Source organism: Acinetobacter sp. ANC 4648, assembly GCF_002135345.1.
Classification (GTDB): domain Bacteria; phylum Pseudomonadota; class Gammaproteobacteria; order Pseudomonadales; family Moraxellaceae; genus Acinetobacter.
In genome coordinates, this window is record NZ_NEGI01000004.1 from 57,028 (window position 1) to 114,698 (window position 57,671).

Here is a 57,671-nt window from a genome sequence, read left to right on the forward strand (position 1 = left end):
GGTGTTCAATTTATCATTATTAATCCAGCAGCATTGACCCACACCTCTGTTGCAGTTCGAGATGCACTTCTAGGCGTAGCAATTCCTTTCATTGAAGTACATTTATCTAATGTACATGCGCGTGAAGCATTCCGACATCATTCATATTTATCAGATAAGGCCGTTGGCGTAATTTGTGGTTTAGGTGCGCAAGGTTATTCTTATGCACTGAACTTCGCCATCAGTAAACTTCAAACTATTCAGCAATCATAATATTAGGAATACGCATCCATGGATATTCGCAAAATCAAAAAGCTCATCGATTTGATGATTGAGTCAGACCTTCAAGCGATTGAAGTCAAAGAAGGTGATCAATCAATTGCATTAACCCGTCGTAATCCTGTTATTGCTGGTGTTACACAAATTGCTGCACCAATTGCAGATGCTCCAGTAGTAAAAGCAGCATCACGTGGTGCTGTAGAAACGTCACCAATGGTAGGTGTATTCTATTCTGCACCTAGCCCAGGTGAAGCACCATTTGTAAATGTTGGCCAAACTGTATCCGCAGGTGAAACACTCGGTATTATTGAAGCAATGAAAATTATGAACCCGATTGAGGCAACTCAAAGTGGTGTGGTTGAAGAAATTTTAGTGAAAAATGGTGATGTAATCCAATTCGGTCAACCATTATTCCGCTACCGCGCGTAATACTCGGGGATTGATATGTTGCAAAAAGTACTGATTGCAAACCGAGGCGAAATTGCGTTGCGTATTACGCGCGCTTGTAAAACGCTCGGGATTAAAACCGTTGGAATTTATTCTGATGCAGACAAAGATTTAATGCACTTACGCTTTGTAGATGAAGCAGTATGTATCGGACCAGGTGCAAGTAGCGAAAGCTATTTAAATATCCCAGCCATTATTACTGCTGCCGAAATTACTGGTGCCGATGCCATCCATCCCGGTTATGGCTTTCTTTCTGAAAATGCTGAATTTGCTGAAATCGTAGAAAGCTCAGGATTCATTTTCATTGGCCCACGTCCTGAGCATATTCGCCAAATGGGGAATAAGGTTTCTGCTATTTTAGCGATGCGTAAAGCTGGTGTACCGACCGTACCTGGCTCTGCACATGCAGTGACTACAAGCAACGCCCTAGCAGAAGCAAAAGAAATTGGTTTTCCATTGATTGTGAAAGCTGCTTCAGGTGGTGGTGGTCGTGGTATGCGTATTGTAGAGCGTGTAGACACACTACTTGAGTCAGTACAAGCAGCACAGCGTGATGCAGAAATGTGGTTTGGCGATGATACGGTCTATATGGAACGCTTTCTACAAAAGCCTCGCCATGTCGAAGTTCAAGTGTTAGCAGATGGTAATGGCCATGCTGTACATTTATATGATCGTGATTGTTCACTACAACGCCGTCATCAAAAAGTACTTGAAGAAGCGCCAGCACCAAATCTCCCTGAACAAGCGCGTGCTGATATTTTAGAAGCCTGTGTCAATGCCTGTAAAATGATTCAATATCGTGGTGCTGGTACCTTTGAATTTCTATTTGAAGAAGATGAGTTCTTCTTTATTGAAATGAATACACGTGTGCAAGTTGAACATCCTGTTACTGAAATGGTCACTGGAATAGATATTATTGAACAACAACTGCGTATTGCCGCTGGTCTAGGTTTAAACTTGCAACAAGAAGATATTCATGTGCAAGGACATGCAATTGAATGTCGTATTAATGCAGAAGATCCAACCAACTTTTTACCGTCACCAGGTAAAGTTGAAAGTTTCTATGCACCAGGTGGTGCAGGTATTCGTTTAGATTCACATATCTATCAGGGTTACAGTATTCCGCCTTACTATGACTCTATGATTGCCAAAGTCATTGCGCATGGTAAAGATCGTGAAACCTCTATTGCACGTATGAAACAAGCCTTAGATGAAATGATCTTAACGGGTATTAAAACCAATATTCCTTTGCATAAGGATTTGATTTTGGAAGATAAAAACTTTTGTGAAAAAGCAATGGACATCCATTATTTGGAAAACCATTTGTTGAAACAAATTCAAGATCAAGCAAAGACTGCTTAAATAAATTCCATGTTAAAAAACCTCTTATTCATAAGAGGTTTTTTATTTTTCACATTGTAATATTTACTTAAGGCAAGACCCGATGCAAGGTTGCAAAACATTGATCTTCTTTTTCTGAAGTACAAAAATTAATTGTTCTGTTGTTTTTCCAACGTACAAAATACTGTGATACTTCACCCGATTGATCTTCTTGCTTACCAGAACAATCGACCTGATTGTTTTCATACTTAATTTGCATAATTAAAGCCGGTAATTTTTCCATGGTATTATCTGGTGATGGCTGATAATCAAATAAACCCACTGACCACTCCTTACCACTATTAACCACAACTTCATTTGCCCCTCTAAAATTATAGAGTTCTACACACTTCTTATTATTTGGAATCTCCATTCCCCATAAGCCTAATATTTCAGGGCGAGTGTCGATACGAATCGTGTTGGCAGCAGGTTGATTATTGCTATTTGGAATCAAATTAGGGCTCGTATTCACCGCAGTAGTTTCTTCAGCCGATACCGTACAAGCTATTAAAAGTAATAAAGGCAAAATAAGTGCTGTTTTATTCATACTTCATCAGTATCAAGTTTTATTCGTTATAAATTAGCATAGATTTATAATTTTGCATGAAATATTAACCATATATGAACAATCAAAAATCTTAGCTAAAGATGTTATTTTTTATCTATAAAAATATTTGCTTAAGATATATACTTTATACATATGAGCAAACAAGATACATACGATTAGGCAATATATAAGAAATAGGAAAGTAACCTGTTAATATTTACTCAATCTTTTAATCATACATTAAAGCACTATATCCAATCATTTATTCTTGTTGGATTAGTTATATTTGCTTGTGCTCTAATTGGGATCGTGGCTCGCCCTTCAGTGTTTCTTGCTATTTTATGGCCTGCAAATGCAGTTTTACTTGGTTTATTTTTACGTTTTGAATCATTGCGTAATATTGGTAGTTGGCTCGGTGCATTTATTGGATTTATGCTGGCAGATCTACTGACTGGAAACTACCTACTCCTGACCTTATTTTTGACAATTGCTAACTTATTAAATCCTGCTACTACACTGCTACTCATTAAAATTTTAAAACTGGACTATAAACAATATAATAAAGGATTAACCTTTTTATTCTTATTTATTCTAAGTGCCTTTGGTGGATGTCTTGCTAGTCCCATCTTTGCTATGTTAACCGTTCCTTATGTACCAAATACCTTCATATCTGTAGATCGTATTTGGATAGATTTTGGAATGTGGTGGACCGGAGAGCTTCTAAATATTGTTACTTTTTTACCGATTATTTTAGCTATTCCAGAAAGAAAAATATTAAAAACCTATTTAGAAGAAATAAAATCACGCTCGGTTCAATATCAAGAATTACTTCCACTTTTAGCAGTGTTCACATCTGTCATTTTAACCCACTTTTTTATGGGGCCGGGTGCGATTATGTTCCCCATTGCAGCACTAATTTGGGCATCACTAAGCTATAACTTATTTTTTGTGGCAATCATCAATAGTCTTGTATGTATGCTTCTTTATAATAGTTTAACTTCCTATTATATTGCAGAGTCGCCAGATGCCTATTTAGCTACTACAATCTCAGTCCGTATTGGATTATTAATGTTAGCGTTAGGACCATTAACTCTGGCAATTATTAGTCTAAATCGTCAAAAGCTGTATCACCAAATTTTATATTTAGCCAATCACGATGGTTTAACCACAACCATGAATCGTCGCTTTTTTTATGAGGAAAGTGAACGTACGGTTACTTCAGTACCTGCAATTAAACAAAAGGCTCGAAGCGTCACTATTCTGGTTCTAGATTTAGATTATTTCAAAAAAATTAATGATCAATTTGGACATGCCGTAGGCGACTTAGTTTTACAAAAATTCACGCATCAAGTTAAATTGCATCTTAGATCAAATGATTTATTTGGTCGTTTAGGTGGTGAAGAATTTGCCATTTTATTAAAAGATCTCACTCTAAAACAAAGTATTGATATCGCCCAACGCATTTGTAATACCGTACATCAAACTCCAATATTTCTAGATGATGGCACACATTTCTCAATCAGTGTCAGTATTGGTCTTAGCTATCAAACACTTCCCTACTGCGTTCCATTCCAACAATTGATCAATCGTGCTGATGTAGCGCTATATCAAGCCAAAGAAAATGGTCGAAATCAACTTTGTTTAGAGAACAATTTACAAACACTTTAAAATAACAAGCTAGGATTGCAATGAAATTTTCAGAATATAGCCAATATGATGGTTTAGGTTTAGCAGAACTTATTCAAAATAAAGAGATTCAAGCACATGTATTACTTGATGTTGCTTTACAACGCACTCAACTGGTTAATCCTCAATTAAACGCAATTGTTATTCGCATGTATGAACAAGCTCAGCAACGCAGCCAACAAAACTTAACTGGGCCATTTGCGGGCGTTCCATTCTTACTCAAAGACTTACACCAAGAGTATGCCGGAGTACCAACATCTTTTGGCTCAAAGGCATTTAAACGCTTAAAATACACACCCACTCAAAACTCTGAAATGGTCAATCGTTGGAAAAATGCGGGGGTTGTTACTTTTGGATTAACCAATGCTCCTGAATTTGGCATTAAAGGCATTACCGAACCAGAAGCTTGGGGAAGTTGCCATAATCCTTGGAATTTAAAACATAATAGTGGTGGATCTTCAGGTGGGTCTGCTTCAGCAGTTGCCGCAGGAATCGTCCCACTCGCGGGTGCGAGTGATGGTGGTGGTTCTATTCGTATTCCCGCATCATACTGCGGTTTATTTGGTTTAAAACCAAGTCGAGGCCGAACTCCATGGGGCCCTAATAATAGTGAAGCGATGCATGGCGCAGCAATGCAGCATGTTTTAACTAAATCTGTACGTGATAGTGCAGCAATGCTAGATGCAACCCAAGGCTCAGACCATACCTCTTTGTTTAACATTCAGGCACCCACTCAGCGCTATTTAGATATTATTAAAAAATCACCTACACCGCTTAAAATTGCATTTAGTACAGAATCCCCAATTGGGACACACGTGTCTCAAGATGCTATCCAAGCCATTCAACAGACTGCTAAACTTTTAGAATCTTTAGGTCATCATGTTGTTGAAGCCAAACCTAAAATTGATGGTATGGCACTGGCTACAGACTTTATTACCACATGGTTTAGTCAATGTGCCTATACAGTACAACAGTTCAAAAAATTATATGCTGTGACTGATCGTGACTTTGAATTAGATACTTTAGCCATTGCCGGTTTAGGTGCGAAAGCCACAGCTTTAGACTATATTCATAATTTGAATAACTGGGGTACCTATGTCACCCAAATGAATCTTTTTTTTGATGATTATGACTTATACCTTGTTCCATCTACCGCGTCTGTCGCGCCTAAAAATGGCGAAGTAAAAACACCTACTTGGCAGATTCCTATTTTAAAAGGCTTATTAAAAGTGGATAAAGTCCATTTACTTGCAAAAGGTAAGTTAGTAGAGCAGCTCATTAAAAATAATCTACAGTGGGTTCCCTTTACGCAGCTGGCTAATATTACTGGCCTACCAGCAATGTCCGTTCCCTTATATTGGAATAAAGATAATTTGCCACTAGGCTCACAGTTTATTGCGCCATTTGGAGGCGAAGATCTTTTATTACAGCTTGCGGCTCAATTAGAACAGGCCCAACCTTGGATGCCCAAATATCAAGAAATCCACATTTAATTCAACCTAAATGCGGTATTGATAAAAATACCGCATTTCAAATATTTTAATGTCATTTTATAGGTGTTGATTCTCAACACGGCGAGGTAACCAAAACACAAATAATAAGCCCAGCATACTCGCCAATCCTGCCAGAATAAAAACCATTTCGCCTGAAATTATTTGCCAGTAATGTCCAGCCAGAATACTTCCCGAAGCGACACCTAACCCCCACATCGTACTATAGAGAGCTTGACCACGACCTTGCTGAGCTGCTGAAAAATTTTGAAAAATAATACGCATTGCGATCATATGAAATAAGCCAAAACTAAAGGCGTGAAGACTTTGTGCAAAAAATTGCAACATAAAATATTGCGGAAATAATCCCACTAACACAAAGCGTAATCCTGTCAATATCAAGCAAATAATAATTAATCGTCGCCATGAAAATCGATTTAATAATAATGTGGCATAAGCAAACATTATTATTTCAGCAATCACTCCCACAGACCATAACAAGCCAATTTCAGTCGTGCTATAGCCCGCATTTTTTAAATAATTACTATAAAAACTATAAAAAGGTGCTTGAGCAAATAACATCACAAATTCAATTGCAAAAAATGCTGCCACAATTGGGTTCTTTAAAACAGGAAATAGTGGCTCTAATTTTTTCTGTGCTAAGGGAGCAATTTGTGGCTCTTTAACTGTAAAAGACCAAATGAATGCAGTAAATGCGATACATAACAACATTATTGGCAGCATTGTTATTGGAACAATTTCTAATAATGCACCTATGCTAAACACACCAACAATAAATCCAATTGATCCCCATTTACGCACTTTGCCATATAACTCTACCCTTTTGTCCCCTAACCAGAATAATGTGACTCCTTCAAATTGAGCCAATATAGCATTTTGAAAAAAACTGAATATCAGCATCAGTAACGCAATTGATTGAAAGTTATTAGGGATAATAAAGATTAAAAACCAAATCGTTGTCTCCATCCATGTTGCAATACGCACCAACAACATACGCTTGCCTGATTTATCTGCAACCCACCCCCAAATAAACGGCGCAAAAAAGCGCGTTATAATTGCAATTGAAGATAAAACACCAATTTCTTGAAAACTAAAGCCCTGATCTTGAAGATATAAACTCCAATAAGGCATAAAGGTTCCAACTATGGAATAATAGAAAAAGTAAAATCCACCTAGTTTAAGTTCAATTGGAAGAGCCTGCATTATCCTGCATATCCTTGCATATTCAATAACTTAAAATTATTAATAGTTGCATCAACTTGCATTGCATTGCCCTTGGTTGTAATTCAACAGTCTACAAATCTGTCTACAAAAGCTAAAAAAATATTTTTTACTAAAATTTGTAGACTGATACACAATAGTAATGATTTTTCACAATTTTAATGGAAAATGTGTTCATAAGATAATTTTAAAGAATAATAATTAATTTTCGCCTTGCAAGTATTCGGCGTAAAGAATTAAGTATGAAAAATAATTACGTGATTTTGAGTGATATAAAAAGCTAATACACCATAACAATAAGTCATTACTATACTCAGAGTGAAGTAATGAATTTGACTAAGATATTGATGCTAATTTTATTCATATTGATAGTGTATACACGAAGCTAAACAACTCCATTATGAAAGATTTACTTCATTAATGAATGAAATCTAGAAAAATCTATATTTTTTTACAAAATAAGAAATGACAATGCTTAAAAAGAACCAAAAAATCATTATAAAAATATTAAATTCATTAAAAATAAAGACCTTACTGAAATTAATTACCACAATTATTAGCAATAAAAAAATTAAAAAAACCTTTCTATATTCAACGATTGACCACCCTAAAGAATATATCAAAACCCAAGGATAAATATCCTCATACCCATCGCCCATTTAATTGCTAACGCTAACATTAGTATTATTACTAATATAGGTAAGAAAACTACTAATATTTTTATCAACTTAGACATATTTTACCTACTAGTAATTCAGTAATAATTATAATCAAGATCAATAACATACACTGAATAATTAATTACTATTCTTCGAATAAAAAACTCAATATTTTGTAGCACCATAGTTCTAAATAAATTTTCTATCGATTTAACATACATAATGGGCATTATACGAAATTATTAAAAATGGGAGCTAAAAGCTCCTATTTTTTAATTTTGCATGAGAGATTTTATGTTAAATAATTCATTAAACAGGCATATTAATCAACATATGGAAAGGAACTCTTAATTACTAATTTCACAAAAGAATTCTACGTTAAAACTACATCTAAAAATGTATAAAAAGTTCCATATAGCCGCTATGTGGGGGAATTATCAGCACACATCAGTCTTTATTCTGTCGTCTATCTTGAATGTTTGGTAGTCTGGTACCAGATTCGGCTCAGGCTGAAAAAAACTGCCCCACTCAATTAATGGGACAGCCTCTTGAATTAAAAAATGATCGTATATTTTAGGATGCATCACCTTTATCACTCGTGCACACCTCAATATTTAATCTTAAACTTTAAAATCGCATTTCAAAGCCAGCTTTAATGGTGCGCCCTGGAATTGGCATGCCGATTACGGTACTTGGATCGAAATTATAGCGATTGGTTAAGTTATCGACATTCAAAGATAAGTCTAGGTTCTTATTGACCTTGTAGTTTACAAACAAATCAACCAATGTTTCTGAAGATATCTCGGTGACAGCACGACCACTCACCCCTGTTCCTACTAACCAGTTTTTAGGGTTATTTTTTTCAGAATGATATCTAGCACGCGCACTAATACTGAGTTTATTTTCAAAGAAATACTTACCCACAGTCACATTGAAAATTTTACGTGGCGGAATTCGGGTTGAAATTAAACTCCACGAGTCACCCACTTCATTACAGTCATCTTTGCTTGTAGGACATATTTTAGGTGCTTGATATAAAGTTCCATTTAAATTAACAAAAAAACCAGGGTGTTCATAGCTCAGATCCAGCTCTAACCCCTTAAACAGCACTTGCTTGTAATTGGCAAAGGTATATGAGGTTGTATATGAGGTCCACTTTGTCGGGATATCTTTAGCAATTGCAGCCTGAGTAAGAAAATCATTGGTTTGATTACGGAAATAATTTAAATTAAATTTTAGTTGGTCATTTTCAGTGAACAGGTTTTCCCGCTGGCCTAAAAAACCAAACTCAATAAGGCGTGAGTTTTCTGATGTAATTGGTAAATCAGGATCATAACTAAAGGTTTGTCTTGAAATCGTCGACTCAAATAAACTTGGGCTACGGTAAGCACTAGAGACCTTACCGTAAACATCAATACCATCAATCAATTGATAATTGAGTTGTGCCATCCAATCAATGTTGTCTCCAAATTTACGCAAAGTATAGTCTTTCGGGTTTAAATCGGGTTTAGTTGCACTTAGGATCCCACGGTCTTGTTTACCATAATCCTCAACCTCTGCCTTATGCCACTTGCTTCCTAAACTGAGCGTAAAGTCATTGAAATGATAATCACCGTTCAGAAACATTGAGCCTTCTTTACGTAATCCATCACGTGCAGATTCCCGAGAAAAGAGATCACTGGGCTTCATACGTTGTTCATCGTAGGTTAAACCATAATTGAAGACGATGCCTAGATCGTTAATTGTACTAGTGTTTTCTACATTTATCCCGGTACGATTGTCTTGGAAACTGCCCCAATATTGGTCGCCATGCATCGCCCCAACGATTCCACCTAAACCATTGTGTTGCCTGTATTTTGAGTTGGTATGCCAAACACCTACTTCGAGATCAATCCAAGAATTGTGTTTAGGCTTATAACTATAGTTACTGCTAAATGCATTGACAGCAGCAGAACCCAGCGACCATTGTGGCATTTTATAGGTATTCTTTAGATATTGAGGTAGTACATACTTGCCATTAATATAACCCCAAGGTGGAGTATCGGGATCAATAACTTGACTTCTTACCCAATAGATAGCCATGACTTGACATAATTTTTATTAATATTTTTTATGTTAAGTTAAATATAAATTTGAATAAGTCGTAATTCGGGACAATTTTCTTACTTGAACTCTACAGTTCACAAACTTCAAAGAATGTATTCTTTTAAATTATCATCAACTAATTCCCCATAAAACATAATAGATATTAATAAAAAGTCCTCAACTTGAGGGCTTTTTTAAACAATACTTTTTCACTTGCTCGTCGATTCACTAAACCCTGCTAAGACTTTATCTCTTCTCACTAAATATTAGTTTTCAGAAGCACAGCTAATTTTTAAACTTTTTGAATAATCTCTGGTCACAATTTTTAAATCGAGTTCATATTGTTTTTGACTGTCATTCACACCTAATAATTTGTCATGCTCAACGACAGTAGGTAAATATTTTTCTCTATAAAACTTTTGAAAATCCACACAGAGTATGTTTTTCTTTTCTTCTTTTTTTACTGTTTCAGAATCTAATTTGTGGAACATCTCTTCAATCTGAGATTCTATTACATCAATCTTCTTTTCTAACTCTATTATTTTGGATGACTCCCCATAGAATCATCGCTTTTATTAGAGCATGCAATCATTAACATTAAACTCATTAATAATAATTTTTTCATATGGTATCTTTTTATTATATGAGTACCGATAATAAAGGAAGTTATGCATGTGCTCAAATTATCACTTCCCCTCTAAAAAACGTCTTTCACTTTTAGATTTGCATGAATCAAAAATCAACCTTGATTTTGAGTCACATGTTTATCCTCTAAACCCTGCTCCAATTATCATGAGAGGTGCAGATCAGTTTGAGTTAGACATAGCCAAGTTTGGATTGATACCCCATTGGGCAAAAGAACTTAAGCTTGGTCGACATACTTATAATGCGAGAACTGAAACAGTAGCATCTAAACCCAGCTTTAAACATGCTTGGCAAAATAATAAATTCTGCTTAGTCCCTGTCGATATGTTTTATGAACCTAAATATATTGATGGGAAGCCATATTGGTATGCTATCTCAAAAGCCGATGGTAATTCCTTCACTGCTGCAGCTATCTATGAAGATGCCATAATTAACGGTAAACCGATACGATCTTTTAGCATGTTAACCATCAATGCTGATCACCATCCGTTTATGAAGCAATTTCATGAACCAAAGAATGAGAAGAGATCCATCATCGTTATTCCCGAGGAATACCGTAAAGACTGGTTAAGCACGACTCATGAAAAGGCACATCATTTCTTCTTTGAGATGAGTAACGAGTTTGTCGCTGCACCAAAAAGCCTTTTATCTGAGATAAGAGATTCGTTTTAAACTTGATAGATCATTATCTTAAAGCAGCCTAAATAATCACACTATCAACAAATTTCTCCATTTTGATTTTTTTTATCCTTTAATTACCAAATTAGGTTCCTGCATATAGAAAACCTGCCGCTTCTGTCCAAATCACACATCTCGATTAAACAAATAATATCAAAGATTATAATCATAACGATTAGCTTAACTTAGATATTAAATTTACTTTTTAAAGAAATAAATTAATTAATGCATGTATGCAACTTAATCTATTTTGTAGATTAAGTTGCATACAAATAAAATTTTAAATGTTCTAATGCTCTTATAAACCTTGATTTTAAGAACATGAACTACCTTTAAATCATTTCCACTGCATTTCACCAGTTAGTACTTTTGAACTTAATTCTAAAGAGCTTTCTTCCACTAAATTTGGATACTTTTCTTTTAATGCTGCAATCACAGATGCAGAGTTTTTATGCTCTTTCAAAACCTGATCAACATCTACAAGATACTGATAGGTAAAGTCGATGGCTTTTTTTCCAGAAGGAATTTCACCCATGTAATGTCCAGGAATAACAGTATTTGGGTGTAATCGATTTATTTGTTTCACAGTTTTACGCCATTCATTACGTGCTTCTTTCGTTTGTGTATCTGCTGTCCACAAATGAATACCTGAAGATAAACCTACGCCTCCCAGAATTGTACGATTACTTGGAACCCACAGATAAGAAGCATATTTACCTGATGCCTTAATCTCAATTTTTTCACCTTCTAGCTCAATCGTTTTATCTTCAATTGCGCGAGGAACAACAATTTGTGACGGTGCTCCAGCTTTTAAAATTGGCCCCCAATAGGCAAACTTACCATCTTTCGTTGCTTCTATATGTTTGACGACTTCAGGCGTTGCAATCACTTTTGCATTTGGAAATACTTGTACAAGTGGTTCTAAACCGAAATAATAATCTGGATCACCTGCTGTAATCACAATGTATTTAAGGTTTTTACCACTGTCCTGAATAAGTTTAACCAAGTTCTTTGCATCATTGACACTAAATTGTGCATCCACAAGCACAGCATCTTTTTCACCAGAAATCAAAGTCGATGTAACAGGGAAAATACCTTGTGCTTGAGGGTTATAAACTTTATAGCTTAACTCCGTTGCAAAAGCTGAAGCACTCAGTGCCATTGAACTTACAAGAAGTGATTTAAGAAGTAATTTCATATTATTCTCTCTTTAAAATTAAATTACGCTTTAAGTAATTGCTGATCTATAAACTGAACGAAATCCTGTGGTTTATTGTAAAAGCTATCTATTGGTATCTTCTTCATTTCACCAGATTGATTTTCAAATACCAATGTTGGAAAACCCTGTCCACGCACATGTGCTAACAATTGACGTGCATGATGAATACTTTGATCCATAAGCTTCTGATCCACTGCATCTAAATATTTTGACCATTGGTCATCATCAATCCCTAACTCGAAAGCAAGTTGAGCAAGCACACTGTATTGGGTGACATTTAGACCATTCTGATAGTAGCCCTGTTGTATTAAGTTTAAGAGCGATAACATTGAGCCATGCCCTAAACCTTGATGAATACTCAATAAAGCATGAGTTGCAGGAATAGAGTCCATGATTAATGTCGTATCTGTAAGCAAACCATTTTTATAATCATCTCCAAAATCTACACATGTGAGTTGATGTATCTGCTGATCATAATGAATGATTTGTGCACGCATTACTGCTGTCATTTGCGGTTGGTGATTTCCGCTATAAAGTCCACCAAAATGTAAGCTTTGGAAATCTGGAAATTTTTCTTCGGCTGCATTAATTAAAGGTAATGCACCATAGCTCCAGCCGCAGATAGGATCGAGAATCCAATGTAAAATTGGAGAAGCCATAAACTTACTCTCAGCAATAAAAATATGATTTAAAATATACGAAGAACCGCACATTTCAGGTGATATTTGCTATAGTAAATAAGACAGTTACTTTTTGTAAGTACTTACCAAAAAGTAAGTGCTTCTTTATGGCGGAAAAGATATGAATACTGATAAATCTTGCTTAGTCGCAAATGTTCTATCAAAGAATTGCCCCTCTAGAATTACGCTGATGCATTTAACTAATCGTTGGGGGGTACTTGTCATGTTTAGTCTAAGAAAAGGGACACATCGATTTAGTGAATTAAGACGAAGAATTGATGGTATTAGTGAAAAAATGTTGACTCAAACTTTACGTGATTTAGAAAATGATGGCTTTATCGTTCGTAAAGAATATGCAGTTATTCCTCCACATGTAGAGTATTCATTATCTGCAGAAAAAGGCGTTGAAATTGCTGAAAAAATTTATGATTTAGTTGACTGGATTGAAAAAAATACAAATTAAGTAGAAAGCTTATAGGTCATCTTGCAAAAAAACTTACTTTATTCTTAGTATGTATTTTACAAAAAATTGCTGCTCTACTAACTTTAAGTAAAGCTAAGATATGAGACTAATCATTTTTTTCAACATAAATATATATAACAAATAACTGATTTAGTTATATTTTTTAATTTTATCTGTTTTTCGATGTATAGCGTTACATTATAATTAATTGACTCTAAAGTTATCCCAATAAATACAAATAACGCCAATCATCACAATCTTTATAAATACCAAACAAAACATATTGTTATGTAATATAGAAAGCAGTAGTCGATTGAGTTTGGCTAATATTCAACTATAAGTCTTCTACCATGCTTTGAAAAAATTGACCTGTACACACAACATTTCAATAGATTGGTTTTCATCTAGTAACTAACATTCTTTTGAATGCTAGTCTATTCTAAGTAATTCACTGCGTTTTGGAATATGAGATTGTAACCTCTTAGAGTAAACATACGAATAATTTTGGTTAAATTCATATTTTTCTTTAAGACACTTGAATTGAGAATCTCGATAAAATTATTTGATTTAACGAACGTTGTTACTGTACTTGATGAATTAAACTTCTCTTGATTACGATCATATACCTCTGTCCCAGCATCTGACTTTAAATATCCTAAGACTTTAGCTATTTCAGTTGCAGTTAAGCAAAGCTGATCAGCTTATTGAAAGGACTCAATTTTCATAAAATTAATCAGCTATCTATAGGTCTATCTCCTAATATTTGGATGAACCGCAGTAAATAACCGTCAGGATCTTGGACTAAACATTGTTGCTGACCATGTTCAATATTGTCTACACGATACCAGCGTTCTTCAAGTACTTGATATAAGGGCCAATTGGCTTGAGTTAAACGAAATAGAATTGGATCGATCTCTTCCACTTCTATTTGAAAATTGATTCCTCTTCCTAATGGATAGCTCAATTCAGATGTAATCCATTGCTCATCTTGTTGTTGCTCCAACATAAACTGTACCCCTTTGAGATCCAAATACAGGAAGTTTTCTTCTTTACGCTGGTACAACACATCAAAACCAAGGAGATCAATCCAAAAAATTTGACTTTGATTTAAGTCAGTTACTATGAGTTCAGGGACGAGTTTATTTCTATTCATAACGATTTATTTCCAATTGTAATATTAAAAAATAACTTGCAGACTAGGCTTAAATCACAGATGTCATTTTTCAGTACTTAATACTAGTGGCATAATAAAATATTAATAGCTTTTAATATGACGACATTCTATGAGTCCGTTGATTTTAGAGTTAAAAAGAAATTACTAATTTATAAACCAATGCAAAAGAGTTTTAATGCGGTGGGAAAAATAATTTTACTTCTATTATTTAACTTAATGACGTTAATCCATATTATGTTAACTTTAGAGAAACTTAACTTGATAAATGATAGATACTTATCAGCTCAACATCCACTAAAGATAAGCCTTAGAACAACTTTTATAATCTACAATTAGGATCGTATTTTAAACATGCCTAAAAAAAACTCAGATGCTGGTGTATTTTTATGGATGACTTATCAAACCATGCAAAATATGGGTTTAGATGCAGCATCTATTTTTGCAAGCGTTAACTTACCTGATCAACCTCCTGTTAAAAATATTCGTCGTAATAATTCAACACAAAATAGATTTTGGAATGCCGCAGAAAAAATTAGCCTAGACCTTGATATTGGATTACATGTTGGCGTACAGATGCCTGTTTTTAGAGGTCTCATTATTGAATATTTATTCTTAAGCAGTGCAACTTTTGGTGACGGTTTAAAACGTACTTTACACTATCAGGAAATTCTTACAGATGTATTTGATCTTTCTTTAAGCATTGATGGTGATACTGCTATTTTGTCAGGTTTTGAACATCCAGTCAGACATTATCTTGAGTGTGCAATTGGTATTCTACTTTCATTTTTTCAATATATTACAGACGATGATTTTAAACCAATTCAAATCTCTCTTACACATTCTCAAGGTGCATCAAAACAAGCTTATGAAAATGCATGGGGCTGTCCTGTAATTTTAAACCAAAGTAAAGGAGCTATTTTCTTTCCAAGCAAACTCCTACAGAAAGCCTCTCTTTCTGCAGGACCTGAACTTCTTAAAATTCATGAAAATTTGGCAGAACAACAACTCAACATATTAGAAAAACATCAATTAGTGTATGAAATCGAAAGTTTATTTAGTAATGGACTATTAGAGTCTAGACAATTTAATCAAAACTTAATTGCAAAGTATCTCAATCGCAGCCCTCGTACACTACGAACAGATTTACAAGCCATTCAAACCAGTTATGAACAAATTTTAAATCAGTACCGCGAACGCCTAGCACGGAAATTACTTGCCAATACTCAAGAGACTATTGACCAGATTGTATATTTAACAGGTTTTTCAGAGCACTCTGCTTTTACACGTGCATTTAAACGATGGACTGGTGAAACGCCAAGTTCATATCGCCAACGAAAACAACGATAAGGTCATTTGACTATAGTGGCAACCCTTAGACGGCCCTTTCAGTCAAATAATTTAACCTCTCCTTTCATATAATAAAATTATCTGATAATGGAGTATTTTGAGTATGCTTGGCTTTCCTGTAGGTATTTTTGTTGCAAATGGGCTGGAATGGTATTTTCATAAAGCTTGGTTACATGAATATCCTAGCAAATATCGTAACAGTCCCTTTTTTACACATATTGCACATCATAAGCGAGCTCGTTTAAATCATTTTAATGATGAAGGCTATGCTGAATCAATGTTTAAGAATGCAGAAATTTATAATGAAAAGACTGCACTTATTGGACTAGCTGGTGCAGCAACTATTTTTTTACCCGTTGCACCATTCTTTACCGCTGGGCTTTACTATGGGATATGGAATTATTGGAAAGTTCATGCCAAATCTCATTTAGACCCTGAATATGCCCAAAAACGAATTCCTTGGCGTTATGATCACCATATGACAAGTAATCAAAATGCCAATTGGTGTGTAACACGCCCGTGGTTTGACTATATTATGGGGACACGTATTACCGCGGAAGCTTCTGAAACAGAAACCAATCCTTTAGGAATGAAGCTACCTATTTGGCTTGAAAAACCTGTGAACTCAGCAGCACGTCGATTATTAAAAAAATCATATTCAAAAATTGAGCAGAACTCTAAAAAAGATCAATCTGACCTAAAAAAAGGAATTGAAGAAGAACTGGCTTAACCTGAATAACCACCAATTTTGCAAACTCTATTCGTGATAAAAATCGCCACTTTGCAATCATTTCTATTTTTATTTAGCATAATTGGTATTATACGAAATAGCCCTCACTTGAGGGTTATTGTAAATAATACTTTTTCACTTGCTCATCGATTCACCACCTGTTTTCACCCATATATCAAATTGATATAAACGCATTTATTTAAGTATTACGTATAAGCGATTTTATGTTAATTTTAGGATAACTAATAAATAATGACGATTTTTTCTTAACAGAAAAATTGGTAGTTGGTTTAATTAAATCCAAAAAATTTAATAATGGGTTAATTAAAATGACTTATTAAATTAGACCATTACAGTTTTTTTAGTTTTTAGGATCAATAATGAATAGTACTCTTAGAATAATATTTACCGTCAGTATAGTCTCCAACTTGGGAGCATGTGTTGGCAATATGAATCCAACAGGCGGCAATAGTAAGCCTGATTATCCCTATTACTTCACTACAAAACCAGTCATTGTAAAAAAGATCGCTGTACCTATCGGCACAAAACTAGAATATGAAGAACAGTATTTTAAATCAGGTCAGCAAAATTCATTACTGAATGAAAAAAAACTAATTAGCATTTCCTTCCCAAAAAATCAATCAATGAATTGGGCTGGCGTGCCAATTGGCTCTATTAACAAATATTTTAACTCAGAAATGAAAGGCTTCTCCGTTTATGCACGTTTCAAGCAACTAACAAGCGATAAGCAAACACGCTTTTCTCGGCTTTGGCAAGAATGCGATGATAACTTAGGCATTAGTGTTAAAAATACCGATGACTGGTCATTTAATCTTAATAATATCAACAATATCGATAGCTGTAGTGTTAACTATCAACGCTATTTTAAAAATAATTTACCACAACAAGATTACCTAGATCAGCTATACCAAGAAATGCAAAAAGCAGGAAAAGTGAAATGATTCGAGAAGTCAGGCCATAGTTACAAGTGATTTATTCTTTCTTAAAACTAAAATTTTTCCGTCAATCGTAGGCCATCCTATATAATAGAAAATTCAAATAAAATAATAGTAAAAACAGTACCTTAGTAATATTCTTTGCTTTCGCATAAACTGTATTATGTTAGCCTTAGAGAAACTTAAATATATTGACTCCAAACTTCACAAGAGTATTGGATTTAAATGGAATGTGAGTTTATACAATGGATACTCATTAAAATATTAAAAAAGGTAATTAAATGCTCGATTTGATAAAATTTTTCCCTGAAGATGAAATTACTACTGGTATATTGCTAGATGGCGAATATGAACAATTCAATTTAAATCTAATAGATTGAGCTAAAAAAATTATATTGCCCAATAGAAGCATACTGCGAAAAACTCATTAAAAAATAAAGAAGTTTCAGCTTTTATAAAAAATTATGAAAATGCTCGGCGTCATGTAAAGGTGATTGGAATATATACGATTATTCCTAAAGAGGCCACTATTCATAAAATGACTTAATTTCTGAAGATAATAAAGATTTTTTATTACTGAATCTTTTATTTTTATTACTGAAAATGAAAAAACGTTCATTACAAATAAGTTATTTAATAAAATTTAGAAGCCTTACGGAAGAACTTACCCTATTTTTTATTTCGATAAAAACAGAATAGATAAATTTTATTTATATCTATTAGATAGGGTAGAAGGAATTTCAAATTGGAAAATAACAGGCAAAGATTTACAAAGTATTTTAAATCTTTAAAAATTACCTTTAATTTAACATAACGGTCATCACCCAAAGTATAAATTTATTAAAATTAATCATTTAAGATTATTTTTGAATTTATACAAAGTGTGTTACGTTAATTTTAAAAAATCTTAACTACCTTTTACCGTGTTAAAAACTTTATATGCTGCTTTTATCCGCTCTTCATTTGGGATTCTTTTATTCATTAACATAACCAACCCAAACCTTTTTTCAGGAATGAAGAAAACATAAGTTCCGAAACCATTCGTAGAGCCAGTTTTATGAAAAACTTTAGATTTTGGCTGAGTAGTCTCCTTTACAACGGGATTCGATTGCATAACGACTCTTTCAGAATTGCTCTCTTGCAAAATTTCTAAAGTAGTCGGATAAGAAAAAGTTTCCCACCCAAGTGCCTGTGTCATGTTCTCAAGCTTAAAATACCCTTGGTGCGTTTCTAAAATAGCTTTCTTTATATCTGAACTATTTTTATCTACATCCAGATTTAAATTTAAAAACCTAAGCATATCTGGAAGTGTAGATTTAACTCCATATGCTTGAGCATCTAATGCGCCTGGATTAACCCGAATAAGGTTATTCTCTTGATCATGACCAAAAGCGTAGTGCTCTCTTTGTTCCTCTGGAACATTCACATACGTATTTTTTAAATCAAGTCTTGGAAAAATTATCTGCTCTAACAATGATGTGAAAGGAACTTTCATCGATCTTGCAGTTAACTCACCAAACAATCCGATACTTGGATTTGAATATTGACGATATTTACCAGGAGGATTCTTTATATGCCAATTTTGGAAGTATTCTAAAACTTGCTCATCTGTTTTAACATAATCTGGAAATTGTAAAGGTAAATTACCACTTGTATAGGTTGCTAATTCCAGCAAACTAACTTCGTCGATTTCCGATTTTTTTAAAGCAGACCAATATTTACTTGGGTGATCATTAAAAGACAGTTTTCCTTGAGTCTTAGCGTAAGCACCTGCGGTTGCAGTAAAAATTTTGCTAACAGAACCTAACTCAAAGATAGTCCGATTATCCACTTTTTTGTTATTATCACTATTAGATTGAATGCCATAATATTGTTCGTAGTTTTTTCCCTTATAGATGACGCCTATTGCCATCCCTGCCACGCCATACTGTTCCATAAGTGGCTTAAATGACTGATTAACAGCAGCTTCAATATTTTTTTTATTTTCATCTATTTCATATGCATTTGAATGAACGCTACACCCTATAACCAAGGTAATGATACCACTTTTAAATATTTTTTGGGTTTTAGACAACATTCCTTTACTTATCCTCAATAATATAAGCAACTATTTTCTCACGTATTTAGCATATCTTCTGTAATAAATATTTTATTTAGCTCTTATTTAACATAAGGTAAAACTAATTCACCCTGCTCTTGCTCTAATATTTTCAGTTTAGAACAAGGCTGCATTAAAACTAGTCCCGCACGTATTGTTCCTGATGTGCCTTCTTCCACCTACTCTGGTTTTGAACATTACTTTTTACATTGACCCAGCAGCATGTGGTTTTGAGCTCTACACGATGATGAAACCTAAGCAAGTGCTAAAAAGGTTTTTATCATCGTAAACTAGTTACCTATGTGATCATGATTTAGATTATGAAGTTCAGCACTTTAATGTTAGAAAGTTTTTAATTGCCTAATCTTTGAGATCTACAGCGAATACAAGAAGAATTGCTAATTATTATTCAGTAAGATCAATCAAATCTGTTGGTAGAAATAGCCTAATCATTCCACTGAATGAATGCTTCTTTAAGCTCTTGAGCTACTGGTTTGCATAAATTAATTCAACTTATAATGGTTCGCATTAATAAATTAGGTAATAACTACAGGGTTGTAATTTGATAACGATTATACTCCAAGCATAGTTTTTTACCTTTTTACCTTTTTACCTTTTTACCACGTACCAAGGCCACCAAAAATCTTAATTAAAATTCTGTGCTGGCTCAAGAAAAAATCGAGACACTAATTTTTAGTAGATTTAAATTATTTTTTTCATACTTGATGTCAAATACATTGAATATGCGTCTAAAATCTTCTATTTTTTCTAAATATTTTAGTTTTTCTCTGATAATGATTTTGTATACAGCTAGATATTTCTTGATTTTCGAGAAGTAGACTTTTTCATCTATAAAATAATTCCCATAAAAAACCTCCCGAAAGAGGTTCTAGTGTGTTGTTATATATTTTTTTTAAATATTAACTATAGCCGCCAGAGCATCAATCCAGTCTGATATCCTGCACCTAATGTCCATAAAACAACAATATCACCTGATTTTATCAACCCTTTTTTCAGCCTACTTTCATATGCGATAAATAAGCTATTTGCTCCTGTATATCCATATACATCACCAATATATTCAATTTTTTCCCACGGAATGTTCTTTTTTTCTTGAAGAATATCAATATTCAACTTCGTAAATTGTGAAAGTAAAAAGCATGAGATATCGTCTAATTTCAAGTTGTTTTTTTCTAACAACTCATCAAGTGCAATTGCTGCAAACTCAACGCTTTCAATACCACTAAAGGTAGCCCAATGGATTTTTTCATTTACAGTCTCGGAACAGGAAAAGCCTTTTGGAGGTAAAACAATTGTATCGTTAAAGCTGCTATCTGTCTGGTAAACACGATCGATCATTCCTGATTCTGAATCATCCCAAACCTTTTCAAGTATAATTGCAGCTGCTGCATCCCCAACAATGATTGATGGTATTGGTGTATTTTCACTCCCTATTTTACTTAGCTGATCAGCGCCTATAACCAAAGCACGCTTATACGACTCTTTAGATTGCAACAAAACTGCTGCTTGTTCTAATGCTAAAAACATTCCTAAACAATTTGCATTGATATCAAAACAAACACATTCTTTTTTTAATTTTAGAGCTGAATGTAGCCACATTGCATTAGTAGGAGATAAATATTCTAATGTCGTTGAGGCAAAAATAATAATGTCGATATCACCATCAATAATATTATGATTTTTTAATACTTTTTTTGAAGCATTAATTGCCATTGTTAGAGCATTTTCTTCATTTCCAACAATAACATATCTCTTGTCACGCCCAACTTTGTCCAATATACCTTTCACTTTATCATTATGTTCAAACCGTTTCAGATAATATTCATTATCACGAATTGTTTTAGGGTGATATATATCGACAGCAGCAATTTTTAAGGAATCTTTTCTTTGTTCATTGGTTCTATATATATTATTCATTATGGATTTTACTACTTTTATAAATTTAAACTTATTTATAACTCAGTATGATTACTAAAAAAATTCAGACTGGGTTATAAATAAGTTTAAATTTAAATGTTTTTGGTAACTGTTTAGAGCCTATTAGTAATTAATTAAAATAACAGTAGCATTATTTTAATATCTTATTATTTATATTTTATACATATAATAAGTACTCTTTGATGAGTTTATAAATAGAAGTATTTCTTGAACTTTAATAAACAGCTCAATCAAGTGATATCGTAGGTACTCTCCCTTCCCCACATATAAAAATATAAATGTACATTAAACTAGTACACAAAATAAGTAGATTCATGAACGAATATAGCCATTTATCATTGTATTGGCCCACTGACAGCTTGTGATAGTTCAGAAAACACCCGTAAATCAGACTCGAGTATTCACTCTGACAAAGCTTTTTTTCTAAAAATTATTAATGAATATAACTCTATTATTCAGACGTACACAGCTCCAATGCATAATTTTGCACAAATTTCCCAACACCTTTACCAAATACAGATTTCGCTTCACTTGTAATTAAAAAAGCAATTCCGACTACTCTTGTAAAGTAATTTCATTACAGATCCTATTCTTTTTGATACACCGTTAAATCGATATGCATATTGAAATACGATTTTACCTTTTGAATATATGCGTACAGATAGTGATCCCTATCAGCAATGACTTCTTTTTTTCCCCTAGGTTTACCATTCTTAGATTTTTAACCACGACTCATTTAAAGCCATATCACCACCCAATGAGTACGATATAATCCTCCGACTCTTACACAAGTCGAAATTTGGTACACAGTTATGTACACACTTTTACTTGTAACATGACAAAGCCAGTTAAACTTTGAAATATTTAGACCATATTGAAAACAAATTTTACCTGTACTTTCAGTATGTAATATACCATCCATGGTTCCTTTATGAACTTTGAAAAATTTTAAGGAAAGTTAAAATATGAAACCGATCATCTTCTTTGATATGGATGGTACTCTACTTGATTTAGCCTTTGACGATTTAATTTGGAATCACAAGCTTCCTGAACGCCATGCATCTACACATCAATATTCACCAACAAAAAGCCAAGATATTTTGCAAACCTTCTACCAAGAACATAAACATACCTTGTCTTGGTATTCATCCAAATATTGGACGTCTAAAGTGGGCGTTGATGTATTACAATTACAATATGAACATAAAGAAAAAATCGCACCTCGTACTGGCTGTTTTGAACTTTTAACAACGCTGCAACAGCAAGGTTATCGTTGTTGGTTACTCACCAATGCAGATAAGGCTGGTTTGCAGTTAAAGCTTGAAAATGTCGATTTAAGCCCTTATTTTGAAGTAATAATCAGTAGTGAAGATATTGGCTATTCCAAAGAATTTGTTGAATTTTGGCAAATTCTTCAGCAAAAATATCCTTTTGATGCTGAAGCTACAGTTCTAGTCGATGACACCACCCCAGTTCTACAAGGTGCTGAAAAATTTGGTATTGCAAATTTAGTGACTATTTTACAACCCTCTAGTAGTAAAGTCGCTCGAAATGCGCTAGAACTTGAATATCCTGCAATTCAAGATTTAACCGAACTTTTAACCTATTTAGATTCAATTCAACTCAAGGAAATCAATGTCAAAACAGCTTGAACAACAGCCCATTGAATCTATGCGTGTAGACAAATGGCTTTGGGCTGCCCGGTTTTTTAAAACCCGCTCTATCGCCAAAGATGCAATAGACGGTGGTAAAGTGCATCACCTTGGTGAACGTGTCAAAGTATCCAAAGAGATTCGTGTCGGCATGGAGCTTACCCTTCGACAGGGTTTTGATCAAAAGACCATTGTTATTAAGGCGCTTTCTAGCGTACGTGGCGGTGCCCCAATGGCTCAGCAACTGTATGCAGAAACTGAAGCCAGTATCACACGACGAGAGTTGCTTTCTACACAAAGAAAATTGCATAATCTTGCCCGACCTGAGCATCGACCAAGTAAAAAAGATCGAAGAGACATCAGCAAGTTTAAACAAGAAAATGGTCAACAATGGTCTGCTCTAGATGATGCTTCACAATAGAGTCGTTAGTGCGACAAGTTTTGTCGTACTAACTTAAACAAGCATAGAACAGAAATATTTTTTCTGTCACTATAACTGCTGTGGACAAAGACTGAATGAAAGACATCCACCTAAGTTACTAGTGATATTACATCGTTTTGAGGTTGATAAGATGGATGACAACAAAAGCAAAGCGCTAAACGCCGCTCTGAGCCAAATTGAAAAACAATTTGGTAAAAACACTGTGATGCGTTTAGGTGACAATACCGTTCTTGCGGTTGAAGCTGTGTCTACAGGTTCGCTAACGCTTGATATTGCACTCGGTATTGGTGGTTTACCTAAAGGTCGTATTGTTGAGATTTACGGCCCTGAATCTTCAGGTAAAACCACAATGACTTTGCAAGCCATTGCACAATGTCAAAAAGCTGGTGGTACCTGTGCATTTATTGATGCTGAACATGCTTTAGATCCACAATATGCCCGTAAATTGGGTGTGGATTTAGACAACCTACTTGTTTCTCAGCCAGATAATGGTGAACAAGCACTTGAAATTGCAGATATGCTGGTACGTTCTGGTGCAGTTGACATGATTGTTGTCGATTCCGTTGCCGCACTAACTCCACGTGCTGAAATTGAAGGTGAAATGGGTGATTCACACATGGGACTACAAGCCCGTTTAATGAGTCAAGCCTTACGTAAAATCACAGGTAATGCTAAACGTTCGAACTGTATGGTTATCTTCATCAACCAAATTCGTATGAAAATTGGCGTGATGTTCGGTAGCCCTGAAACCACAACAGGTGGTAATGCGCTTAAATTTTACGCTTCTGTTCGCCTAGACATTCGTCGTATTGGTCAGGTCAAAGAAGGTGATGAAATTGTCGGTTCAGAGACCCGTGTTAAAGTCGTAAAAAATAAAATGGCGCCTCCATTCAAAGAAGCATTGTTCCAAATTTTATATGGCAAAGGCGTTAACCAACTTGGTGAGCTCGTTGATCTTGCTGTTGCACAAGAATTCGTGCAAAAAGCCGGTGCTTGGTATTCATATCAAGGCAGTAAAATTGGTCAAGGTAAAAACAATGTGATTCGCCATTTAGAGGAAAATCCTCAAATTGCGCAAGAGCTCGATAAACTCATTCGTGAAAAATTATTAACACCTATCACAGCATCTATTGAAGAAAAAGACGAAGAAGAACCAGATCTTTTAGATGCTTAAATCTCATTAAGAATAAAAAACGCCTTTCGAGGCGTTTTTTATATGTTGGATTTCTTATTTTACTATTCAAAAGTTTTCAATCATCCATCACTACTCAAAATCTAAAAATTGCTAAAAAACTCGTCGTCAGGAATAAATACACATATCTCATAAAAATATATATATTTCACTACTTTCAAGTATCAACAAAAACTACACCAATGGAAAAATCTATTGACTCACAATATATCGTTAGTAACCACAGCCATTCAAAGCACGCTAAAAAAACAACTTTCAACTCACTATGAACAAATAAAACAGACCTATTCCATGAGGTACGTTAAAATAGCGCAACATTTTAAGACAACAGTGATTTGAAAATTAGTCCAATGGAAAATTCAAAATTCCCAAAATTACTGAATTACACGACACTTAAACAGCAATTCAATGAATCCTATTCAGAGCTAAGCCCGCCTACCCCCCAAGAAGAAAGATTAACTTCTCTTCATAATGAGAATAGACTGTCTTTTGATGATCAATTACAACAGAAACAATCACCTGGGCTAACAGGAACTCGCCTACGATCATATGCCTTTGCAGTACTGACACGTAAGGAATACTCCAAAGTCGACCTTATTGAAAAATTAGCACGCTATGCTCAAAATAAAGATGAGGTGGTTGAGCTTGTCGAAGAACTTGCGAAAGAAAACTACCAAAGTGATCAGCGTGTTGCCGAAATGTTATTACGCAGTCAAATTCGTAAAGGTAAAGGCCCAAATAGTGTGAAAATGGCATTGCGTGCCAAAAACCTAGACAAAACACTGGTGCATGAAGATATTCAAGAGATTGATTGGTATGAGCAAGCTTATCAGCTAAAAGTTAAAAAATATGGCGTTGAAGTCGCTAAAGATCCTAAAATAAAAGCCAAGCAAATTCGATTTTTACAGCACAGAGGGTTTGAAATGGATGCGATTATGAAAGCAATTGTACAAAGAGATGATGATTAAAATAGAATACAAAAAATTATAATTATAAATTTGGTGGCAGCCCTGCTAGCAAAACTCCGGCACATCATAGTTCTGATACCGTTGCTACCTTCCGGTCCTGGCGGGGTTCTCAGAGTACAATTGCGAAGCCACCAGCAGGGCCACCATTACAAGAACAGAGTATAGAGAGTTTTTAATTTCTTGCAAGCCTGTATTTGCTATTTAAGCAAGCTGTTCATTCATTTGATTATTTCATCATCAAAAATGTTTGGTTTTTTGATCATATTAAAAATAACCCTTATATTTAGAGCACCCTACACCCTATCTCCATCATTTCTACAAAAATGCTAGAAGATTGTAAAAGTCACTTGCAATTCATTGATGAGCCGTTTTAAATGATCCAATATCAATATTTTTTTCAAAAAACTATTATTTTAAAATAATAGTTTTTGTTCGAAACCGCTTTTACGAGATGGGTACACAATTATGCTCAAACAGCATGCTCTTTTTTCACTAGCATTACTTAGTTCAGCATCACTCTATGCGATTCCCATTGAATCTAGAGGTTTAAGTGACTCCAATGCAAATAATCCAGCAATGAATATCCCCGCACCGATTACAGGTAATATGAATTGGGATTTAATTCAAAAAAATCAACAATTAGAAAGTCAAGTTCGAGAGTTACGTGGAAAAATTGAAGAACAAGACCATGCTATTGATCAACTCAACAAAGAGCTGACCAATCGCTATACCGATCTAGATCAACGTTTAGAGCTACTCCAACAAAAAATTGATCCTGAAGAAGTACAGCCTGAAGCTGCTACACAAACCCCTGAAACAGCGCAAGCGACATCAGAGATAGTAGCAACCCCACCTCGACCAACAACAAATCAACAACAGAATACTCAGCAGTCGATTAATAACAAACCAATCAGTACACCTGATGACCAAGAAAAAGCCGCATACACTATTGCTCTTGATGCCTACAAAAAAGGCGGTGCAAAACAAGCCATTGCACCAATGCAAAACTTTATTAAAAATAATCCTAACAGTGCCTATACGGGTAATGCTTATTTTTGGTTAGCAGAATTCAATCTTGCTATCGAACCACCTAATTACACAGAAGCCAAAAAAAATTATGAAATTGTTGCAGCAAAATTTCCAAACTCTATAAAAGCACCGCGTGCCTTATATCAACTCTACAGCATCGCTAAAGATGTTAACAAGAATATGCAAACTGCAAATGTTTATAAAAACAAATTACTAACCACCTATCCAAAATCAGAAGAAGCTGGATACTTTAAAAAGATCTAAATCAAAATTTTCTTCTTTTTATTGAAAAAAAAGACATCATCAGATGTCTTTTTTTTCAATATTAATATTAACGTAAAAAGTTAGCGCACGATTCCACGCTTTGAAGCTTCCAATGAATCAATTAATAATTGAACTTCAGCAACTTCAGGTAAAATCTCTGCTCGAATCTGCTGAATGGCTTGCACCGTAGTCAAATTAGATTTATAAATTAGCTTAAATGCCTCTCTTAAACCCTGAATAACATTCTTCGACCAACCTTTACGTCGCATACCCTCAATGTTCATACCAAATGCATGTGCTGGATTCCCAGAAACCATAACATAAGCAGGAACATCTTTCAGGATAAGCGAGGCACCACCAATCATACTGTATGAATCGATACGACAAAATTGATGAATACCTGAGTTACCGCCAACAATTACATAATTACCAATACGAACATGTCCAGCAATACCGACATTATTGGCAAAAATATTATGATCACCCACCACACAATCATGCGCAAGATGCGTATTAACCATCAACAGGTTATGACTACCGAGCTTGGTCAAGCTCTGGTCTTGTATAGTGCCACGATGTAGACTGCAATGTTCACGAATTTGGTTATGATCACCAATTTCAAGCCAAGTTTCTTCACCTTGATATTTTAAATCTTGACAAACCTCACCAATACTCGCGAACTGAAATATCTCATTATGTTCGCCAATACGGGTAAATCCACCAACAACAACATGTGAATGTAGTTTAGTTCCTGCACCAATAGTGACCTTTGGACCAATAATTGAATAGGGTCCAATACGTACGTCAGGTGCAATAATTGCAGTTGGATCAATAATTGCTGTTGGATGAATTAAATCTTGATTACTCATGCCTGCTCTAATTTCTGATGAGAAATGATAATTTCAGCGGTTGCTGCTACTATGCCGTCTACACTAGCAGTACATAAATATTTGTAAATGCCACGTTTTTGCATAAGTAACTCAGATTTTAACACGAGTTGATCACCTGGCACGACTTGTTTTTTAAAACGTATTTTTTCAGCACCTGCAAAAAGAAACAAAGACCCCGCTCGTGGTTTCTCATCATTCATGATAAAACCCAGCACGCCAGATACTTGCGCCATCGCTTCAACAATTAAAACGCCCGGCATAATCGGGTAACCCGGAAAATGACCTTGCATAAATTCTTCATTAATTGAAACGTTTTTATACCCAACAATTCCATTCTCGGTAACTTCTGTTACACGATCTACAAGCAAAAATGGATAACGATGCGGTAAATACTCACGTATCGTTTGAGTTTGCATAGGTAATTCAGGAACCGAAAAAGGTAGAGATTTTGACTCAGTCATAATTATTTACGCGATTTTAAAGTTGATTCAATGGACTCGATTTGAGTCTGCATATGATCTATTTGTTTCACTAATTTGGTCAATGGCACATCTGCTAATTGTCTCAAGCGAACAACCGTACGTTTCCAATGATTAGTTTCAAACTGTCCAGTTCCAGAAGAATATGAACCTGCCTCAGAAATATTTTTTGAGACCATTGACATTCCAGTAACTGTTACATTATCTGCAATAGTAATGTGTCCTACAATACCTACACCACCCGCAAGCACACAGTTTTTGCCAATTATTGTACTTCCTGCAATCCCACTTTTTGCAGCAATCGCAGTATGGGCACCAATATGAACGTTATGCGCGATTTGCACAAGGTTATCAATAATTACACCATCTTCAAGAATTGTGTCATTTAAGGCACCACGGTCAACACTGCAATTTGAACCAATACGCACATCATTTCCAATACGCACCGAGCCAAGTTGTGCAATTCGGTTCCATTTTCCCTGATAAGGTGCAAAGCCAAATCCCTCACCACCAATCACTGTATTCGCATGAATACGAACTCGATCTGCAAGCTTAGAATAGCCTGTGATGGTTACATGCGAATCAATAAAACAATGCCGACCAATCTCAACACCATCATCAATTTTGACATGTGACTGAATAATAGAATTCTCGCCCACTACACAGTTTTCACCAATCACCACATAGTGACCAATATAAGCTGTATCTGAGACAATCGCAGATGGATCGATTTGCGCTGTACTTTCAATGCCACGTTTTAATACTTTAGCTTCAAAAGCATGGGTTAAAATAGCAAAAGCTAAATAGGGATTCTGTACCACAATAAAATTATGATGTTGATCTGATAACTGATCTTTGAGTGCTGCAGTTACGATTAAAGCACCAGCTTTTGAAGCTTTTGCTTCCGCTAAATATTTATCGCCATTCACAAAAGAAATTTGATCAGATTGAGCTTGCTCTAAACTCGCCAAGCTCGTTAGAACAAGATTTGATTGACCTATTGGCTCACCTTGAACAAGTTGAGCCAATTCATCAAGTTGAAAACGTGTAGAGATCATTGATTATTTGATTGCATTAACCTTTTGAATCATTTTAGCAGTTAAATCATATTTTGGGTCAAATGCAATTGCGGAATTCTTGTTCAAAACAAAGTCTAAACTGTTTTCTTGACGTAATTGTTCAGCAGCTTGCTTCACACGCGTTTCAAAAACGGTATTCGTCCCTTGAATTGTCGATTGAACTTTAGTTTGCACACCTTGTTGAATCGTTTGAAATTCAGTTACTTTCGCTTGATACTGTGTATTAATTTGCTGAACATTTGCACCTTGCACTTGAGCTTTTTGTTTTAACGCTTCAATTTCTTTAGTAATTTGCTCAAGTTTTGCAGTTTGTGGTTTTACAGATTGCTCCAAACTTGCATTTTGTTGTTTTAAGTAAGTACTACTTTCAACCACTTTTTCCAAGTCTACCACTCCATAACCTGCGGCATGAGCAAAACCAGTAAGACTCAAACTTAATCCTAAAAGTGCATAAGTCATTTTTTTCATATTATTTCCTTTTATCGTATTAAAAGATTAGATGATCGTACTTAGAAAGTACGACCAATTTCAAATTGAATTTCCTTGGTTTGATCACCTGGTTTGTCATTCAATGGGAATGCATAACTCAATGATAACGGCCCAATCATGGTAATCCAAGTAAAGCCAACGCCCACGCTATAGCGTAAATTACCTAAATCAAACTTATTATTATCTTGGCAGTATTGTTTCGCATCAATCGGTGTTGTTGAACCATCAAGGTATAAACTTCCATGAGGAATATTACACTGAGTATCAAAAACTTGTGCACCTTCCGCAAAAATCACTGGACGAACTTGGCGTGCCCAATCCCCTTTAAATGGAACAGGCAATGCTAATTCAGTACCAAATTGCACCAAAGCATTCCCACCGACTTCTTCAGGGTTATAATCTTTAGTTTTACGTTCATTATACGTTACACCCGGATATTTTGGCCCAAGCGTACTATTGTCATAGCCACGTACCGAACCATAACCACCAGCATAGAAGTTTTTATAGAATGGTAAATCATTACCATAACCTAACTTACCATAACCACGTAACACAAAATCTTTACCTAAAGGTAAAAATGCTTGCGTATCAAACGTTAGTTTTTGATATTCAACATCGCTTCCTGGCAATGCAATTTCTGCATTAACACGATGTGACATACCAGTGGTTGGGAATATTGGACGGTTTAAAGTATTGTACGACCAACCTAAATTTAAGTTATACGTTAAGAACTCGCCTTCGAATTTATTTCCGTATTCAATTTCAGGTTTTGAACAAGGCTCATACCCTGTAATGTTGCCTTTATCATCTTTAATTGGCACAAGGTCAACAGGACAATATTTTTCAGAACCTGTTTGTTTACCACCATTTGCCAACAAATAATCTCGCACATACGTCGAAACATAAGGACCTGTGGTGACTTTAGTTTTGTCAACATTCAGACCTGCACTAATATTTTGGTTTTCATCAATTGGATAACCAAAAGTCAGACCGCCACCCAAACTGTCCGTCACATAGTTATTGACGTTATAGTCATTATTTAATTTAGTTTTACGATAATACATATTGTAACCACGACTTACACCATCAATCGTGAAATATGGATCAGTAACACTTAAGTTATAATAATCTTGAGTTTCAGAACGTGATAAATCAATAGAAACTCGATTCCCAGTTCCCAAAAAGTTGGTTTGGCTTAAACCTGCTTGGAATGTAATACCACCACTTTGCGAATAACCCACCGCCAAGGTACTGGTCCCTGAATGTTGCTCTTCAACCTCAATATTTAAATCGACTTGATCTGGCGAATTGGGAACACGAGCAGGTTTTACATTAACTTTACTGAAAAAACCAGTTCGCTCTAAACGAACTTTGGATAAATCAATTTTTTCATTACTCGCCAATGCACCTTCCATTTGGCGCATTTCACGACGTAGCACTTCATCCGCAGTTTTACTATTACCTGTAAAATTAATCCGTCGAACTGTAACTTGCTGACCTGGATTAATATAATAATTCAAATCAACAGTACGTGTTTCATTATTGATTTCAGGAACAACATTCACTTCTGAATAGTAATAGCCCGCATTACCATATTTACGCAATAATAATTGTTTAACCGCATTCACTTTTTCTTGTGAATACGTTTCACCATCTTTATAAATTTGAAGCGCTTTTAATTCATCTGGCTTATATAATGCATCACCTAGGAATTTAGATTCACCAAACTTAAATTGCTCACCTTCATGTACTGACACTTCAATAAAGATGTTCTTTTTATCTTCACTAATATTGAGGTTTGAGCTGTTAATATCAAAATTGATATAACCTTTATTCAAATAAAGTGCACGTAAAGCTTCTAAGCTTGCAGCCATTTTTTCACGTGCATAACGATCATTACGTGAAATAACCGACAACCAACCGCTCTCTTTTACCGCAAAGACTTGTTTAATTTCATCATCTTTAAAAACAGTATTACCAATCACATTGATATCAAATACTTTCGCAGGCTTACCTTCGTTAAAGTTAATATCTAAATCTACGCGGTTATTAGGGCGTGCAACAGTCTCAACCTTAATACTTGAGTCATAGCGACCTTGCTGTGCATATTGCTGCTCAAGCTCAGTTTCTAAGATTTGAAGGGATGATTTCTTTAAAACTTCACCTTCAGCTAAACCCATTTTTTTCAAGCCTTCTTCCAAGGCTTCTTTAGGAATTAGCTTATTTCCCTTAAAATTAATTTTAGAAATGACAGGACGTTCAATCACCGTAAAAACTAAAACATCATTTTCTTTTGATGCTTTAATATCATCAAATAGATTAGAGGCATACAGCGCACGTATCGCTTCTGCAATCGCAGGATCATTAACACGATCACCACTATTGATTGGCAACATGCCAAGCACATTACTCTGCGCCAAACGAACTAAACCATCTACACGTATATCACGTGCGATAAACTCGTCTGCCGCATATACTTGTTGTACTGCTGCCATCGCACTAACGAGCGCCAATGGCATAAATAAATGTGAGTGCTGCATGCCTATTATTTTCCAGTCAGTTAATTTCTACGATCACGCTATAAACGCATAAAATCATTAAATATTGCAAGGAACATCATACTTCCGAGCAGTAGCATACCAATTTTCAAGCCAACCATTTGTATTTGTTCAGAAACAGGTTTACCACGAATTGCTTCAACAATGTAATACACCAGATGCCCACCATCCAACATAGGAATAGGAAGCAAATTTAAAATCCCTAAACTCACACTCATAAGTGCCATAAATGAGATATAAGTTTGCCACCCCATTTCAGCACTTTGTCCAGCAACTTTCGCAATCGTGATCGGCCCAGATAAATTATCTAAACCAATTAATCCACGAACCATTTTTACCATAGAACTCAAAATCATACCCGAAAGTTGACCTGTTTTTTCTACAGCAACCACCAATGCTTCAGCAGGATTATATTGAATTGTTTGTTTATATTCAGCAGGAATATTTATTTTAGATGTCTGTGCTTGAACACCTAACATCCCTGTGACATTGCCCATACTATCACGCTTACCTTGTGGCATCACTTGCAGGTGTAGCATTTGACCATTACGTAATACATCAATATTCAACAATTTTTCAGGTGATTTTTGTACCACATCAACTACATCAAACCAATCCTTCATTTTGACTTGATTAATAGCAATAATTTCATCGCCTTGCTTCATACCTTGACGAATTGCAGCACCATCATCACTCATCTTATATACTAATGCTGGAATATATGGACGATAAGGTACAAAGCCCAAGATATCTAGAGGTGATTGACTTTGATCTTTAAGAAAGTTTTGGATAGGAAGATCAAATGTTTTCAGCTGACCTTGATGTTCTGCTTGAATTTGAATTTTCCCAGTTTCGCCAACACGATTGACCAGTGCATAATTTAACTTTTCCCAAGTCGGCGTATCAGTTCCATCCACACGAACAATTTTATCACCAGCTTGCATCTGAACAGTTGCCGCAGGTGTATTGGGTAAAATTTTACCAATACGTGTATTCAATTGCTCTTGTGATGGAAGAAATAAAATCCAAAACAAAACAACAGCAAAAATCAAATTAATCAAAGGCCCCGCCGCAACAATTGCAAAACGTTTCCATACAGACTGACGATTAAACGCATAAGGCAAATCTTCTGCGCTAACATTACCTTCGCGCTCATCCAACATTTTCACATAACCACCCAGTGGTAATGCTGAAAGTTGGTATTGAATTCCCGATTTTTTAGATGTCCATTTAAATAATGTTGGGCCAAAACCAATCGAATAAACTAAAACTTTAACACCCAATTTACGTGCAACCCAATAATGCCCAAACTCATGTATTGCAATAAGTGGACCTAATAGGAAAATCGCAGCAACAATGATAAATAACACATTCATGATCAGCTTTCCAATTGGGTAATACGCTGTGAGGCAACAGCTCTTGCATATTGATCGATATGTAAAATCGCTTCAATCGAATCTGCGGAAGCATTCTGAACTTGATTTAGTGTATGCTCAACAACTTGTGCAATTTGTAAAAATGTAATGTGCTGCTGTAAAAATGCTGCAACTGCAACTTCATTGGCTGCATTTAAAATCGCAGGTGCCAATCCATTGGCTTGCATCGCTTCACGGGCCAACCTTAAAGCTGGAAAACGAATTAAATCAGGTGCTTGAAAATCAAGTTGCGAATGCATAAATAAATCTAATGGTGGTACATGTGTTTGAATACGTGTAGGCCATGCCAATGCATGTGCAATCGGCGTACACATATCAGGATTACCCATTTGAGCCAAAGTCGAACCATCCACATATTGAACCATTGAGTGAATAATACTTTGTGGATGCACCACCACTGTAACAAAATGTTCTTTAATTGAAAATAAATGACACGCTTCGATTAACTCCAATCCTTTATTCATTAAAGTTGCGGAGTCGACCGAAATTTTTTGCCCCATCGACCAGTTTGGATGTTTACAAGCTTGTGAAGGAGTCACTTTCGCAAGCTGCTCTAAACTGTGATTTAAGAATGGGCCACCTGATGCGGTCAGTAAAATTTGCTTGACACCAAGTGTAGGCTCACCATTTTTTTCTATTTGTAAATAATTTTGCGGTAAACATTGAAAAATTGCATTATGCTCAGAATCTACTGGTAACAATAAAGCATGATGATCTTTTGCCGCTTGCATCATGATATCACCCGACATCACCAATGCTTCTTTATTGGCCAACAAGACACGCTTACCTGCTTTTACGGCAGCGAGTGTGGGTAGTAAGCCCGCAGCACCCACAATGGCAGCCATAACGATATCAACATCGGCATGTTCAGCAATCGAAATTAATCCCGCTTCATCAGTTAAAATTTCAATATCGTGCAAATGATAAGCTTGAAGCCTTTGTTGTAATTCATCAACTTGACTGGATGGAACAACAACGACTTTTGGTCGATATTGTTTGCATATTTCACCCAGCTCGTAAATTCGGCTATACGCTGTAATTGCAAAAACTGAGTATTCCTCAGGATGTTGCTCTAAAATTTTTAACGCACTTTGACCAATAGAACCGGTAACACCCAATATACAAACAGATTGTGACATCTACAAATCTACACCAATAAGTTTTAAGACATACATTCCCGCTGCAAAAAATGGGGCTGCAGCAAGCAATGAATCAATTCGATCCAATACTCCGCCATGTCCTGGCAAAATACGACCTGAATCCTTAATGCCCGCACGACGCTTAATCATGGATTCAAATAAATCACCCAACACTGAACTAAACACAGTCACAATAGATAGGATTAGGAAAAGAATATGTTGTGCAAAGGTTAAATGTAAATAAATGGACTGAACGACAATAATGACGATTGCCACGGTCATGATGCCACCAGCCAAACCTTCAATTGATTTATTTGGACTAACATTTGGTGCTAATTTACGCTTACCAAACTTACGCCCAACAAAGTAAGCCCCACTATCTGCCCCCCATACTAGCAGGAACAAATACATTAACCACCACGGTGAGCTATCCCAGACTTCAAAAATTGCAGTCACCGCAGCACTGATTAAGACAATACCAATCAGACTTAATGAAGTATTATACCAACCATCATATTCAGGATACGCTTTGACCCAATAAATACTGAATATCCACGTGAGAATAGATGCACTCCATAACAGAAGTGCTAAATCGCTAAAATATAAAGCGCAACCAGAAAGTAAAGCGGTAACGAGCCCAAAACAGCTCGCTTTTATTTTATTCACATGATCCGCACGATGTGGCATGAGTTTAAACCACTCATAACCCGCAACCCCAGCAGCGATAATCATAAGTACTAACATTGGGTATTGTGAGGTTGTCGCAAACATACAGCTCAACACAACCGCCACTAACACCAATGCGGTAATTATCCGCTCTAACATTATTATTTCTCTATATGCTCTTGTTGAATTTGCTCAGAGGTTTTACCAAAACGTCTTTCACGTCCTGAGAAAACATTAAAAGCATGATCAAGTTCGGTGACGGTAAACTCAGGCCATAGGGTCTGGGTAAAATATAATTCCGCATAAGCCGCTTGCCAAAGCAAAAAGTTTGATAAGCGATAATCACCACCAGTACGAATCAATAAATCGACTGGTGCTAAATCACCTAGACTAATATGCTGACCAAATAAATCAGCATCAATTTGATTCACATCTAACTGTTGATCTTTCACTTTTTGTGCAAGAATTTGTGCTGTATGTGCAATATCCCACATGCCACCATAACTGATCGCAATGGTTAAAGTCATATCAGTAAACTTAGCAGTCTTGTGTTCAGCATACAACATTAAAGCCTGAAGTTCAGATGAAAGTCGACTACGATCACCAATGAACCGCAATGCAATTTCAAATTCTTCCATACGTGGAATTTGCTCATGAATTGTTTCTTCTAACAATTTCATAAGCAATTCAACTTCAAACTGCGGTCGATTCCAGTTTTCACTGGAAAAAGCGAATACAGTTAAAGCTTCAACCCCAACTTTACGGCAATGTTCAACAATCGGGTCAAGGACATACTTGCCTTCACGATGCCCAGCACCTTTTTCAAGCTGTTTCTTTTTCGCAAAACGATTGTTGCCATCCATAATGATGGCAACATGTTTTGGAAGAAGATATTCTTCTGATGTGGTCATTAAACTTTAGACCTTCATCAACTCAGCTTCTTTTGCAGCAAGACGTTTATCAATCTCAGCTACATATTTATCCGTGATTTTTTGGATATCATCTGCTGCACGACGATCATCATCTTCAGAAATTTCTTTATCTTTCAACAATGATTTAATATCACCCAACACATCACGACGAATATTACGAACCGCAACTTTTGCATTTTCAGCTTCTGCACGTGCTACTTTTTGCATATCACGACGAGTTTCTTCTGTAAGTGCAGGCATTGGTACACGAATCGTATCTGAAGTAATCGGGTTTAAGCCCAAACCAGCTTCACGAATCGCTTTATCAATAGTAGACGTCATGGTGCGTTCAAATGGTTGTACTACCAAGGTACGAGAGTCCTCAAGACCCACGTTTGCTACTTGGTTTAATGGCACATCAGAACCATAGTAAGGAACCATCACACCATTTAAAATTGATGGATTTGCACGGCCGGTACGAACTTTTGCAAAACCTTGCTCCATAGAGTCAAGGCTTTTTTGCATACGTTCTTCACTATCTTTTTTAAGATCGTTAATCATATGATCTTCCTTACTTATTTATTTAAAGCTAAACTTAAAGTTCAGTAGTATAAAGAGCTTTCGAGTCCACGTACATTAGTTTGTAACGTGAGTCCCTTCTTTTTCACCCATTACCACTGAAAGCAATGCACCCGATTTATTCATATCGAATACTTGTAACGGCACATTATGATCACGACACAAACAAATTGCGGTTAAATCCATGACACCGAGTTTCTCATCTAAAATTTGATCAAAACTTAAAACATCATATTTAACAGCATCATCGTATTTACTTGGATCTTTATTATAAACCCCATCTACTTTGGTCGCTTTCAAAATTAAATGTGCTTCAATTTCAATACCACGTAAACATGCTGCAGTATCCGTCGTAAAGAATGGATTCCCTGTACCCGCCACAAATACACACACTTCACCTTGGGTAAGATGACGAATAGCATCGCGACTCGAATATGACTCCACCACAGTACCTATCGGCAAAGCTGACATTAAGCGTGTTTTAATGTTACGACGTACTAAAGCATCACGTAACGCCAAACCATTCATAACGGTTGCCAACATGCCCATTTGGTCACCTGTTACACGACCAACCAAACCATCTTTCTGTAACTGGCTGCCACGATATAAGTTACCACCGCCAACAACAATACCGACTTGCACACCCAAACCAACCAAATGTGCAATAGACAAGGACATTTGATCAAGCACTTGTGCATCAATACCCATGTCTTTATTTCCAGCAAGTGCCTCGCCAGAAAGTTTCAGTAAGATGCGTGAATAACGCGGCTTTTTCGAATCTAACATCGTGAAAACTCCAAAACTCTAATATCTAAATTTTTATAGGCATATTTAGTACAAATGATAAGCAAGTTATACTGATTTAATTTTGATCAATTTCGCATATAAATCATATTCATCTGCATCAGTGATTTCAACTTCAAGTAAATCACCCGCCTTAATCATGGTTTTATCAATATCTTCAACAAAAACATTACCATCAATTTCAGGTGCATCGGCATAAGAACGTGCGATTGCAACTGGAAACTCTTCATCAAGATCATCTACCAATACCGTCATTGTTTGACCAATGCGTTTTTGTAGTTTTGCAGCTGAAATCGCTTGTTGAACTTCCATAAAACGTTCATAACGCTGTTGCTTAATTTCTTCAGCTACGTGATCTGGAAGATCATTGGCTGTTGCACCCTCAACAGGTGAATAGGTAAAACAGCCCACACGATCTAGTTGCGCTTCTTGCAACCAATCTAATAGCATCACAAAATCTTCTTCTGTTTCACCCGGAAAACCAACAACAAAAGTCGAACGAATCACTAAATCTGGACATTTTTCACGCCATAATTTTAAGCGTTCTAATGTATTTTCACTATGAGCTGGTCGCTTCATCAATTTTAAGATGCGCGGACTGGCATGTTGAAAAGGAATATCTAAATAAGGTAGGATTTTACCTTGTGCCATTAAATCAATTACTGCATCCACATGTGGATATGGATAAACATAATGTAAACGCACCCATACGCCAAGCTTACCTAAAGCTTCACACATATCGTAAAACTTAGTCTTAACGGGTTGGCCATTCCAAAAATCGAGTTTGTATTTAGTATCCAAACCATAAGCCGACGTATCTTGCGAAATCACCAAGACTTCTTTCACGCCTGCATTTTTCAATGCTTGTGCTTCACTTAATACTGAACCAACTGGACGTGAAACTAAATCACCACGCATACTTGGGATAATGCAGAATGTGCAACGGTGATTACAACCTTCTGATATTTTTAAATAGGCGTAATGTTTTGGTGTTAATCGAATTCCTTGCTCAGGAACAAGGTCAATAAAAGGATTGTGTTTCGGTGGTGCAGGCACATATTCATGCACTGCTTCCATCACATCCTGATAAGCCGCAGCACCCGTTACTTTTAAAACACTTGGGTGCATTTGACGAATTTTTTCTTCATCTTTGCCTAAACAACCCGTGACAATCACGCGGCCATTTGCGCTAATGGCTTCGCCAATTGCGTCTAAAGACTCTTGTACTGCAGATTCAATAAAACCACAGGTATTAACCACAACTAAATCAGCACCATCATAATCCGATGCCACATCATAACCTTCAGTCTTCAACTGAGTTAAAATTCGTTCAGAATCTACCAATGCCTTAGGACAACCTAAAGATACAAAACCGACTTTGGGGGACTTCATTATTGAATCTGCGTTCTACTATATTCCGCGTATTGTATGACTTTTCTGAATATAAAAATAGTTGAAATCTAGCGACTTTGCGCAATGCACCAAAATACAACCATTTTTTTTCAAAATAACAATTATGCACCATTTTGATACACTAATATTCCAAATTGCTTTAACATGAATTTATCAACCTACCCTACAAGAACAAAAAAGTGCATTAAAAAAGCAACAGATATTAATTTTTCACAAATATGTAAAGTTGGCGTGCATTTTGCTTTATACCCATAAGGCTTAATGGGTTTAACTCCCCATAATCGGGAAAAAGACAAAAGATGCAAATGCCATTGCGCTATTTTAATACAGGAATTTTTGGCTAATGGATCAATACCCGACTATCGATTACCGACTTTTGGTAGATAATTTAACCACGGCTATCTTATTAGTCGACAGTAATTTAAATATTTTTTATCTCAACTCATCTTGTGAATCGCTTTTCGACATCAGCTTACTGCGCGCTTCAGGCCAACCCGTGATGAATATCCTACATGCACCGAATGATCACTTTAATACCCATGAAGCACTACTTAACACCTTAGCAACAGGTCAAGCCTATACGCGCCGAGAAGCAACTATCAATGTGAATTTTAAAGACAAACATGTTGACTACAGCGTATCCCAACTCAACACTGGACGACCTTATCATCCTCTATTGATGATAGAGATTAATCCGATTGATCGCATGCTGAAGATATCCAAAGAAGAAAATTTAATTCAGCAACATCAAGTCGCGCGCCAACTAATTCGTGGTGTAGCCCATGAAATTAAAAATCCACTTGGCGGAATTCGTGGAGCAACCCAACTTTTAGCTCGCAGTTTGAATGATCCTCAATATGCCGAATTCACCGACATTATTATTAGTGAGGTTGATCGACTCAGAAACCTTGCAGATACTCTTCTTGGTTCTCGACATTTACCTAGCTACGAAGCAGTCAATATTCATGAACCGCTCGAACGTGTGCGTGCACTCATTGCCAATCAGACAAAAAAGAAAATCAAGATTACCCGTGACTATGACTTATCACTACCTGAAGTAAAAGCCGATCGCGACCAACTCATTCAAATCATGCTCAATATTAGTGTCAATGCAATTCAAGCCATGACTGAAAATAGAGAATTCTTTGTTGATCACCAACCTGAGCTCATTTTACGCACCCGGATTCAACGGCTCGTCACCATCAATGGCATACTTAATAAATCAGCCATTCGAATTGATATTGAAGACAACGGACCCGGCGTGCCTGAAGAAATTTTAGAGTCAGTATTTTACCCTTTAGTGACTGGTCGTGCCAAAGGGACTGGGCTTGGGCTCAGCATTGCTCAAAATATTATGCATCAACATAACGGAATGATTGAATGCCAATCAGTTCCAGAAAAAACCGTATTTAGCTTATATTTACCTTGGGAGTCTAACCATGTCGCATAATAAAATCTGGGTGATTGATGACGACCGTGCTATGCGTTGGGTCTTAGAAAAGACCTTTAAAGAAGAAGGCTTCGAGGTCACCAGTTTTGAAGAAGCACAATCTGCTTTAGATCAACTTCCGATTGAAGCACCCGATGTCATTCTTACCGATATTCGTATGCCTGGCATTGATGGCTTAACCTTTCTTGGTAAAGTGAAAGCCAATTATCCTGACTTACCCGTCATTATTATGACAGCTCATTCCGATTTAGAATCAGCAGTATCCAGCTACCAGACGGGCGCATTCGAATACCTTCCAAAACCTTTCGATATTGATGAAGCATTAGCTTTAGTTAATCGCGCCATTTTACATCTCAATAAATTGCAACAACAAGAATCAGCCAAAGCTATTCCAATCCAATCGACCGAAATTATTGGTGAATCTCCAGCAATGCAGGAAGTTTTTCGTGCCATTGGTCGCCTATCTCAATCGCACATTACCGTATTAATTAATGGTGAGTCTGGGACCGGAAAAGAATTGGTTGCTCATGCTTTACATCGCCACTCACCTCGTGGCAGCAAACCTTTTATTGCGCTAAACATGGCTGCAATCCCCAAAGACCTAATTGAAACTGAACTATTTGGCCATGAAAAAGGTGCTTTTACAGGTGCCAACACCCAACGCCAAGGTCGTTTCGAGCAAGCCAATGGCGGCACGTTGTTTTTGGATGAAATTGGCGATATGCCATTTGAAACACAGACACGCTTATTGCGAGTTTTGGCAGATGGTGAATTCTACCGCGTTGGGGGTCATATTCCAGTTCGTGTCGATGTCCGCATTGTTGCTGCGACCCATCAAGACTTGGAAAAATTAGTCCAAGATGGTCGTTTCCGTGAAGATTTATATCACCGCCTCAATGTCATTCGCATTCACATTCCAAAACTTGCACATCGCAGCGAAGATATTCCTATGCTCGCACAGCATTTTTTAGCGCGTGCAGGCAAAGAGTTAGCCGTCAGTCCAAAAATTTTACGTCCCGAGACTCAAGAATACATCCAACAACTACCTTGGCCAGGTAACGTTCGTCAGTTAGAAAATACCTGTCGCTGGTTAACCGTGATGATTACAGGCCGTGAAGTTTATCCTGAAGATTTACCTTCAGAACTTAGACAAATTCCACTACAAAGAAATGGCGAACACAACCCAATCCCAGCAGGCATTGACCGTATTGCACCGCATCACTGGGATGAATTATTAGGGCAATGGGTAATACAAAAGCTTAAAAATGGTGAAATGAAAATTCTGGATATCGCCACCCCTATGTTTGAGCGCACATTAATTATTGCTGCACTACAACAAACTCGAGGCCGTAAACGCCACGCAGCTGAACTATTAGGCTGGGGACGCAATACATTAACCCGCAAACTCAAAGAACTGGGTATGGATACCACCGAGGAAGAAGAAGAGGAAGAAATCAAAACTTCTGTTACAGAATAAATAATTCCACTGTATTAAAAAACCGCTTTATTCTTTCAATAAGGCGGTTTTTTTAATAGTCACAATTATATTAACGATGGGTATAAATTGACATCACTATACCAAAAGCAGCCAATTGAGCAATGACTGCCGTCCCCCCATAACTCATCAAAGGTAAAGGATCACCTGTGACTGGAAGTATGCCACTGACCATTCCTGAGTTAACAAATACATAAAAAAATAGAGACAGACCGATAGTGCCTGCCAATAAACGTCCATAATTATGAAAACAATTTAGACTAATCATTAGACATCGAAAGATAGTGGCTGCATACAAACAAAATAAGAAAAACACACCAACAAATCCAAACTCTTCAGCATACGTCGACATAATAAAATCAGTATGATGTTCAGGCAGATAACCAAGCTGAGACTGTGTCCCCTGCAAAAAACCTTTCCCCGTCATACCACCTGAGCCAATCGCAATCTTAGACTGAATAATATTCCAACCCGCACCCAGAGCATCGGACTCAGGATCAAATAAAGTCAGAATTCGCTTTTTTTGATAAGCTTGTAAAACGAATGACCAAATCAATGGAAAAACAACTGCCAAAGCCGCCATCGCCCCAACAATCAATTTCCACGACATTCCACTCAGAAATAGCGCAAACACCCCACCAATGACAATCCCAATGGCTAAATCTGGCTGAAGCAATGCCAAAACAAAAGGGACAAACATGATTAATAAAGCTACAAGAATATGAGTCAATTTTGGCGGAAGCGGATTACGCGAAAAATACCACGCCATCATCAGTGGCATTGAAAATTTCATAAATTCACTAGGCTGCATACTTCCAATACCCGGTATCGTTAGCCAACGCTTTGCACCCAGCCGGGTATCACCCACAAATAAAACTAATATCAGTAACAAAACCGCCAAAATGTAAAAATAAGGACTAATTGCTTGATAGACTTTAGGCGGGATTTGCGCACAAATGAATAAAAGTACAAATCCAACACCAAAGCTAATGGCTTGTCGTAATACCATCGTAACATCTTGTGATGATGCACTGTAGACGATCATTAAACCTAAAATCGAATTTAAGATTAGAAAGCATAACAGCCAAGGATCTAAATGTAATCGATCCCACCGCGAAGATTGTTCTTTAAAGCTACGACCATCACGTAAAGAGCGGCGTAAAAAGCGGTACTGTTGCGCGGGTATCATCAATAAAATCTTTAGGCTTTAAAATTAGAAGTAGAATTATAAATTAAGAACACGGAATGAGAAGATATCTCAAATGAAAAAACTCACTTTTTATCAAATATTTTTACTTAATTTTGCGAACTAATAATTAATTTAGCCAATTCCAAATCATCAGGATAGGTAATTTTAATATTATCCGAACGACCTTGTACAACTTTAACTACTTCACCAACATATTCTAGTGCACTCGCCTCATCTGTAATGACAACATCGTTCGCTAAGGCCTGCTCTATTGCCATCTTAAGTATTGCTAATGTTGAAATTTGTGGCGTTTGCGCCTGCCATAATTGTTCACGACTCACAGTCCGCTCAATAATAGAGTTTTTTTGTGTAAATTTTAAAGTATCTCGAACGGGTATCGCCAATATAGCGCTACAATTTTCCAAAATAGCAGTTTGGACTAACTTTTCTAAACATTGTGCTGTCACACATGGACGTGCGGCATCATGTACAAAAACATAATCATCAGCTTCAGCAATGCTCGATAGATAGTTTAAAGCATTGAGAACTGAATCAACTCGCTCTTTTCCCCCAAGGCAGAAATACGCTTTATTCTTATTCTTAAAATTCAGGCTTTTCGCAATATTATCTTGAGCACCAATGGCCAGTACATAACCAGCCAATGGCAAAACATTTAAACGTTGAATGGTATGTTCAAGCACAGTTTGATCTTGAATTTTTTGATATTGTTTTAATTCAGTTTCAGAAAAACGATTCCCTGAACCTGCTGCAGGAATAATAGCCCATAACTTACGGCTGTTCAGGTACAGAGTCTGCGTTAAGCTCATTGGTTCTTAAATCTACACTTGCATTAGGATCAATATAAATTGGTTTGTAGTGGGTACTAATGGTACTCATCTGTACAAATGTTTCACGTGGCTTGATCAGACCGAGGTCTAAACGCGCATGCTCTTCAATGGCTTCAGCACCATTTTTAAGATCATACACTTCAGCAGCCAATATTCGATTACGTTCTTTCAATTCATCATTCACTTCAGTTTGTTGCTGAATTTGCTGAATTAAAGCTTGATGAGGGACGTAGCCGCCCTCACCGTACCAAAAGCGATATTGAAGTACTGCGACAATCAATATCGTCAGTACCAATATCACTTTACTTGAAGTTGTTTTAAATACTTCTAACATTTACTGATCATTCAACGATTAATTTAAACCCTTGAATTCAGCTTTACCGCGATAAGCTGCATGAGTCAACTCTTCAATACGAAGTAATTGGTTATATTTTGCAACACGGTCAGAACGGCACAATGAACCTGTTTTAATTTGACCTGCTGCCGTACCTACTGCAAGATCTGCAATAGTAGAATCTTCAGTTTCACCAGAACGGTGTGAAATTACAGTAGAGTAACCATTAGCTTTTGCTAGATAGATTGCATCTAAAGTTTCAGTCAACGTACCAATTTGGTTATATTTGATTAAAATTGAGTTCCCAACTTTTTCATCAATACCACGTTGTAAAATTTTAGGATTTGTAACGAATAAATCATCACCAACCAATTGAATTTTATCACCAAGAATTGACGTTAAATAGCTCCAACCTTCCCAATCAGACTCATCTAAACCATCTTCAATTGAGATAATTGGATATTGTTTAACAAGACCGGCTAAATAGTCAGAAAATTGATTGCTTGAGAATGCTTTATTGCCTTCGCCTGCAAGAATGTATTGACCATTTTTATAGAATTCTGAAGATGCACAATCAAGTGCAAGCATGATGTCAGAACCTGCTTTATAGCCAGTTTGAGCAATCGCCTCAAGAATTACAGTAATTGCCTCTTCGTTTGAACGAAGGTTTGGTGCAAAACCACCTTCATCACCCACTGCAGTATTTAAACCTTTCTTATTTAAAACCGACTTTAAAGAATGGAAGATTTCAGCGCCTGCACGTAAAGCTTCAGAAAACGATGTAAAACCAACAGGTTCAATCATAAACTCCTGAATATCAACATTATTATCTGCATGCGAACCACCATTGATGATGTTCATCATTGGTACAGGCATCGTTAAAATAGTTTGACCACGAAGATCTGCAATATGTTGAAACAAAGGAATTTTCTTTTCATCTGCTGCCGCACGTGCAGCAGCTAAAGAAACTGCCAGCGTTGCATTTGCGCCTAATTTTTCTTTGTTTTCAGTGCCGTCAAGATCAATCATCTTTTGGTCAATTTCTTTTTGTTCGAATACCGAAGTACCCACCAAAAGATCACGAATCAGTGTGTTAACGTTGTTAACAGCTGTACGAACGCCCTTACCTAAGTAACGGGCTTTATCGCCGTCACGAAGTTCTAAAGCTTCACGAGAACCAGTTGAAGCACCAGATGGTGCACATGCACGGCCTACAACGCCAGAGGCTAAGATTACATCAGCTTCGATGGTAGGGTTACCACGAGAGTCCAAGATTTCACGTGCACGAATGTCAACGATTTGACTCATGAACAATTCCTCAGTTAATTAATAATGAGATGCTTTTGATAGCATCAATGTGTATCTAATTTTTCGAAACCTTTGACCAAGGTATCCAATTCTTTCAGCTGCGCCAAAAATGGCTCTAGCTGTGACAGACGTAAAGCACATGGGCCATCACACTTTGCTTTTTCAGGATCTGGATGTGCTTCTAAAAACAAACCTGCCAAACCTGTTGCCATACCCGCACGTGCGAGTGTAGTAATTTGTGCACGACGACCACCAGCAGAATCTTCACGACCTCCTGGTGTTTGCAAAGCATGTGTGACATCAAAGAATACTGGCACCTTCATTTCTTTCATGCTGTCAAAGCCAAGCATATCAACCACTAGGTTGTTATAGCCAAATGCTGAACCACGCTCACACAAAATAAGTTTGTCATTTCCAGCTTCTAAGCATTTATTTAGAATATGACGCATTTCGTGTGGTGCGAGAAATTGAGCTTTCTTGATATTGATGATGGCATTGGTTTTTGCCATTGCTTCAACAAGATCTGTTTGGCGGCTTAAAAATGCAGGAAGTTGAATAATATCTGCAACTTGAGCAACAGCTTCAGCTTGATAAGGCTCATGTACATCAGTAATGATTGGCACATTAAAATGTTTTTTAATGTCTGCCAACCACTCCAATCCTTTTTCCATACCTGGACCACGGAATGAAAATAAACTTGAGCGATTAGCTTTATCAAAACTAGCTTTGAATACATAGGGAATATCTAGACGCTTACAGATATCTACATACGTTTCTGCAATCTCAAAAGCAAGGTCTTTAGACTCGAGTACGTTCATGCCGCCGAATAGTACAAATGGCAAATGATTTGCCATTTGTATATCGCCTAAACGTACAATTTCCTGTGGTTTTAATTGTGACATTTAAACTTCCTAGTTTATTTGCTCAAACCTTATTTGCCTTTTTGATGCTGAGTTTTAGCTGCATCAATGAATGCTGCAAATAATGGATGTCCATCACGTGGTGAGCTGGTAAATTCTGGATGGAATTGTACCGCAATAAACCAAGGATGATTAGGAATTTCTACAGTTTCTACAAGGTGTTGTACTGCAGAATAACCTGAAATCCTCATACCCGCTGCTTCAATCGCAGGAATGAAACGATCATTCATTTCATAACGGTGACGATGACGTTCGGTAATTTCAGCTTTTGCATAAACTTCACGTGTTTTCGTGCCTTCAACCAACTCTGATTTTTGTGCACCTAAACGCATAGTTCCACCAAGATCAGACTCAACACTACGCTGTTGAACTTCACCACGTTCATCTAACCACTCAGTAATTAGACCAATCAATGGATATTTGGTTGAACGGTTAAACTCTGTAGAACTAGCTTCAGGCATACCTGCAACATGACGTGCATATTCAATTACAGCAAGCTGCATACCCAAACAAATTCCAAGGAATGGAACACCGTTTTCACGAGCGAAACGAATCGCTTGCATTTTACCTTCAGTACCACGTTCACCAAAACCACCAGGTACCAAAATCGCATCAGCATCTTTTAATACTTCAGCAACATCTTGGCTTTCCAGCTCTTCCGCATTGACATAGTCAATTTGAACTTTAACGCGGTTTTGGATACCAGCATGCAACAATGCTTCATTTACAGATTTATACGCATCTGGAAGTTCAACATATTTACCGACCATCGCAACGCGTACGGTGTATTCAGGATTCAGTAATGCTTCTACTACTTGATCCCAATCGGAAAGATCAGCTTCAGGTAAATTATCATAACCAAAACGTTCACAAATTAAATCATCAACATTTTGTTCATAGAACGTACGTGGAATTTGGTAAATTGAACGCGCATCTTTACAGACTACAACTGCACGTGCTTGTACGTTAGTAAATAGCGCAATTTTACGTGTGGTATCCGCATCTACATCATATTCTGTACGGCAAATTAAGATGTCTGGTTGAATACCAATCGATAATAATTCTTTTACAGAATGCTGAGTTGGCTTAGTTTTAAGCTCCGCAGCAGATTTAATATATGGTAGAAGCGTTAAATGCATAAGCATGGTACGGTTATGTCCAAGCTCAACCATAAGTTGACGTACGGCTTCCATGAATGGGAGAGATTCAATGTCACCGACTGTCCCACCAATTTCTACGATGGCAACGTCATAGCCTTCGCCTGCACGAAGAACACGTTCTTTAATATTGTCCGTAATATGGGGAATAACTTGTACTGTACCACCAAGATAATCACCACGACGTTCATTATTTAAAACGTCTTGGTAAACTCGGCCTGATGTAAAGTTATTCAATTTGGTCATTTTCGCACGACGTAAGAAACGTTCGTAATAACCCAAATCCAAATCAGTTTCAGCACCATCCTCTGTGACAAAAACCTCACCATGTTGGAACGGACTCATTGTTCCTGGATCTACATTAATGTATGGATCCATTTTTACCATGGTTACTTTTAATCCACGGGCTTCTAAAAGTGCAGCCACAGAAGCAGCTGAAATACCTTTACCTAGTGATGAAACTACACCACCAGTAACGAAAATAAAATGGGTCATTGGGTTTCTCGTACAATCGAGCCTAAATAGGCCTGCAATGTTGTGCAATTTTACTTTACTCTGTACCTAGAAAGCAAAGTCAATCCGCATCAATTCATAGAACAATAAGCAATTGGCTATTCTATCAGCATTTCCAATAGAAATTTAGCTTATGTTGAGATGATTTTTATCTATGGATTTGCTGTTATACTAGTCCCACCTCTTTGTTATGTTTTGTTTTGAGCAATTATGAATAAGAAACTTTTAATTTGTGGTGCAATTGCCACAGCTTTATTGGTTACCGCATGTGTAAAAAAAGAAGCGCCGAAGGAAGAACAACAGGAACAAGCTGCCTCGACAGCGCAGCAACAACCTGCTCAATTTGAAAGTTTAGAAAGCACTGCAACGTCAAGTATTCCTGCGACTGTACCCGAATCATCGCATGTTGCTATTGAACATCAAGAAAGTAATAACACATCAGTAACGATTCGTCGTGAAGTTCAACCTGTTGACGTTACAATACCTGCTGAACCGACAAAAGTAGAAGAACAAAAAACTACCGAAACCAAACCAGCTAAAGCAGAGTCAGTAAAAACTGAAACTCAACCAACTGCAACAGCTAAACCAAAGCCAAACACTGCACAATCTGAAGATGATGCAGTCGCTGCAGCTATTGCAGCTGCAACACCCGCATTAAAAAACTAATGTTTTAGATATTCAATGGATAAAAAAACCAGTCAAATGACTGGTTTTTTTATCCATTGAATACTAATACTGCTTTAAAAAATCTGCGATTAAACGTGAAGCCCACGATTTGCTCCGCAAACCTTCATAAAACCCACAATGACTGCCTCGCTTGGTCGTGACAACCACAATATTTTTCATCTGTTGAATTAGAGGCTTATAAGGTTCTAAATTTTTAATTGAACAGACAGGGTCATCTTCCGCATTTAAAATCATTAGGGGAATGGTTATATTTTCAAATACATAAACTGGATTTATAGCCTGATTATAACTGGCATAATCCTGAAACCCTGCCATTTCAAAATATTCACATTGGAACTGTTGCAATGTTTTAGTCGTTAAAACATTCTTCACCGAACTAATATTCTGCCACGTACTTTCATAAGGGTGAATAAAAGCTTTAAACAGTTTTTGGGTCATAATTTTGGTATAAAAAGGATGTACATTATTAAAACCAACTTCTGTGTCGTAACCAGGGCACATCGCAAATGATGCTTTAAAAGGCGTTCGTTCTCCTTCTTCCCCCAGATATCTCACCAGCAGTCCAGTTCCAGCGGATGATCCTACGGCATATAAAGCAGAATTGGGAAATTCACTTTGAATACAAGCAATCTGTTCTCTCAAATCATCCGTAAAACCAAAAAGTGATACCCTAGGCACTGGCATAGGCAAACCCGCATGACCACGGCGCAAACATAGCGCAATGCGCCAACCCGTATGTTCATATAGGTCTTTAACCAACTCACGCATACTTTCAGGTGTTCCTGTAATAGTATGCATAACAACAATCGTTGGTGTATCTTGAGGTAAATTATAACCATACCATGCAATTGCGGTGATACCACCATCTTGCATGGTCAATTGCTCAATATGGTCATAGTCGAGTTGAACACTTTTTTTCTTAATCACATCAAAATAAAGCAAATGGATATGCCGATTACTCAACCATGGTGTCGGTCGATATTTTTGCTTGAGTTGTGGCATTTTATCAATAACGTCTTTCAGCTGTCCTTGCTGATCAAAATAAAGTTTTGGATTTTCTGCACCAGTTATGTGATCTAAAACAGATTGTACAAACTGGCTGACTTTATAAATAACGGACATTTTACTCTCTTAAACGTATACATATTTAAATAAATAACAAATCCTGATCCAATATGCCTTGAGGAGTCGCTTACTATTTAAGTAAAGATAAAGTATTTTCTTACTCAGAGTAAACTAAATTTTAATACTTAATATTTTGGTGAAATAAGTAAAAATCTAGATAGTCAACCTTATCAGGTGTCACTCACATAAAGGCAGCCATTCGTTCTCCCATTTGCTCCCCAAGTGCCTGCAAACCACTCAAAGAACGAATCATCACCTCAAATTCAACAATTTTTCCTTGTTCATTAAAACGAATCATATCAATCCCCTTTAATTGCTTTTCACCAATATTTGCTGAAAACTCCAGTACTACACTTTGTTGATCTTCTGTATAAAACTCACGATGATAGGTGAAGTCTTCAAAGACTTGTATCACATTAGTTAAAATAAAAAAGACTACTTGTTTACCAATATAAGGCTTAAAAGCAACTGGGGAACGAAATACCACATCCTCTACCAGAAGTTCATTTAAAATACTCATATCCTGCGTATTTAACATTTCATGCCAATGCTGAATCGCGACTTTTGTTTGCGGATAACTCATGATCTTTCCTTATTTTAATTTTAGATATGTATACAAGTACTAGCTAGATTCTAAATCTAGCCAGTACAATTTTTCAAAATTATATTTTTGCTGCTAATTCCGCACCTTGACGAATGGCACGTTTTGCATCCAACTCGCCGGCTTCTTTTGCACCACCAATTAGATGAACACTTTTTCCATCAGCCTTAAGTTGATCAAACATTGCGGTGTATGACTCTTGCCCTGCACAAATTACGACATTATCTACATCTAAAATCATAGTCTTATCTGCAACTGTAATATGTAGACCTTGATCATCAATCTTGTCATAACTAGCACCTGCAATCATATTGACATGACGATGTTTCAAACCAGTACGATGAATCCAACCAGTGGTTTTCCCCAATCCACCACCTACAGATGAACGCTTACGTTGCAATAAATAAATTTCTCGTGGAGATTGCTCAACTTTTGGCTGTTTTAGACCACCGACGTGTTCATAAGAAGTATCGATACCCCACTCATCATAGAATTTTTCTGGATTTAGGCTACCGCTTTCACCTTCATGCGATAAAAATTCCGCTGTATCAAAACCAATACCACCCGCCCCAATAATCGCAACTTTTTTACCAACAGGTTTACGCTCACGCAACACTTCGATATACGACAATACTTTTGGATGATCAATACCGTCTATATCCAGCTGACGTGGTGTTACCCCAGTCGCAACCACAATTTCATCAAAATGAGCAGCGCTAAGTTGTTCATAGCTTGCTGTATGATTCAAGACCAATTTAATATTCGACTGTAATTCAATTTTACGCTTAAAATAACGCAGTGTTTCAGAGAACTCTTCTTTTCCAGGTACACCCTTTGCAATATTAAACTGACCACCGATTTGATTCGCAGCTTCATAAATGGTGACTTGATGACCCCGTTCTGCCGCATAAGTTGCAAAACTTAAACCTGCAGGGCCTGCACCAATCAATGCAATATTTTTAGCAAGAGTTGCTTCTTTAAAAATAAGTTCGGTTTCATAACAAGCACGTGGATTGACTAAACATGAAGCAATTTGCATACTAAAAATTTGATCTAAACACGCCTGATTACAACCGATACAAGTATTAATTTCATCACTACGTCCTTGCTCAGCTTTAAGAACAAACTCTGCATCCGCTAACATTGGACGAGCCATTGACACCATATCAGCATCACCCGAAGCTAAAACATGCTCTGCCATTTCAGGGGTATTAATACGATTTGAGGTCACTAACGGTACTTTAACTGTGCCTTTTAATTTTTTAGTCACCCAAGTAAAGGCTGCACGCGGTACTTTTGTTGCAATCGTTGGAATACGTGCTTCATGCCAACCAATACCGGTATTAATAATTGTAGCCCCAGCCTTTTCAATTTCTTGTGCCAAATGAACAACTTCTTCCAAAGTTGAACCACCATCAACCAAGTCCAACATTGAAAGACGATAGATGATAATGAAGTTTTCACCGACTTCTGCACGAGTACGTTTTACAATTTCAATAGGTAAACGAATACGGTTTTCATAACTACCACCCCATTCATCATCACGATGATTAGTCCGTGCTGCAATAAATTCATTGATCAGATAACCTTCCGACCCCATAATTTCAACACCATCATAACCAGCGATTTGCGATAATTTTGCACAATTCACAAAGTCAGCAATCGTTTGCTGAACTTCAGCTGATGTTAATGCATGAGGTTTAGTTGGATTTATCGGTGCTTGAATTGCGGAAGGAGCAACATTTTCCATCTGATAAGAATAGCGTCCTGTATGTAAAATCTGCAATGCAATTTTACCACCCGCATCATGCACTGCTTGGGTAATCACTTTATGCTTTTCAGCTTCTTCTAAAGTGTCCAACTTCGAACCACCCGCAAAAGTCACCCCATGATCATTTGGTGAAATACCACCTGTCACAATTAAGCCCACACCGCCTGCAGCACGCTCTGCATAAAATGCAGCCATACGCTCAAAACCACCTTGTACTTCTTCGAGTCCAACGTGCATCGACCCCATCAAGACGCGATTTTTTAAAGTGGTAAAGCCTAGATCTAACGGCGCTAGTAAATGTGGATAATGAGACATGTTTGCTCCTTGGCTTGCAATGCGCTGGCTATTTTTATAGTTTATGCAACTTGTTGCATAAATACTGGATTACTTTATAAGCGAGATTTGATTTTTATGCAACATGTTGCATAATGACTTTACATCCATTTTCGTTATAAAAGATTATTTCATGTCCTTAGCCCATGTATTACTGACCAGCCTCATTGAAAAACCAAGCACTGGTTTTGAATTGGCACGTCGCTTTGACCGCTCTATGGGTTTCTTTTGGAATGCGACGCATCAACAGATTTATCGTGAACTAAATGGCATGCTTAAACAAGGATGGATTTCAACCTTAGAAAATAAAAATAATACTGGTCGAAAAAAAACTTATCGTGTTGAACAACTTGGAAGAGCTGAACTGGCAGATTGGATGCTCAAACAAAGCCCACCTGCGCAACTCCGTGAAGAGCTAATGGTACGTTTACGTGCCGAGGCACAATTTGGCGGAAATACTGTTTTACCTGAGTTAGAACGACATTTAGAATTACATCAACAAAATTTAAAAGTTTATCAACAAATTTTTGCAAAAGATTTTGAACATGCTGATAAAAATGATCGAACCTTATACATCCATAAAATGATTTTACAACTCGGCATTGATATGGAGATTGGTTGGATCTCTTGGTTCGAAACCGTTATCCCGCAACTTAAATTATTTGCACAACAATCATAAAAATAGGAAAAAGTCATGCCACTGTATACAATGCCCGATGGTGAACAATTATTTGTCCGTGAAATTGGACAAGGCCAACCCGTATTGGTGCTCTCAGGTTTAGGTATGCAAAGCTGGCAATGGATTCCATTTTTGCTACCTAACATTAAAAAATATAAATTTATTATTCCAGACTGGCGAGGTTTTGGAGGGTCTAAAAATTGTAAAATTCCTCAAAATCTCGATGCTATTCAAAACCATTGGCGTGATATTGCTTCACTCATTCAGCAACTACAATTAAATGATTTTATTATCATTGCTTACTCCATGGGAGCAACTACTGCTATGCATGGCATGCAGTATGGTGAATTAAAAGACCAATTAAAAGCTTATTTACATATTGACCAGACTCCAAAAATTCCAAGTGATGCGTCATGGCCATTTGGACTATTTGGAAAAAAGCATCCTAAATTTAAGCAATTATTAAATGATCTATCCATTTTCTTACATCAACATGCTCACTTTAATCACCTTGAAGATCTTCCGTATGAACTACGTAATCAACTGATTAAAATATGGTTAAGCTTCATTAAAATCCAGAGCAGAAACAAAGTTAGCCCTCTGCTCTTCAACTTAGCTCTTAAACACCCTCTATTACAAAAGCATCTACTGCCTATTCATAGATTGGATTATATGAGTTGGTATATTGATAATTATTTGAATCATGATGAAGATTATCGTCCTGCTATTGCTCAACTAAACTGCCCAACAACTTTTTTTATCGGTGAAAAATCTAGCTTATATCCTGCTGCTGGTCAAAAAATTATTGCCGAAAGTCTTAAAAATGCCAATAGTATAGTTTTTCAATACTCAGGCCATACACCATTAATTTCTGAACCCGTGAAGTTTGGACGTGAAATTCAGTATTTCCTCAAACAAGTGATTTAAATTCAAATCATTTATATTTTTAATAAATAATCTGATTGCCAGAATTTTGACGATATCTCAGCAATTTGATGTCGTCATTTAGCACCACCTTAAGCAGATCAGGACTTTTATATTCACCATAAATTGTAATTTGATTTTCTTGCAACTCTACTTCGTTATTGGCATATTTTTTATAGTTAATTATCCTAAGAATTTCTCATATTTTTTTTCCAAATTCAAGACTTAATCCGTTGCTTTTCAAGCATAATTCGCCCCTTGAATTGTTTATTTATTGTGCTTTTTAATACATTTTTTTTCAAGTACCTCTACACTCATAAGTCAATGTTCTTCTTTCTATTTTAATAAACACAAAAGATAAGGACTTCTCATGAGTGAAACCCAGACCTATCAGCCACATGAAAAACGTAATCGTGTCATGGCTATCGTTGGCGCTGCATCGGGGAATTTAGTTGAATGGTTTGATTTTTATATCTATGCCTCCTTCGCCATTTATTTTCAACATGCATTAACAGCTCCCGACATGAGTGAATCCGCCAAAGCTATTTATGTCTGGGGTGTATTTGCTGCCAGTTTTTTCATGCGTCCAATTGGGAGTTGGCTCTTTGGTTGGATTGGTGATAAATATGGTCGTAAAAAATCCATGATTATCTCTATCACATTAATGGCTATTAGCTCCTTCTTATTCGCTGCACTCCCAACGTATGCCCAAGCAGGAACGCTGGCCCCATTTTTACTTTTAGCAGTACGACTGTTACAGGGTCTATCTGTCGGTGGTGAATATGGTACGGTTGCAACGTACATGAGCGAAGTTGCACTCAAAGGACAACGTGGTTTTTACTCATCCTTTCAATATGTGACTTTAGCTGGTGGACAATTATTAGCAAGTGCTTTGGGTGTCATCATGCTTGCCTTTATGTCCAAAGAGCAACTTATGGATGGTGGCTGGCGTATCCCATTTATTATTGGCGGTGTAGTGGCAGTCCTTTCATTTTTTGTACGTCGTCATTTAAAAGAAACTCTCTCTGCAGATGATAGTAAAAAAGAAGAATCAGGTAGTTTAAAAGCACTATTTAAAGATCATTGGAAAACTTTCTTATTGGTTGTTGGCTATACTTCAGCAGGTTCTTTAACCTTCTATATGCTCACCGTATATTCGAAAACCTATATTACCAATTTAGGTTTCAGCGATAAAGTTTCAGGCTATATGATGACCATCGCACTGTTTGTATTCATGTGTGCTCAGCCACTATTTGGTATGTTATCCGACCGAATTGGACGCCGTGCCTCGATGATGTGGTTCAGTGCAAGTAGTGCAATATTTGTTTATCCCGTTATGGTTATTGCAATGCATTATTTTAGTTATTCAGCAGTGATTGTAACCTTATTACTGATCTTTTTAATGATGCTACTTAGCTTCTATACTTCTATTAGTGGATTAGTCAAAGCTGAAATGTTTCCTCCACATATTCGAGCCTTAGGTGTAGGATTTGCCTATGCGGTGGGTAATGCTATTTTCGGCGGATCTGCTCCTGCAGTTGCACTACAATTTAAAAGTGTCGGACATGAAAATACATTTTTCATCTATGTCATCATCATGCTGATTATCTGCTTCTTCTGTAGTATGCAACTACCTAAAGAGCCTAAATATTTACATCATGATCATTAACCCAATCCAATGAAGGGACGCACAGACCCTTCATTTTGCAATTTGAGTATTAAATTTTACCAATAGTGATTAATATTAAAAAATGACGAGTTCCATAAATGGTTTAAAACTAATGCCTTCATAACAATCTGAAACAAGAGAGGAAAAATCAATGCACTCTACTCTATCTAATGTATAAAAAAACGGCTCACTAAGTAGCCGTTTTTTATTAATTAAAAGTTGCTAGGACTTAAAGTCCAAAAGCAAACCTTTATTATCCAGCTTTATCAATATGAACGACTTCATCGTAATTTTGCACTGCAATTTCAGAAATCATATTTTCAAAAGAGAAAATTTTATCTAATTGTTCACGAGTTAATAAACCTTGCTCCAATACAACTTCTTGGATCGTTTTATTTTCAGCAATACATTGCTTACCAATCTCATCACACTTTGAATGACCTAAAATTGGATCTAACAAAGTAATGATTCCGACACTACGCATCACTGCATCGAAACAAGTTTTTTCATTTGCTTCAATACCCTGAATACATTTTTCATCTAATGTCTTAATGGCATTAATAAGTAAATCAAGTGACTCATTCAAAGAAACAGCAATAACAGGTTCCATTACATTTAACTGTAACTGTCCAGCTTCTGCTGCAAATGTAATCGTCAAGTCGTTACCAATTACCTTAAAGGCAACTTGATTAACAACTTCTGGAATCACAGGATTAACTTTAGCTGGCATGATTGATGAACCTGCTTGCATTTCAGGTAAGCGAATTTCCCACAAACCTGTTCTTGGGCCTGAACTCAATAAGCGTAGGTCATTACAGATTTTTGAAAGCTTCACAGCTAAACGTTTTAATGTGCTCGATAAAATAATAAACACACCACAATCGCTTGTAGCCTCAACGTAATCCTCTGCTCCACGAAGCTGTAGACCCGTAATT

Annotated in this window: 52 protein-coding genes and 1 other RNA gene (2 of these 53 only partly in view); 21 read left to right on the top strand and 32 right to left on the bottom strand. The window is 36.5% G+C overall.

Annotated features, from left to right (window positions below; all coding sequences use genetic code 11):
- The 3 genes in view from aroQ to accC are tightly spaced (at most 18 nt apart) and all read left to right on the top strand, a layout consistent with a single transcriptional unit that may run on beyond the window.
- A protein-coding gene (aroQ, locus tag B9T27_RS08025; protein WP_086206326.1) for a type II 3-dehydroquinate dehydratase crosses the window boundary here: on the top strand, nucleotides 1-252 show its 3' portion. 204 nt of this gene lie to the left of the window's left edge; the window shows 252 of its 456 coding nt (coding positions 205-456); the start codon falls outside the window, past its left edge; the stop codon is at nucleotides 250-252.
- Nucleotides 253-270: 18 nt separating this feature from the next.
- Nucleotides 271-687: an acetyl-CoA carboxylase biotin carboxyl carrier protein gene (locus B9T27_RS08030; RefSeq protein WP_086206327.1), complete on the top strand. Its 417-nt coding sequence runs from the start codon at nucleotides 271-273 to the stop codon at nucleotides 685-687.
- 15 nt (nucleotides 688-702) lie between these two features.
- Entirely contained in the window at nucleotides 703-2,067 is a 1,365-nt protein-coding gene (gene accC / locus B9T27_RS08035; protein WP_086206328.1) for an acetyl-CoA carboxylase biotin carboxylase subunit, read from the top strand.
- A gap of 67 nt (nucleotides 2,068-2,134) precedes the next feature.
- Here accC and B9T27_RS08040 read toward each other — a convergent pair whose 3' ends face one another.
- On the bottom strand, nucleotides 2,135-2,632 hold the full coding sequence (locus B9T27_RS08040; RefSeq protein ID WP_143222570.1) for a hypothetical protein: 498 nt from the start codon (nucleotides 2,630-2,632) through the stop codon (nucleotides 2,135-2,137).
- A gap of 252 nt (nucleotides 2,633-2,884) precedes the next feature.
- On the opposite strand from B9T27_RS08040, the gene B9T27_RS08045 reads away from it, so the two are divergent.
- Together B9T27_RS08045 and B9T27_RS08050 are read left to right on the top strand one after the other, a co-directional pair.
- Nucleotides 2,885-4,300: a diguanylate cyclase gene (locus B9T27_RS08045; RefSeq protein WP_416224397.1), complete on the top strand. Its 1,416-nt coding sequence runs from the start codon at nucleotides 2,885-2,887 to the stop codon at nucleotides 4,298-4,300.
- Nucleotides 4,301-4,320: 20 nt separating this feature from the next.
- Nucleotides 4,321-5,811, top strand: coding sequence for an amidase (locus B9T27_RS08050; RefSeq protein ID WP_086206330.1), 1,491 nt, complete (start codon nucleotides 4,321-4,323; stop codon nucleotides 5,809-5,811).
- Nucleotides 5,812-5,868: 57 nt separating this feature from the next.
- Here B9T27_RS08050 and B9T27_RS08055 read toward each other — a convergent pair whose 3' ends face one another.
- The 3 genes from B9T27_RS08055 to B9T27_RS08065 all read right to left on the bottom strand — a co-directional run bounded on the left by B9T27_RS08055 (nucleotide 5,869) and on the right by B9T27_RS08065 (nucleotide 10,285).
- Complete coding sequence (locus B9T27_RS08055; RefSeq protein ID WP_086206331.1) at nucleotides 5,869-7,032, bottom strand: MFS transporter; 1,164 nt, start codon at nucleotides 7,030-7,032, stop codon at nucleotides 5,869-5,871.
- Nucleotides 7,033-8,336: 1,304 nt separating this feature from the next.
- Nucleotides 8,337-9,791 carry a TonB-dependent receptor domain-containing protein gene (locus B9T27_RS08060; RefSeq protein WP_171263366.1) on the bottom strand — a complete coding sequence of 485 codons (1,455 nt, stop codon included), beginning with the start codon at nucleotides 9,789-9,791 and terminating at the stop codon, nucleotides 8,337-8,339.
- Nucleotides 9,792-10,060: 269 nt separating this feature from the next.
- On the bottom strand, nucleotides 10,061-10,285 hold the full coding sequence (locus tag B9T27_RS08065) for a hypothetical protein (RefSeq protein WP_086206332.1): 225 nt from the start codon (nucleotides 10,283-10,285) through the stop codon (nucleotides 10,061-10,063).
- Between the two features lie 181 nt (nucleotides 10,286-10,466).
- Here B9T27_RS08065 and B9T27_RS08070 point away from each other — a divergent pair, with 181 nt between their 5' ends.
- Nucleotides 10,467-11,111, top strand: a complete 645-nt coding sequence (locus B9T27_RS08070; protein ID WP_086206333.1) for an SOS response-associated peptidase — start codon at nucleotides 10,467-10,469, stop codon at nucleotides 11,109-11,111.
- A gap of 343 nt (nucleotides 11,112-11,454) precedes the next feature.
- Here the strand turns inward: B9T27_RS08070 and B9T27_RS08075 are convergent, their stop codons facing one another.
- Together B9T27_RS08075 and B9T27_RS08080 are read right to left on the bottom strand one after the other, a co-directional pair.
- Complete coding sequence (locus tag B9T27_RS08075) at nucleotides 11,455-12,315, bottom strand: Vmh family MBL fold metallo-hydrolase (protein WP_086206334.1); 861 nt, start codon at nucleotides 12,313-12,315, stop codon at nucleotides 11,455-11,457.
- A gap of 23 nt (nucleotides 12,316-12,338) precedes the next feature.
- Nucleotides 12,339-12,995, bottom strand: a complete 657-nt coding sequence (locus B9T27_RS08080; RefSeq protein ID WP_086206335.1) for a DsbA family protein — start codon at nucleotides 12,993-12,995, stop codon at nucleotides 12,339-12,341.
- A gap of 142 nt (nucleotides 12,996-13,137) precedes the next feature.
- Here B9T27_RS08080 and B9T27_RS08085 point away from each other — a divergent pair, with 142 nt between their 5' ends.
- Complete coding sequence (locus B9T27_RS08085) at nucleotides 13,138-13,479, top strand: winged helix-turn-helix transcriptional regulator (protein ID WP_086206336.1); 342 nt, start codon at nucleotides 13,138-13,140, stop codon at nucleotides 13,477-13,479.
- 733 nt (nucleotides 13,480-14,212) lie between these two features.
- Here the strand turns inward: B9T27_RS08085 and B9T27_RS08090 are convergent.
- The gene (locus B9T27_RS08090) at nucleotides 14,213-14,632 is read right to left on the bottom strand and encodes a bleomycin resistance protein (RefSeq protein ID WP_086206337.1); all 420 of its coding nucleotides are present in this window, start codon (nucleotides 14,630-14,632) and stop codon (nucleotides 14,213-14,215) included.
- A 372-nt stretch (nucleotides 14,633-15,004) separates the two neighbouring features.
- Between B9T27_RS08090 and B9T27_RS08100 the strand changes: the two genes are divergently transcribed.
- From B9T27_RS08100 to B9T27_RS08110, 3 genes are all read left to right on the top strand, one after another.
- On the top strand, nucleotides 15,005-16,000 hold the full coding sequence (locus B9T27_RS08100; RefSeq protein ID WP_086206339.1) for an AraC family transcriptional regulator: 996 nt from the start codon (nucleotides 15,005-15,007) through the stop codon (nucleotides 15,998-16,000).
- 103 nt (nucleotides 16,001-16,103) lie between these two features.
- A complete protein-coding gene (locus B9T27_RS08105; protein WP_086206340.1) occupies nucleotides 16,104-16,730 on the top strand; it encodes a hypothetical protein in 627 nt (208 codons plus the stop codon).
- 380 nt (nucleotides 16,731-17,110) lie between these two features.
- Nucleotides 17,111-17,692 (top strand): hypothetical protein, encoded by a 582-nt coding sequence (locus B9T27_RS08110; RefSeq protein WP_086206341.1) that lies wholly within the window; start codon nucleotides 17,111-17,113, stop codon nucleotides 17,690-17,692.
- A 901-nt stretch (nucleotides 17,693-18,593) separates the two neighbouring features.
- On the opposite strand, the gene ampC is transcribed toward B9T27_RS08110, so the two are convergent.
- Nucleotides 18,594-19,763, bottom strand: a complete 1,170-nt coding sequence (ampC, locus tag B9T27_RS08115) for a class C beta-lactamase (protein ID WP_086206342.1) — start codon at nucleotides 19,761-19,763, stop codon at nucleotides 18,594-18,596.
- A gap of 945 nt (nucleotides 19,764-20,708) precedes the next feature.
- A complete protein-coding gene (locus B9T27_RS08120; protein WP_086206343.1) occupies nucleotides 20,709-21,722 on the bottom strand; it encodes a 3-oxoacyl-[acyl-carrier-protein] synthase III C-terminal domain-containing protein in 1,014 nt (337 codons plus the stop codon).
- A gap of 986 nt (nucleotides 21,723-22,708) precedes the next feature.
- Here B9T27_RS08120 and B9T27_RS08125 point away from each other — a divergent pair.
- The 4 genes from B9T27_RS08125 (at nucleotide 22,709) to B9T27_RS08140 (ending at nucleotide 25,997) form a co-directional block, all read left to right on the top strand.
- Complete coding sequence (locus B9T27_RS08125; protein WP_086206344.1) at nucleotides 22,709-23,395, top strand: HAD-IA family hydrolase; 687 nt, start codon at nucleotides 22,709-22,711, stop codon at nucleotides 23,393-23,395.
- Nucleotides 23,379-23,816, top strand: a complete 438-nt coding sequence (locus B9T27_RS08130; RefSeq protein ID WP_086206345.1) for an RNA-binding S4 domain-containing protein — start codon at nucleotides 23,379-23,381, stop codon at nucleotides 23,814-23,816. Before B9T27_RS08125 ends, B9T27_RS08130 begins: the two co-directional genes overlap by 17 nt.
- A gap of 151 nt (nucleotides 23,817-23,967) precedes the next feature.
- Nucleotides 23,968-25,011 carry a recombinase RecA gene (gene recA / locus B9T27_RS08135; protein WP_086206346.1) on the top strand — a complete coding sequence of 348 codons (1,044 nt, stop codon included), beginning with the start codon at nucleotides 23,968-23,970 and terminating at the stop codon, nucleotides 25,009-25,011.
- A 368-nt stretch (nucleotides 25,012-25,379) separates the two neighbouring features.
- Complete coding sequence (locus B9T27_RS08140; protein ID WP_086206347.1) at nucleotides 25,380-25,997, top strand: regulatory protein RecX; 618 nt, start codon at nucleotides 25,380-25,382, stop codon at nucleotides 25,995-25,997.
- Between the two features lie 40 nt (nucleotides 25,998-26,037).
- On the opposite strand, the gene ffs is transcribed toward B9T27_RS08140, so the two are convergent.
- Nucleotides 26,038-26,134: signal recognition particle sRNA small type (gene ffs, locus B9T27_RS08145), an RNA gene on the bottom strand.
- Nucleotides 26,135-26,462: 328 nt separating this feature from the next.
- Between ffs and B9T27_RS08150 the strand changes: the two genes are divergently transcribed.
- Entirely contained in the window at nucleotides 26,463-27,290 is an 828-nt protein-coding gene (locus B9T27_RS08150) for a YbgF trimerization domain-containing protein (protein WP_086206348.1), read from the top strand.
- Between the two features lie 80 nt (nucleotides 27,291-27,370).
- Here the strand turns inward: B9T27_RS08150 and lpxA are convergent, their stop codons facing one another.
- The 12 genes from lpxA to rimO all read right to left on the bottom strand — a co-directional run bounded on the left by lpxA (nucleotide 27,371) and on the right by rimO (nucleotide 39,712).
- Nucleotides 27,371-28,159: an acyl-ACP--UDP-N-acetylglucosamine O-acyltransferase gene (gene lpxA, locus B9T27_RS08155; protein ID WP_086206349.1), complete on the bottom strand. Its 789-nt coding sequence runs from the start codon at nucleotides 28,157-28,159 to the stop codon at nucleotides 27,371-27,373.
- On the bottom strand, nucleotides 28,156-28,641 hold the full coding sequence (fabZ, locus tag B9T27_RS08160) for a 3-hydroxyacyl-ACP dehydratase FabZ (protein ID WP_086206350.1): 486 nt from the start codon (nucleotides 28,639-28,641) through the stop codon (nucleotides 28,156-28,158). Before fabZ ends, lpxA begins: the two co-directional genes overlap by 4 nt.
- 2 nt (nucleotides 28,642-28,643) lie before the next feature.
- Entirely contained in the window at nucleotides 28,644-29,717 is a 1,074-nt protein-coding gene (gene lpxD, locus B9T27_RS08165) for a UDP-3-O-(3-hydroxymyristoyl)glucosamine N-acyltransferase (RefSeq protein WP_086206351.1), read from the bottom strand.
- Between the two features lie 3 nt (nucleotides 29,718-29,720).
- Nucleotides 29,721-30,206, bottom strand: a complete 486-nt coding sequence (locus tag B9T27_RS08170; protein ID WP_086206352.1) for an OmpH family outer membrane protein — start codon at nucleotides 30,204-30,206, stop codon at nucleotides 29,721-29,723.
- 41 nt (nucleotides 30,207-30,247) lie between these two features.
- Nucleotides 30,248-32,767 (bottom strand): outer membrane protein assembly factor BamA, encoded by a 2,520-nt coding sequence (gene bamA, locus B9T27_RS08175; RefSeq protein WP_086206353.1) that lies wholly within the window; start codon nucleotides 32,765-32,767, stop codon nucleotides 30,248-30,250.
- Nucleotides 32,768-32,805: 38 nt separating this feature from the next.
- Nucleotides 32,806-34,161, bottom strand: a complete 1,356-nt coding sequence (gene rseP / locus B9T27_RS08180) for an RIP metalloprotease RseP (RefSeq protein ID WP_086206354.1) — start codon at nucleotides 34,159-34,161, stop codon at nucleotides 32,806-32,808.
- A gap of 2 nt (nucleotides 34,162-34,163) precedes the next feature.
- The gene (gene ispC / locus B9T27_RS08185; RefSeq protein ID WP_086206355.1) at nucleotides 34,164-35,360 is read right to left on the bottom strand and encodes a 1-deoxy-D-xylulose-5-phosphate reductoisomerase; all 1,197 of its coding nucleotides are present in this window, start codon (nucleotides 35,358-35,360) and stop codon (nucleotides 34,164-34,166) included.
- A complete protein-coding gene (locus B9T27_RS08190; RefSeq protein ID WP_086206356.1) occupies nucleotides 35,361-36,185 on the bottom strand; it encodes a phosphatidate cytidylyltransferase in 825 nt (274 codons plus the stop codon). It abuts the gene before it with no gap.
- A 2-nt stretch (nucleotides 36,186-36,187) separates the two neighbouring features.
- Nucleotides 36,188-36,937: a polyprenyl diphosphate synthase gene (uppS, locus tag B9T27_RS08195; protein ID WP_086206357.1), complete on the bottom strand. Its 750-nt coding sequence runs from the start codon at nucleotides 36,935-36,937 to the stop codon at nucleotides 36,188-36,190.
- Between the two features lie 6 nt (nucleotides 36,938-36,943).
- On the bottom strand, nucleotides 36,944-37,498 hold the full coding sequence (gene frr, locus B9T27_RS08200; RefSeq protein WP_086206358.1) for a ribosome recycling factor: 555 nt from the start codon (nucleotides 37,496-37,498) through the stop codon (nucleotides 36,944-36,946).
- A 75-nt stretch (nucleotides 37,499-37,573) separates the two neighbouring features.
- Nucleotides 37,574-38,302 carry a UMP kinase gene (gene pyrH / locus B9T27_RS08205; RefSeq protein WP_086206359.1) on the bottom strand — a complete coding sequence of 243 codons (729 nt, stop codon included), beginning with the start codon at nucleotides 38,300-38,302 and terminating at the stop codon, nucleotides 37,574-37,576.
- 66 nt (nucleotides 38,303-38,368) lie between these two features.
- Entirely contained in the window at nucleotides 38,369-39,712 is a 1,344-nt protein-coding gene (rimO, locus tag B9T27_RS08210) for a 30S ribosomal protein S12 methylthiotransferase RimO (protein ID WP_086206360.1), read from the bottom strand.
- Between the two features lie 364 nt (nucleotides 39,713-40,076).
- On the opposite strand from rimO, the gene glnL reads away from it, so the two are divergent.
- Together glnL and glnG are read left to right on the top strand one after the other, a co-directional pair.
- Nucleotides 40,077-41,183, top strand: a complete 1,107-nt coding sequence (gene glnL / locus B9T27_RS08215; protein ID WP_086206361.1) for a nitrogen regulation protein NR(II) — start codon at nucleotides 40,077-40,079, stop codon at nucleotides 41,181-41,183.
- Complete coding sequence (gene glnG / locus B9T27_RS08220; protein WP_086206362.1) at nucleotides 41,173-42,660, top strand: nitrogen regulation protein NR(I); 1,488 nt, start codon at nucleotides 41,173-41,175, stop codon at nucleotides 42,658-42,660. Before glnL ends, glnG begins: the two co-directional genes overlap by 11 nt.
- Nucleotides 42,661-42,730: 70 nt before the next feature.
- Here the strand turns inward: glnG and rodA are convergent, their stop codons facing one another.
- The 6 genes from rodA to B9T27_RS08250 form a co-directional block, all read right to left on the bottom strand.
- Nucleotides 42,731-43,867: a rod shape-determining protein RodA gene (gene rodA / locus B9T27_RS08225; RefSeq protein WP_086206363.1), complete on the bottom strand. Its 1,137-nt coding sequence runs from the start codon at nucleotides 43,865-43,867 to the stop codon at nucleotides 42,731-42,733.
- Between the two features lie 107 nt (nucleotides 43,868-43,974).
- Nucleotides 43,975-44,694, bottom strand: coding sequence for a 2-C-methyl-D-erythritol 4-phosphate cytidylyltransferase (gene ispD, locus B9T27_RS08230; RefSeq protein WP_086206364.1), 720 nt, complete (start codon nucleotides 44,692-44,694; stop codon nucleotides 43,975-43,977).
- Nucleotides 44,657-45,049 carry a cell division protein FtsB gene (gene ftsB / locus B9T27_RS08235; RefSeq protein WP_086206365.1) on the bottom strand — a complete coding sequence of 131 codons (393 nt, stop codon included), beginning with the start codon at nucleotides 45,047-45,049 and terminating at the stop codon, nucleotides 44,657-44,659. The genes ispD and ftsB overlap by 38 nt, the downstream gene beginning before the upstream one ends.
- Before the next feature lie 18 nt (nucleotides 45,050-45,067).
- On the bottom strand, nucleotides 45,068-46,357 hold the full coding sequence (gene eno, locus B9T27_RS08240; RefSeq protein ID WP_086206366.1) for a phosphopyruvate hydratase: 1,290 nt from the start codon (nucleotides 46,355-46,357) through the stop codon (nucleotides 45,068-45,070).
- Nucleotides 46,358-46,401: 44 nt separating this feature from the next.
- The gene (gene kdsA, locus B9T27_RS08245) at nucleotides 46,402-47,259 is read right to left on the bottom strand and encodes a 3-deoxy-8-phosphooctulonate synthase (RefSeq protein ID WP_086206367.1); all 858 of its coding nucleotides are present in this window, start codon (nucleotides 47,257-47,259) and stop codon (nucleotides 46,402-46,404) included.
- A 29-nt stretch (nucleotides 47,260-47,288) separates the two neighbouring features.
- Nucleotides 47,289-48,929, bottom strand: coding sequence for a CTP synthase (locus tag B9T27_RS08250; protein ID WP_086206368.1), 1,641 nt, complete (start codon nucleotides 48,927-48,929; stop codon nucleotides 47,289-47,291).
- Nucleotides 48,930-49,157: 228 nt separating this feature from the next.
- Here B9T27_RS08250 and B9T27_RS08255 point away from each other — a divergent pair, with 228 nt between their 5' ends.
- Nucleotides 49,158-49,613 (top strand): hypothetical protein, encoded by a 456-nt coding sequence (locus B9T27_RS08255; protein WP_086206369.1) that lies wholly within the window; start codon nucleotides 49,158-49,160, stop codon nucleotides 49,611-49,613.
- Between the two features lie 63 nt (nucleotides 49,614-49,676).
- Here B9T27_RS08255 and B9T27_RS08260 read toward each other — a convergent pair whose 3' ends face one another.
- The 3 genes from B9T27_RS08260 to B9T27_RS08270 form a co-directional block, all read right to left on the bottom strand.
- A complete protein-coding gene (locus B9T27_RS08260; RefSeq protein ID WP_086206370.1) occupies nucleotides 49,677-50,756 on the bottom strand; it encodes a YheT family hydrolase in 1,080 nt (359 codons plus the stop codon).
- A gap of 184 nt (nucleotides 50,757-50,940) precedes the next feature.
- Entirely contained in the window at nucleotides 50,941-51,342 is a 402-nt protein-coding gene (locus tag B9T27_RS08265; RefSeq protein WP_086206371.1) for a nuclear transport factor 2 family protein, read from the bottom strand.
- Between the two features lie 79 nt (nucleotides 51,343-51,421).
- On the bottom strand, nucleotides 51,422-53,446 hold the full coding sequence (locus B9T27_RS08270) for an NADPH-dependent 2,4-dienoyl-CoA reductase (protein WP_086206372.1): 2,025 nt from the start codon (nucleotides 53,444-53,446) through the stop codon (nucleotides 51,422-51,424).
- A 151-nt stretch (nucleotides 53,447-53,597) separates the two neighbouring features.
- Here B9T27_RS08270 and B9T27_RS08275 point away from each other — a divergent pair, with 151 nt between their 5' ends.
- The 3 genes from B9T27_RS08275 (at nucleotide 53,598) to B9T27_RS08285 (ending at nucleotide 56,736) form a co-directional block, all read left to right on the top strand.
- Entirely contained in the window at nucleotides 53,598-54,143 is a 546-nt protein-coding gene (locus B9T27_RS08275) for a PadR family transcriptional regulator (RefSeq protein ID WP_086206373.1), read from the top strand.
- Nucleotides 54,144-54,158: 15 nt separating this feature from the next.
- Entirely contained in the window at nucleotides 54,159-55,070 is a 912-nt protein-coding gene (locus B9T27_RS08280; protein ID WP_086206374.1) for an alpha/beta fold hydrolase, read from the top strand.
- 367 nt (nucleotides 55,071-55,437) lie between these two features.
- Nucleotides 55,438-56,736, top strand: a complete 1,299-nt coding sequence (locus B9T27_RS08285; protein ID WP_086206375.1) for an MFS transporter — start codon at nucleotides 55,438-55,440, stop codon at nucleotides 56,734-56,736.
- Between the two features lie 253 nt (nucleotides 56,737-56,989).
- Here B9T27_RS08285 and aspA read toward each other — a convergent pair whose 3' ends face one another.
- On the bottom strand, nucleotides 56,990-57,671 hold the final stretch of the coding sequence (gene aspA / locus B9T27_RS08290; RefSeq protein WP_086206579.1) for an aspartate ammonia-lyase. Its footprint extends 779 nt past the window's final position; only the last 682 of its 1,461 coding nucleotides appear in the window; the start codon falls outside the window, past its right edge; the stop codon is at nucleotides 56,990-56,992.

Coding starts and splice junctions, on each gene's coding strand:
- B9T27_RS08030 (WP_086206327.1), top strand. CDS start 271: ATGGATATTCGCAAAATCAAAAAGCTCATCGATTTGATGATTGAGTCA.
- accC (WP_086206328.1), top strand. CDS start 703: ATGTTGCAAAAAGTACTGATTGCAAACCGAGGCGAAATTGCGTTGCGT.
- B9T27_RS08040 (WP_143222570.1), bottom strand. CDS start 2,632: ATGAATAAAACAGCACTTATTTTGCCTTTATTACTTTTAATAGCTTGT.
- B9T27_RS08050 (WP_086206330.1), top strand. CDS start 4,321: ATGAAATTTTCAGAATATAGCCAATATGATGGTTTAGGTTTAGCAGAA.
- B9T27_RS08055 (WP_086206331.1), bottom strand. CDS start 7,032: ATGCAGGCTCTTCCAATTGAACTTAAACTAGGTGGATTTTACTTTTTC.
- B9T27_RS08060 (WP_171263366.1), bottom strand. CDS start 9,791: ATGGCTATCTATTGGGTAAGAAGTCAAGTTATTGATCCCGATACTCCA.
- B9T27_RS08065 (WP_086206332.1), bottom strand. CDS start 10,285: ATGTTCCACAAATTAGATTCTGAAACAGTAAAAAAAGAAGAAAAGAAA.
- B9T27_RS08070 (WP_086206333.1), top strand. CDS start 10,467: ATGTGCTCAAATTATCACTTCCCCTCTAAAAAACGTCTTTCACTTTTA.
- B9T27_RS08075 (WP_086206334.1), bottom strand. CDS start 12,315: ATGAAATTACTTCTTAAATCACTTCTTGTAAGTTCAATGGCACTGAGT.
- B9T27_RS08080 (WP_086206335.1), bottom strand. CDS start 12,995: ATGGCTTCTCCAATTTTACATTGGATTCTCGATCCTATCTGCGGCTGG.
- B9T27_RS08085 (WP_086206336.1), top strand. CDS start 13,138: ATGAATACTGATAAATCTTGCTTAGTCGCAAATGTTCTATCAAAGAAT.
- B9T27_RS08090 (WP_086206337.1), bottom strand. CDS start 14,632: ATGAATAGAAATAAACTCGTCCCTGAACTCATAGTAACTGACTTAAAT.
- B9T27_RS08100 (WP_086206339.1), top strand. CDS start 15,005: ATGCCTAAAAAAAACTCAGATGCTGGTGTATTTTTATGGATGACTTAT.
- B9T27_RS08105 (WP_086206340.1), top strand. CDS start 16,104: ATGCTTGGCTTTCCTGTAGGTATTTTTGTTGCAAATGGGCTGGAATGG.
- B9T27_RS08110 (WP_086206341.1), top strand. CDS start 17,111: ATGAATAGTACTCTTAGAATAATATTTACCGTCAGTATAGTCTCCAAC.
- ampC (WP_086206342.1), bottom strand. CDS start 19,763: ATGTTGTCTAAAACCCAAAAAATATTTAAAAGTGGTATCATTACCTTG.
- B9T27_RS08120 (WP_086206343.1), bottom strand. CDS start 21,722: ATGAATAATATATATAGAACCAATGAACAAAGAAAAGATTCCTTAAAA.
- B9T27_RS08125 (WP_086206344.1), top strand. CDS start 22,709: ATGAAACCGATCATCTTCTTTGATATGGATGGTACTCTACTTGATTTA.
- B9T27_RS08130 (WP_086206345.1), top strand. CDS start 23,379: ATGTCAAAACAGCTTGAACAACAGCCCATTGAATCTATGCGTGTAGAC.
- recA (WP_086206346.1), top strand. CDS start 23,968: ATGGATGACAACAAAAGCAAAGCGCTAAACGCCGCTCTGAGCCAAATT.
- B9T27_RS08140 (WP_086206347.1), top strand. CDS start 25,380: ATGGAAAATTCAAAATTCCCAAAATTACTGAATTACACGACACTTAAA.
- B9T27_RS08150 (WP_086206348.1), top strand. CDS start 26,463: ATGCTCAAACAGCATGCTCTTTTTTCACTAGCATTACTTAGTTCAGCA.
- lpxA (WP_086206349.1), bottom strand. CDS start 28,159: ATGAGTAATCAAGATTTAATTCATCCAACAGCAATTATTGATCCAACT.
- fabZ (WP_086206350.1), bottom strand. CDS start 28,641: ATGACTGAGTCAAAATCTCTACCTTTTTCGGTTCCTGAATTACCTATG.
- lpxD (WP_086206351.1), bottom strand. CDS start 29,717: ATGATCTCTACACGTTTTCAACTTGATGAATTGGCTCAACTTGTTCAA.
- B9T27_RS08170 (WP_086206352.1), bottom strand. CDS start 30,206: ATGAAAAAAATGACTTATGCACTTTTAGGATTAAGTTTGAGTCTTACT.
- bamA (WP_086206353.1), bottom strand. CDS start 32,767: ATGCAGCACTCACATTTATTTATGCCATTGGCGCTCGTTAGTGCGATG.
- rseP (WP_086206354.1), bottom strand. CDS start 34,161: ATGAATGTGTTATTTATCATTGTTGCTGCGATTTTCCTATTAGGTCCA.
- ispC (WP_086206355.1), bottom strand. CDS start 35,360: ATGTCACAATCTGTTTGTATATTGGGTGTTACCGGTTCTATTGGTCAA.
- B9T27_RS08190 (WP_086206356.1), bottom strand. CDS start 36,185: ATGTTAGAGCGGATAATTACCGCATTGGTGTTAGTGGCGGTTGTGTTG.
- uppS (WP_086206357.1), bottom strand. CDS start 36,937: ATGACCACATCAGAAGAATATCTTCTTCCAAAACATGTTGCCATCATT.
- frr (WP_086206358.1), bottom strand. CDS start 37,498: ATGATTAACGATCTTAAAAAAGATAGTGAAGAACGTATGCAAAAAAGC.
- pyrH (WP_086206359.1), bottom strand. CDS start 38,302: ATGTTAGATTCGAAAAAGCCGCGTTATTCACGCATCTTACTGAAACTT.
- rimO (WP_086206360.1), bottom strand. CDS start 39,712: ATGAAGTCCCCCAAAGTCGGTTTTGTATCTTTAGGTTGTCCTAAGGCA.
- glnL (WP_086206361.1), top strand. CDS start 40,077: ATGGATCAATACCCGACTATCGATTACCGACTTTTGGTAGATAATTTA.
- glnG (WP_086206362.1), top strand. CDS start 41,173: ATGTCGCATAATAAAATCTGGGTGATTGATGACGACCGTGCTATGCGT.
- rodA (WP_086206363.1), bottom strand. CDS start 43,867: ATGATACCCGCGCAACAGTACCGCTTTTTACGCCGCTCTTTACGTGAT.
- ispD (WP_086206364.1), bottom strand. CDS start 44,694: ATGAGCTTAACGCAGACTCTGTACCTGAACAGCCGTAAGTTATGGGCT.
- ftsB (WP_086206365.1), bottom strand. CDS start 45,049: ATGTTAGAAGTATTTAAAACAACTTCAAGTAAAGTGATATTGGTACTG.
- eno (WP_086206366.1), bottom strand. CDS start 46,357: ATGAGTCAAATCGTTGACATTCGTGCACGTGAAATCTTGGACTCTCGT.
- kdsA (WP_086206367.1), bottom strand. CDS start 47,259: ATGTCACAATTAAAACCACAGGAAATTGTACGTTTAGGCGATATACAA.
- B9T27_RS08250 (WP_086206368.1), bottom strand. CDS start 48,929: ATGACCCATTTTATTTTCGTTACTGGTGGTGTAGTTTCATCACTAGGT.
- B9T27_RS08255 (WP_086206369.1), top strand. CDS start 49,158: ATGAATAAGAAACTTTTAATTTGTGGTGCAATTGCCACAGCTTTATTG.
- B9T27_RS08260 (WP_086206370.1), bottom strand. CDS start 50,756: ATGTCCGTTATTTATAAAGTCAGCCAGTTTGTACAATCTGTTTTAGAT.
- B9T27_RS08265 (WP_086206371.1), bottom strand. CDS start 51,342: ATGAGTTATCCGCAAACAAAAGTCGCGATTCAGCATTGGCATGAAATG.
- B9T27_RS08270 (WP_086206372.1), bottom strand. CDS start 53,446: ATGTCTCATTATCCACATTTACTAGCGCCGTTAGATCTAGGCTTTACC.
- B9T27_RS08275 (WP_086206373.1), top strand. CDS start 53,598: ATGTCCTTAGCCCATGTATTACTGACCAGCCTCATTGAAAAACCAAGC.
- B9T27_RS08280 (WP_086206374.1), top strand. CDS start 54,159: ATGCCACTGTATACAATGCCCGATGGTGAACAATTATTTGTCCGTGAA.
- B9T27_RS08285 (WP_086206375.1), top strand. CDS start 55,438: ATGAGTGAAACCCAGACCTATCAGCCACATGAAAAACGTAATCGTGTC.